At 30.7% G+C, this 57,671-nt stretch carries 46 protein-coding genes, 4 tRNA genes and 1 pseudogene (1 of these 51 running past the window's edge); 44 read left to right on the forward strand and 7 right to left on the reverse strand.

From position 1 onward, the window contains the following. Window positions 1–151: 151 nt before the first annotated feature. From BUB36_RS07180 to BUB36_RS07195, 4 genes are all read left to right on the forward strand, one after another. Window positions 152–241, forward strand: a tRNA-Leu gene (locus BUB36_RS07180). Between the two features lie 102 nt (window positions 242–343). After that, window positions 344–420, forward strand: a tRNA-Met gene (locus BUB36_RS07185). A 95-nt stretch (window positions 421–515) separates the two neighbouring features. Beyond that, window positions 516–591: transfer RNA gene (locus tag BUB36_RS07190), tRNA-Val, on the forward strand. A gap of 108 nt (window positions 592–699) precedes the next feature. After that, window positions 700–776: transfer RNA gene (locus BUB36_RS07195), tRNA-Asp, on the forward strand. A 1,505-nt stretch (window positions 777–2,281) separates the two neighbouring features. On the opposite strand, the gene BUB36_RS07200 is transcribed toward BUB36_RS07195, so the two are convergent. Next, window positions 2,282–2,545, reverse strand: coding sequence for a hypothetical protein (locus BUB36_RS07200; RefSeq protein WP_073148505.1), 264 nt, complete (start codon window positions 2,543–2,545; stop codon window positions 2,282–2,284). A 957-nt stretch (window positions 2,546–3,502) separates the two neighbouring features. Here BUB36_RS07200 and BUB36_RS07205 point away from each other — a divergent pair. The 30 genes and pseudogenes from BUB36_RS07205 to BUB36_RS07350 all read left to right on the forward strand — a co-directional run bounded on the left by BUB36_RS07205 (window position 3,503) and on the right by BUB36_RS07350 (window position 41,358). Continuing rightward, window positions 3,503–4,717: an amidase domain-containing protein gene (locus BUB36_RS07205; protein WP_073148507.1), complete on the forward strand. Its 1,215-nt coding sequence runs from the start codon at window positions 3,503–3,505 to the stop codon at window positions 4,715–4,717. 23 nt (window positions 4,718–4,740) lie between these two features. Beyond that, window positions 4,741–5,253 (forward strand): hypothetical protein, encoded by a 513-nt coding sequence (locus BUB36_RS07210; protein WP_073148509.1) that lies wholly within the window; start codon window positions 4,741–4,743, stop codon window positions 5,251–5,253. Between the two features lie 237 nt (window positions 5,254–5,490). Then, window positions 5,491–5,757: pseudogene (tnpA, locus tag BUB36_RS07215) on the forward strand (IS200/IS605 family transposase); the annotation flags it as partial. 206 nt (window positions 5,758–5,963) lie between these two features. After that, on the forward strand, window positions 5,964–8,333 hold the full coding sequence (gene spoIIE, locus BUB36_RS07220; protein WP_073148511.1) for a stage II sporulation protein E: 2,370 nt from the start codon (window positions 5,964–5,966) through the stop codon (window positions 8,331–8,333). Window positions 8,334–8,447: 114 nt separating this feature from the next. Beyond that, window positions 8,448–9,302 carry a GNAT family N-acetyltransferase gene (locus tag BUB36_RS07225; RefSeq protein WP_073148513.1) on the forward strand — a complete coding sequence of 285 codons (855 nt, stop codon included), beginning with the start codon at window positions 8,448–8,450 and terminating at the stop codon, window positions 9,300–9,302. 57 nt (window positions 9,303–9,359) lie between these two features. Next, a complete protein-coding gene (locus BUB36_RS07230; RefSeq protein WP_073148515.1) occupies window positions 9,360–10,751 on the forward strand; it encodes a TldD/PmbA family protein in 1,392 nt (463 codons plus the stop codon). Beyond that, a complete protein-coding gene (locus tag BUB36_RS07235; RefSeq protein WP_073148517.1) occupies window positions 10,751–12,106 on the forward strand; it encodes a TldD/PmbA family protein in 1,356 nt (451 codons plus the stop codon). The genes BUB36_RS07230 and BUB36_RS07235 overlap by 1 nt, the downstream gene beginning before the upstream one ends. Before the next feature lie 155 nt (window positions 12,107–12,261). Next, complete coding sequence (locus BUB36_RS07240) at window positions 12,262–12,996, forward strand: VWA domain-containing protein (RefSeq protein ID WP_073148519.1); 735 nt, start codon at window positions 12,262–12,264, stop codon at window positions 12,994–12,996. Between the two features lie 188 nt (window positions 12,997–13,184). Continuing rightward, complete coding sequence (locus tag BUB36_RS07245) at window positions 13,185–14,078, forward strand: protein kinase domain-containing protein (RefSeq protein WP_073148521.1); 894 nt, start codon at window positions 13,185–13,187, stop codon at window positions 14,076–14,078. Window positions 14,079–14,145: 67 nt separating this feature from the next. Next, a complete protein-coding gene (gene tilS / locus BUB36_RS07250) occupies window positions 14,146–15,561 on the forward strand; it encodes a tRNA lysidine(34) synthetase TilS (protein WP_073148523.1) in 1,416 nt (471 codons plus the stop codon). 51 nt (window positions 15,562–15,612) lie between these two features. Then, the gene (ftsH, locus tag BUB36_RS07255; RefSeq protein ID WP_084111832.1) at window positions 15,613–17,502 is read left to right on the forward strand and encodes an ATP-dependent zinc metalloprotease FtsH; all 1,890 of its coding nucleotides are present in this window, start codon (window positions 15,613–15,615) and stop codon (window positions 17,500–17,502) included. Window positions 17,503–17,632: 130 nt separating this feature from the next. Further along, window positions 17,633–18,031, forward strand: a complete 399-nt coding sequence (locus tag BUB36_RS07260) for a thioesterase family protein (protein WP_073148525.1) — start codon at window positions 17,633–17,635, stop codon at window positions 18,029–18,031. Window positions 18,032–18,628: 597 nt separating this feature from the next. Further along, the gene (locus BUB36_RS07265; protein WP_073148527.1) at window positions 18,629–19,999 is read left to right on the forward strand and encodes an aspartate-alanine antiporter-like transporter; all 1,371 of its coding nucleotides are present in this window, start codon (window positions 18,629–18,631) and stop codon (window positions 19,997–19,999) included. A gap of 160 nt (window positions 20,000–20,159) precedes the next feature. Further along, complete coding sequence (locus tag BUB36_RS07270; RefSeq protein WP_073148529.1) at window positions 20,160–20,495, forward strand: DUF3870 domain-containing protein; 336 nt, start codon at window positions 20,160–20,162, stop codon at window positions 20,493–20,495. 268 nt (window positions 20,496–20,763) lie between these two features. Next, entirely contained in the window at window positions 20,764–22,263 is a 1,500-nt protein-coding gene (locus BUB36_RS07275) for an acetyl-CoA hydrolase/transferase family protein (protein ID WP_073148531.1), read from the forward strand. A gap of 586 nt (window positions 22,264–22,849) precedes the next feature. Further along, complete coding sequence (locus tag BUB36_RS07280; RefSeq protein WP_073148533.1) at window positions 22,850–24,526, forward strand: acyl-CoA mutase large subunit family protein; 1,677 nt, start codon at window positions 22,850–22,852, stop codon at window positions 24,524–24,526. 131 nt (window positions 24,527–24,657) lie between these two features. After that, on the forward strand, window positions 24,658–25,059 hold the full coding sequence (locus tag BUB36_RS07285; protein ID WP_073148535.1) for a cobalamin B12-binding domain-containing protein: 402 nt from the start codon (window positions 24,658–24,660) through the stop codon (window positions 25,057–25,059). Between the two features lie 333 nt (window positions 25,060–25,392). Further along, complete coding sequence (gene meaB, locus BUB36_RS07290) at window positions 25,393–26,322, forward strand: methylmalonyl Co-A mutase-associated GTPase MeaB (RefSeq protein WP_073148537.1); 930 nt, start codon at window positions 25,393–25,395, stop codon at window positions 26,320–26,322. A gap of 251 nt (window positions 26,323–26,573) precedes the next feature. Next, window positions 26,574–26,978 (forward strand): methylmalonyl-CoA epimerase, encoded by a 405-nt coding sequence (mce, locus tag BUB36_RS07295; RefSeq protein ID WP_073148539.1) that lies wholly within the window; start codon window positions 26,574–26,576, stop codon window positions 26,976–26,978. A 114-nt stretch (window positions 26,979–27,092) separates the two neighbouring features. Beyond that, a complete protein-coding gene (mmdA, locus tag BUB36_RS07300) occupies window positions 27,093–28,640 on the forward strand; it encodes a methylmalonyl-CoA decarboxylase subunit alpha (RefSeq protein WP_073148541.1) in 1,548 nt (515 codons plus the stop codon). A 147-nt stretch (window positions 28,641–28,787) separates the two neighbouring features. Then, window positions 28,788–29,207, forward strand: coding sequence for an OadG family protein (locus BUB36_RS07305; RefSeq protein ID WP_073148542.1), 420 nt, complete (start codon window positions 28,788–28,790; stop codon window positions 29,205–29,207). Window positions 29,208–29,329: 122 nt separating this feature from the next. Further along, window positions 29,330–29,728: a biotin/lipoyl-containing protein gene (locus BUB36_RS07310; RefSeq protein ID WP_073148544.1), complete on the forward strand. Its 399-nt coding sequence runs from the start codon at window positions 29,330–29,332 to the stop codon at window positions 29,726–29,728. 30 nt (window positions 29,729–29,758) lie between these two features. Then, window positions 29,759–30,904: a sodium ion-translocating decarboxylase subunit beta gene (locus tag BUB36_RS07315; protein WP_073148546.1), complete on the forward strand. Its 1,146-nt coding sequence runs from the start codon at window positions 29,759–29,761 to the stop codon at window positions 30,902–30,904. Window positions 30,905–31,241: 337 nt separating this feature from the next. Next, window positions 31,242–32,225 carry a biotin--[acetyl-CoA-carboxylase] ligase gene (locus tag BUB36_RS07320; RefSeq protein WP_073148548.1) on the forward strand — a complete coding sequence of 328 codons (984 nt, stop codon included), beginning with the start codon at window positions 31,242–31,244 and terminating at the stop codon, window positions 32,223–32,225. A 282-nt stretch (window positions 32,226–32,507) separates the two neighbouring features. Then, window positions 32,508–33,278, forward strand: a complete 771-nt coding sequence (locus BUB36_RS07325; RefSeq protein WP_073148550.1) for a type III pantothenate kinase — start codon at window positions 32,508–32,510, stop codon at window positions 33,276–33,278. Window positions 33,279–33,428: 150 nt separating this feature from the next. After that, window positions 33,429–34,385, forward strand: coding sequence for a tRNA dihydrouridine synthase DusB (gene dusB / locus BUB36_RS07330; RefSeq protein WP_073148552.1), 957 nt, complete (start codon window positions 33,429–33,431; stop codon window positions 34,383–34,385). A gap of 327 nt (window positions 34,386–34,712) precedes the next feature. Further along, window positions 34,713–35,192 (forward strand): transcription elongation factor GreA, encoded by a 480-nt coding sequence (greA, locus tag BUB36_RS07335; RefSeq protein ID WP_073148554.1) that lies wholly within the window; start codon window positions 34,713–34,715, stop codon window positions 35,190–35,192. Window positions 35,193–35,207: 15 nt separating this feature from the next. Then, window positions 35,208–36,683, forward strand: a complete 1,476-nt coding sequence (gene lysS / locus BUB36_RS07340) for a lysine--tRNA ligase (RefSeq protein ID WP_073148556.1) — start codon at window positions 35,208–35,210, stop codon at window positions 36,681–36,683. Between the two features lie 395 nt (window positions 36,684–37,078). Beyond that, window positions 37,079–37,582: a thioredoxin family protein gene (locus BUB36_RS07345; protein WP_073148558.1), complete on the forward strand. Its 504-nt coding sequence runs from the start codon at window positions 37,079–37,081 to the stop codon at window positions 37,580–37,582. Window positions 37,583–37,869: 287 nt separating this feature from the next. After that, complete coding sequence (locus BUB36_RS07350) at window positions 37,870–41,358, forward strand: adenosylcobalamin-dependent ribonucleoside-diphosphate reductase (RefSeq protein WP_073148560.1); 3,489 nt, start codon at window positions 37,870–37,872, stop codon at window positions 41,356–41,358. A gap of 139 nt (window positions 41,359–41,497) precedes the next feature. Here BUB36_RS07350 and BUB36_RS07355 read toward each other — a convergent pair whose 3' ends face one another. Both BUB36_RS07355 and BUB36_RS07360 read right to left on the reverse strand, forming a co-directional pair. Further along, entirely contained in the window at window positions 41,498–42,094 is a 597-nt protein-coding gene (locus BUB36_RS07355; protein ID WP_073148562.1) for a hypothetical protein, read from the reverse strand. Between the two features lie 36 nt (window positions 42,095–42,130). Then, window positions 42,131–43,021 (reverse strand): hypothetical protein, encoded by an 891-nt coding sequence (locus BUB36_RS07360; protein WP_073148564.1) that lies wholly within the window; start codon window positions 43,019–43,021, stop codon window positions 42,131–42,133. Window positions 43,022–43,274: 253 nt separating this feature from the next. Between BUB36_RS07360 and BUB36_RS19420 the strand changes: the two genes are divergently transcribed. The 4 genes from BUB36_RS19420 to BUB36_RS07380 all read left to right on the forward strand — a co-directional run bounded on the left by BUB36_RS19420 (window position 43,275) and on the right by BUB36_RS07380 (window position 46,994). Then, complete coding sequence (locus tag BUB36_RS19420; RefSeq protein ID WP_131821219.1) at window positions 43,275–43,445, forward strand: hypothetical protein; 171 nt, start codon at window positions 43,275–43,277, stop codon at window positions 43,443–43,445. Next, complete coding sequence (locus BUB36_RS07370; RefSeq protein ID WP_165613049.1) at window positions 43,408–43,689, forward strand: hypothetical protein; 282 nt, start codon at window positions 43,408–43,410, stop codon at window positions 43,687–43,689. The genes BUB36_RS19420 and BUB36_RS07370 overlap by 38 nt, the downstream gene beginning before the upstream one ends. Window positions 43,690–44,665: 976 nt before the next feature. Continuing rightward, window positions 44,666–45,457 carry a cysteine peptidase family C39 domain-containing protein gene (locus BUB36_RS07375; RefSeq protein ID WP_073148568.1) on the forward strand — a complete coding sequence of 264 codons (792 nt, stop codon included), beginning with the start codon at window positions 44,666–44,668 and terminating at the stop codon, window positions 45,455–45,457. A 325-nt stretch (window positions 45,458–45,782) separates the two neighbouring features. After that, window positions 45,783–46,994 carry a hypothetical protein gene (locus BUB36_RS07380; protein WP_073148570.1) on the forward strand — a complete coding sequence of 404 codons (1,212 nt, stop codon included), beginning with the start codon at window positions 45,783–45,785 and terminating at the stop codon, window positions 46,992–46,994. A 139-nt stretch (window positions 46,995–47,133) separates the two neighbouring features. On the opposite strand, the gene BUB36_RS07385 is transcribed toward BUB36_RS07380, so the two are convergent. Together BUB36_RS07385 and BUB36_RS07390 are read right to left on the reverse strand one after the other, a co-directional pair. Beyond that, entirely contained in the window at window positions 47,134–47,970 is an 837-nt protein-coding gene (locus BUB36_RS07385) for a protein-glutamine gamma-glutamyltransferase (RefSeq protein ID WP_073148572.1), read from the reverse strand. Next, window positions 47,967–48,968: a hypothetical protein gene (locus BUB36_RS07390; RefSeq protein ID WP_330390445.1), complete on the reverse strand. Its 1,002-nt coding sequence runs from the start codon at window positions 48,966–48,968 to the stop codon at window positions 47,967–47,969. The genes BUB36_RS07385 and BUB36_RS07390 overlap by 4 nt, the downstream gene beginning before the upstream one ends. A 343-nt stretch (window positions 48,969–49,311) precedes the next feature. On the opposite strand from BUB36_RS07390, the gene BUB36_RS07395 reads away from it, so the two are divergent. From BUB36_RS07395 to BUB36_RS07410, 4 genes are all read left to right on the forward strand, one after another. Continuing rightward, window positions 49,312–49,794: a zinc ribbon domain-containing protein gene (locus BUB36_RS07395; protein ID WP_073148575.1), complete on the forward strand. Its 483-nt coding sequence runs from the start codon at window positions 49,312–49,314 to the stop codon at window positions 49,792–49,794. Between the two features lie 17 nt (window positions 49,795–49,811). Further along, the gene (locus tag BUB36_RS07400; protein WP_073148577.1) at window positions 49,812–50,192 is read left to right on the forward strand and encodes a hypothetical protein; all 381 of its coding nucleotides are present in this window, start codon (window positions 49,812–49,814) and stop codon (window positions 50,190–50,192) included. A gap of 384 nt (window positions 50,193–50,576) precedes the next feature. Continuing rightward, window positions 50,577–52,385: a MutS family DNA mismatch repair protein gene (locus BUB36_RS07405; protein WP_073148579.1), complete on the forward strand. Its 1,809-nt coding sequence runs from the start codon at window positions 50,577–50,579 to the stop codon at window positions 52,383–52,385. Between the two features lie 159 nt (window positions 52,386–52,544). Then, entirely contained in the window at window positions 52,545–52,973 is a 429-nt protein-coding gene (locus BUB36_RS07410; RefSeq protein ID WP_330390446.1) for a MazG-like family protein, read from the forward strand. A 97-nt stretch (window positions 52,974–53,070) separates the two neighbouring features. Here the strand turns inward: BUB36_RS07410 and BUB36_RS07415 are convergent, their stop codons facing one another. Next, complete coding sequence (locus BUB36_RS07415; RefSeq protein ID WP_073148581.1) at window positions 53,071–53,877, reverse strand: methyl-accepting chemotaxis protein; 807 nt, start codon at window positions 53,875–53,877, stop codon at window positions 53,071–53,073. 261 nt (window positions 53,878–54,138) lie between these two features. Between BUB36_RS07415 and BUB36_RS07420 the strand changes: the two genes are divergently transcribed. Both BUB36_RS07420 and fusA read left to right on the forward strand, forming a co-directional pair. Beyond that, complete coding sequence (locus tag BUB36_RS07420; protein WP_073148583.1) at window positions 54,139–54,957, forward strand: Nif3-like dinuclear metal center hexameric protein; 819 nt, start codon at window positions 54,139–54,141, stop codon at window positions 54,955–54,957. Window positions 54,958–55,130: 173 nt separating this feature from the next. Next, window positions 55,131–57,203 carry an elongation factor G gene (fusA, locus tag BUB36_RS07425; RefSeq protein ID WP_073148585.1) on the forward strand — a complete coding sequence of 691 codons (2,073 nt, stop codon included), beginning with the start codon at window positions 55,131–55,133 and terminating at the stop codon, window positions 57,201–57,203. Window positions 57,204–57,415: 212 nt separating this feature from the next. Here the strand turns inward: fusA and proC are convergent, their stop codons facing one another. Next, on the reverse strand, window positions 57,416–57,671 hold the final stretch of the coding sequence (gene proC / locus BUB36_RS07430) for a pyrroline-5-carboxylate reductase (RefSeq protein WP_073148587.1). The gene runs 554 nt beyond the window's last position; only the last 256 of its 810 coding nucleotides appear in the window; the start codon falls outside the window, past its right edge; the stop codon is at window positions 57,416–57,418.

A 57,671-nucleotide genomic window follows, 5' to 3' on the forward strand; every position in this document is an offset into this window, starting at 1 on the left:
CTTTAGCAAATATCTTTAGACGGCTTCAGCCGTAATCGCGACTTTCAGTCGCCATCTAAATCCCTGTACTTCAGTGCAGGGTTGTTTAATTTTTTATTGACAAAGGATTAGATTTATTGTATTATATATCTTGTCGCTAATAGTAATTTTCGCCGGGGTGGCGGAACTGGCAGACGCACAGGACTTAAAATCCTGCGGTCCTTATAAGACCGTACCGGTTCGATTCCGGTCCCCGGCACCATTAATAGAAGCGGGAAACGAGAGGCGTGAAGCGAGAAAAAGACTTTGGAGCATAATTTCAAGGGTTTCCTGCATATTGCATCTAATAACTCGCATCCATTAGGGCGGCGTAGCTTAGATGGCTAGAGCGTCCGGTTCATACCCGGAAGGTCGGTGGTTCGAGTCCACTCGCCGCTACCACTTATTAGAAGCAAGAAACGAGAGGCGTGAAGCGAGAAAAAGACCTTAGACTATGACACTAAAGACATTTCGCATCTGATAACTCGCATCCATTAGGGCGCATAGCTCAGCTGGGAGAGCACCTGCCTTACAAGCAGGGGGTCACAGGTTCAAGTCCTGTTGCGCCCACCAAAATAGAAGTGAGAAGTTAGAAGCGAGAAGTTGGAAAAAGACTCAAAAGATCTATTAGGGTCAGACCAAGATTCTCACATCTAACATCAAACTTCCAACATCTATTACGGCCCAGTAGTTCAGTTGGTTAGAACGCTAGCCTGTCACGCTAGAGGTCGAGAGTTCGAGTCTCTTCTGGGTCGCCAAACTAAATGGCTCTTTGGCAATAGTTGGGGTGGGATTTCTTGCAATGTTGCTCCATTATTACGTTTTATCATATTTTAATGTAAATAGGATGTTTTGCTTATTTTTGGGTACACTTAATAAACCTAGCTAAAATACAAGCTTTTATATTAGTATTTAATTGTTAGTTATCTTATACATTAAATAATTCCACTGCGAAATCTATGAAAATTTTTAGGTTTAAAGGAGACACGCTTTAAGATCTTAATTTTGTTGTTGGGTTATTGTTATGCCCATAATCACAATATTGGTATAACCATATGCTCAACCCATTATGTTATATTTATAATTACTCTACTAAGAAGTCATTGGAAGGATGCTATTGAATAGCAAAGGTTATGTAAAGTGAAATGTAAGATTATGATTCTGTAAGTTATTTTTTACGTTTATCAAGTTTGCTAGGGAGATATTATTGCTTTAATGAAACATAAGATGATGATAGAATTCAAATAGTTCCTTTCTGGTTTAGACAATAATATTAAGGGGCTTTCTCTGATTTATAAAAGAACTAGTATAAAAGATCCATAGACTTAATAAAATATTAGTCGATGTAAGAGTAATACATATTCAAATTTTTATGTGGGTAAAAATGAAGCTTTTTACCCACATTATTCTTGCCTTTATTGATATGTTAATCTTTTTCTCATTCATTAGAGTACTGGACAGTATAAAGTTTTGTTCCCCTAAAAAGTCAGCAAATCTTCATAATATAAAGGGTTTGCTTGCTTAGATTTAATTATTTCACTTGTGGTAAAATTGATGTGTTTTTCAATAAAGCTAAAAAACTTTTTTAAAGAAAACAGTCTACTGTAGCTTATGAATGAATACTATTGAACTTTGTCCTTAAAAATTGTATAGGAAACTTGGATGTATTTATATTAAAAGAATATCTAGATCCCCAAATTTGCAAAATATCTATAGCGATAGTACTAACCATAACATAACCTTCTATAGTTTTTACTGTTCTTAGAATAAGTTTTTTATTCTCTTGAGATGTAATTTACTCATTATAGGCTCTAGATTGTTTTTATTTGAATATTTTTTAAATCTAGGCATAGACTGGAACCAAAAACCATAGCTAAATGCACCCATAACCTGTTTTAATTTTCTAAGCTTACATTCTATTTTCAACGATAGGCATAGAGTTTTATTATAAATATTGGAACTAAATCAAGATTTGTTGATACAAGAATATAGTCATTTCCTTGAAATTTTACAAGTGCGAAACAAAGTTCTCTATAAAGTTTTTTCCAGAAAAAAGATTAATGCTAAAATATTTAACTTCTTCTGGTTTTCCATATGTCTTTAATTGTCTTATCAGCCCATCTAAGAATTCTTATATCGTAGCAACCTTTTGCATGTACATTCGTTTCATAATAAGTATAAATATATAGTCATTTTATCATAACTGACTATATATAGTATCAATAGCAGGCTTGTTATAGAACCTATGTTCAATATTTCTCTCTTAATCGCTTTTATCCAAGGATTTTATGTTATCATTAATTAATAAATTTGAAATATTGTTATTTTTATCATACATTAATTTCGGAATATCTTCTTCGTCCTTTGAGTCAAAACCTTGATATATTTGTTTTAAAACTATTTCATCCTCATTTGAATTTTTTACAGCATTATAGTTGTTTGTAGTTTTATTATTTGAGTATTCAAATAGAACAGTAATTATAATTATGCACATTATTGAATGTCCTCTCTTTTTCATAGTACACATATGTTTTTCATCCCATTATAATTTCCAGTGATTGAAGTAAATTTAATTATTGGCTAATTTCAATATGAAGTTTTACCTCTTATTACAATTTTAACATTTACACCCATAAATTAAGGAAATGCTTAAATTGATTGGAAGCAAAAATAAAGATGTTTACTTTCGGTATTTTTGCATAAAGACATGCCTTTTATAGTAAATATTTACTATTTTTTATGTTTTAGTAAAATATTATATAAAATAAAAGGTTTTTTAATTAATGTATAGAAATATAGATATAGGAATATATTTCAAAGTATTTAATTAAGGGGTAGCATTATTATAGTAAATCTACACTTAATAATACTTTTAGCTTTGCAAAATCTCAAAATAAAGAGAGGATGATAAGAAATGAGTAGAATAAGGGCTCCAAATAAGAAATTTCCCTTTTATGAAAATCAGAAATGTTCAGCAAAGAGAAATAAAAAGGAAAATTCTAATTTTGGAGGAAAAATTAAATAATTAAGTTAGCAAATTACATAATTACTATCTATAAAAACTTTCTACTAAATATAGTTTTGAAATCTCCAGAGTTGTACTATATTTATTATTCAGTCCATCTAAGTTTAAATTACGAAATCTTATCAATTGTAAGCAAGAGAAAGGTTGAAGCCTGAAGAAAAATTAAATTTGGTAGTGTCAAAAGATTTATGAAAAAATGACTAATATAATCTGAGATATTCCCATCCTCTGTGTAAATTATATTATGCTTTATAAATCTTTGTAAAGCTTGAAATGAACGGGTTTAAGCCCAAGCTTGACAAAGATTTAAAAGCACAATTTTAGGTAATTACGAGGACGGAAAGGGAAGATGTATGGGGGTAGCAGGGTATAACTGCTTATTCATTGATATGACTGGATTTGATGTAATTTTAATAAGAAAACTTTTGACAATACCTTAAATTTATGGGAGGTAAAAATATGAAAAAGTTTTTAAGTATATTACTTGTACTAACATTGTTTATGAGCTTAGGAGTTAATTTTTCAAGTGCAGTTGCTAATGAAGAAAATAAGATTAAAAAAGTTGTTGAAAATTATTTCAATACAAAATATGAATTACAACAAAAGCAAAATATAAGTAATGCTAAAAATCTAAATGCATTTTTCTTAAAACCAAATAAAAATATTTATTTAAATTATGAAACAGGAAGATTAAAATATTTTATTGAATCAGACATTGTAAGTAAAACAGGAATTGAATATTTCGATAATAAATTTGATTACATAAAAATGAATATAGAAGGTTCTAATTCCAGTATAGAATTAAATTTAAGTACTACTATTAAATATAATTATCTTGATGAACCCTTTAATGATGTAATTACCCATAATATGACTTTAAAAAAAATAAAAGACAAATGGTATATAACCGAAGATAAATATATTGATGAATTCAAAATGCTTTATGACTTACAAACTGATTTTGATAAAATAGTGCCAGATATCAAAGAAATTTATAAGAAAAATACTAGTAAAAATAAGCTAAATAATAGAATAGAAAAAGATATAATAGAAGTAATGAGTATACCTGGTGATAGCTATGATAGCTATTCTTCTAGCGATAGAGAGGACGCAGTTGAATATGCAAGAAAATATAGTGAAAACACTGGAGGTTATGATAGTTCATCATACAACAATAGTCAATTTAAATATTTTTCTTACAAAAATGATTGTCAGAACTTTGTGTCTCAATGTATATGGTATGGCTTTGGTGGGAGGTCAAGTGCTAACAAAGATTATCCAATGTGCTCTGAATGGTGGGCTGATACGAATAGTACCTCAACTACATGGAATTGGACAGGAACTAGCTATTTTTATGACTGGATAACAGAAAATTATGATGATTATATTAATAACCATAATACTGGATATGGGGTTCAGGGTTATCCAACAACACCAAGTAAAATTAAAAAAGGAGATTATGTTTATGTGCCAGGTCATGTCTTATTTATTTCTAAGGCTGATGATTTAGACAATGATGGAGTAGTTGAATATAATGAAATAGAGATATGTGCCCATACTTCAAATAGAAAGGATAAGAATTTAGCTGCCCTATATGGGTCTGTTCAACCTAGTAATATGAAGTTTATGCATATTGTAAGAGTTAAGTGGAATGAAGATATGTCATTAGAATAGTAATAAATAATGGGGATAATAGTATGTTTAAAAACAAAAAAATATTGATAGCAAGCATAATAATAATTTTATTTGCTATTTCACTATATTACGTATATAAAGGTTTAAATAATGAAACAGTAAGAATACTTGAGTATGCTAATGAAAGCTTAAAAACCAAGGTAAAAGAATTAAATCAAGATATAGAGAAATTAAAAGGGATAATAGGTGTATATGATAAAAATATTGAGAATTTAAATCGATATTTGGATTCACCAATTTATCAAGGAAATGAAGAAGATCAAGAGCTTTTAAAAGATGCATATAATTTTATTTCAAGTAGCAAGCAATTTGATAATGTATTAGTATTTCAATTAGGACCTGTTAGAAAAGAAACCGAAGGTGTGTATTTTATAGATTTTCTAACGTTTGAAAATCTAGACACACAAAATATATTTGATAATTTAGATACTTTTTTTCCTACAGAACTTTTAAAACAGCATGTAATTAGATGTTATAAAGAAAATAATTCTATGAAATATGAAGTAATCGACTAATCTTGAACAAGACATGTATATAGGAAACACTAGATATTAGTTAAATTAATAGGAATGTTTTCAAAGATAAAAACTTTAATCTAAAGGATATAGCAAAGCTTTTTGTATTATGAATACCACTCGCTAAGCGGGTGGTATTCATAATACAAAAAGCTTTAGAGGTGAGGAAAAAATTCCTAATGCTGTATAATATAGTCAGGTCTGACCAACCGACTAAAAAGCAAAGAGGGAAGTCCAATGAAGGACGTAAATAGTTTATCACATACTAAATGGAATTGTAAGTACCATATAGTGTTTGCACCAAAGTATAAAAGGCAAATAATATATGGGAAAATAAAAAAGATATAGGGAAAATATTAAGACAATTATTTGAGTATAAGGGAGTAGAGATAATAGAAGCAGAAACATGTAAGGATTATATCCATATAATTGTGTCGATCCCTTACCAAATGAGTGTATCATCATTTATGGGTTACTTAATAAGGAAAAAGTAGTTTAATGATTCAATTTAAAATATGACTTCCATCGTTTTTATTCTAATAATTCCTGTAATATATGATGTCGAAGTTGAGGTTCATTTGAACATTCTATTAAATTTGTCTGGTATTGATATAAAATGTCTTAAAGTTTTTTGAATATAGAGAGTTATGTTGACAAATATTTTAAAGACCTCTTGTTATAATCGTATTTAACAGGGGGTGTTTTTTATTATGCAAAAACTGAATACTGGAACTATCTCAAAAGTTTACGAAAAATATGGACAAGCTCTTGAGATATGGAACAATAACTTTATTCTCTTAGGACTATTAGCATTTCTATTGGGGAGGGCTTCTATCCTTGAAGGGTTAATGCCCTTTGGGATAGCATTTTTTGCAATAATGATGACAAAAGATAAAAAGAGTCTCATATTAGGAGCTATTGTTCTAATAGGATTAATGACTGTACGGGGAGAAAGATACAGATATATAATAACTATGATTTTAATCTTAATAACCTTTAGATATTTGGTTAAGAATTTAAATTTCAATATTTTTAAACTAGCTTTTTTATCAGGATTAATTAATATGATTTCAGGGACTATATATATTTTTTTAACACGGTTCTATCTCTATGATTTATTTATGATAGGCTTTGAATCCATTGTTGTATTTGTTTTTTCATATATACTTTCATATGCAATTCCCGCTTTAAAAAATAATTCAAATAGAAGAATTTTATCCAATGAAGAAGTTATTTGCATAGCTATCGTATCTTCAGTGGCTATACTAGGCCTATCCAATGCTCAAATACTAGGTTTTTCACTTAAGAATATTTCGGGTATACTTTTAACTCTATTTTTTGCATACAATGGAGGTGCTTCTATAGGAGCATCAGTAGGAGTAACAATAGGCGTTATAACCAGCATGACAACAACTGAAACACCAATCATTATAGGAATATATGCTTTTTCAGGATTATTGGCTGGTATATTTAAAGATATGGGAAAAATGGCATCAGCTTTAGGATTGGTGTTAGGCAACTCCATACTCACCTTTTATGTAAATGGTTCAACAGAAACTTTAATACAATTTGAAGAAATATTAATTGCTTTTGGTATTTTTATGATAACCCCAAAACCTTTATCTAATTATATAGCTAAGATAATTAATTCCAAGATAAAGACTATAGAAATAGATAGGATATATAGTGAAAAAATCAAAAGAATAATGACTAGACAATTAAAGGAATATTCAGACGCTTTTCATGAATTAGGTGATACTTATTCTAAAATAGCTGAAAAAGAACAAATTATAGAGAGTAAAGATGTTACTGGTCTTATTAACGATATTGCAAATTCTATATGCTCAAACTGTAGTATGAAAAGAAGCTGTTGGGATAATAGTTTTTATAGTACATATAATTCAATAATAGATGCTATTACAATTCTAGAAGCTCGAGGAAAGCTAGATGAAAAAAATATGCCTATATATTTGAAAAAAAAATGCTTAAAGGAAGATAAACTCATAGATAAGATTAATGGAGTCTACGAAATACATAAAATTGGATATGAATGGAGCAAAAAACTCTTTGAAATGAGGCAGTTGGTTTCGGAACAATTTAATGGTGTAGCTAGCATTATTGATGATTTGTCTACTGAAATTGAAACAAAGATTGAATTTAATAAGGATGTAGAAGATGCTCTTTATGTAGCCTTCGATAAAGAAAAAATATTTATAGATAATATTACAGTTTTAGAAAATGAAAGAGGAAAATTTCAAATAGACATAGAAAAGAAGAATTGCTATAACAGGAAAGTATGTAAAAATAAGATAATACCATTGGTTTCTAAAATAATAGGCAAGGAAGTTATAAATAAAAACAGTGGATGTAGCTTGGATAATGGAAAAAAGAATTGTGTACTTCAGCTTGTTGAGGCTCAAAGGTATAAAGCTAATACAAACATAGCAAGAATTTCAAAAAATAATGAAATTATTAGCGGTGACAGCTATTCGTTTTTGACACTTAAAGATAATAAGTATATGGTTGCTTTAAGTGATGGGATGGGAACAGGTGAAAAAGCAGCACGTGAGAGTATGGCTACAATAACTTTACTGGAACAGCTAATGGAGGCAGGATTTAGCAAGGATATAGTTATAAAGACTATTAACTCTGTACTTATGTCAAAGTCTCTAGATGAAGCTTTTTCAACTATAGATTTAGCAATTATCGATTTATGTACAGCAAAGGTTGAATTTATAAAGAGTGGAGCAGTAGTTTCATTTATAAAGAAGGTAAATGGAGAGGTTGAAGTAATAGAATCGTCCTCGCTACCTGCTGGGATATTAAATGATATATTTTTAGATAGTAAAGTGAAGAAGCTAAATGATGGGGATTTTATAATAACTATGTCTGATGGAATATTAGATGCAGATAAGAATTTCATAGATAAGACAGATTGGATTGTAGAGATATTAGAGAGCATAGATAGTAGAAATCCTCAAAGGATTGCTGATGAAATACTAAATAAAGCTATAGAAAAAAGAGGAAATAAAATAGAGGATGATATGACGGTTCTGGTAACAAAAATTTGGAAAAAATAGGACTAAGTCAAAGACTTAGTCTTTTTCTTATGGGAAAAATCAGATATAATAGTGATTATTAGAAAATATTAGTAATATACATAAGAAAAATTATATATAGGGGGATGGATATATATGTTAGTCTTTAGAAAAGCAAGAATGGAAGATAAAGAAGATATTATAAATATATCTAAAACAGTTTGGGATGGAGACGATTATTTACCTAATATATATGAAAAATGGGTAGCAAATAGCAATGGTGAATTTACCATAGCTGAATTAGATGGAAAAGCAATTGGTTGCGCAAAATTTACAGACCTTGGAGGTAAAAAGTATTGGTTTGAAGGTATTCGAGTAAATAAGCAATATAGAGGAATGGGAATTGGAAAAAAAATCACTAGATATTATATCGATAAAGCTAAAAATAAGGGATATAATTCTATATCTCTTTCAACATATATAGAAAATTATGAAAGCATTAAAATAATTGAAAGCTTCGGATTTAAAAATACGACAAAGTTTAAGCTTTTTTATCATGAAAATAGTAATCCATTAATCAATATCAAGGTATATGAGAAAGCAAATAGCTTGGAAGAGGTTAGGTATATTCTAAAATCAAAGGAATTATCAAAAAGAAATGGTTATTTTGCTTTTGATTGGACATTTGTAAAGGCTACAGAGGAGCTGCTTCAAGAATTGATCGATGAAGGTTCTGTATATACACTAAAGGAAAATGGTAAGATTAAATCCACTATTATACTTAGTAATAGAATGAGTAAAAATAATGAATTATCTATAAGCTATATTGATGGTGACGAATGTCATGTAGAGGGACTAAAATTTGCTACACAAAAATATCAGGAAAAAGGGTATAAGGCACTACTTTATATGTGTCCTCAAATAGATTCAATGAAAGAATATGCTGTAAAGGCGGGGCTAATGCCTTTTGATGAATATGATGAAGATGTCTTTGTTTATGAATATATATAGAAGGGTTGTATATTTTAATGTTAAATGTTTAAATGATAAATTAGAGGAGGGAGAAAAATGCTAAATAAAAGTTTGATTGAAGATGTACTAAATGCAGCTCTTTCTACAGGAGGTGCTTTTGCAGAAGTTTTTATAGAAGATAGACTTAATACATCTATTGGTATGGTAGGAGGCAAGGTGGAGAAAGCTATATCGGGTAGGGACTATGGAGTGGGAATTAGGATATATGACGGTATTAAAAGTGTATACGCCTATACTAATGATTCTTCAAAGGAAAATTTGATTAGAGTAGCTAAAGAGACGGCTACAGCAGTAAAAGACTGTGAAAAGGATATCCATATTAACTTAATGAGAAATCATATTAACAATATACATAATATAATTATTCCACCTAATGATGTTCAGAATTTGGATAAAGTTGATTTAATGAGGAGAGCATATTGTGCTGCAAAAAATTACGATGAGGTTATTTCCCAAGTAAGGGTAAGATATTTAGACTACGAACAAAATGTTCTTATTGCTAATTCTGAAGGGCTATTTGTAGAAGATAAAAGAGTTAGAACCAGAACCTCTATAGAAGCAGTAGCTTCGGCAAATGGAGAGATGCAGTCAGGATACTTTGGACCAGGTGCTCATATGGGATTTGAGTTTTATGAAAAAATAAATATTGAGGAATATGCAAAGGAAGCAGCAAGAATTGCCAAAACTATGGTATTTGCAAAGCCGTGTCCAAGTGGCAAGATGGCAGTTGTTATAGACAATGGCTTTGGAGGTGTAATATTTCATGAGGCATGTGGACACGGATTAGAAGCTACATCGGTTGCTAAAAAAACATCTGTATTTACGGGGAAATTAGGAGAAAAAATTGCTTCTGAGGTTGTAACCGCTATAGACGATGGGACAATCCCTAATGCGTGGGGTTCACAGAATATTGATGATGAAGGAACTCCTATGAGAAAAAATGTTCTCATAGAAAATGGAATACTAAAAGGATATTTAGTAGACAAATTAAATGGAATAAAAATGGGGATGCCGTCAACTGGCTCTGGAAGAAGACAGTCATATAAATATGCACCTACTTCTAGGATGACTAATACATATATAGCTCCTGGCAAGGAAAGCCTAGAAGAGATAATAGTAAATACTGAGAATGGATTATACGCAAAATATATGGGTGGAGGTTCTGTAAATACTGCTACAGGTGATTTTAACTTTACTGTTTCAGAAGGATATCTTATAAAAAATGGTAAGATAGACATACCAGTAAGGGGTGCCACTTTAATAGGAAAAGGACCAGAAATCCTTAAAAAAATAGATATGGTAGGAAATAACTTAGATTATGGACAGGGAATGTGCGGATCTATAAGCGGTTCTATACCGACTAATGTTGGACAGCCAGCAATCAGGGTTCAGGGTATAACGGTAGGAGGAAGAAAGGAGGAGAGATAATGGATATGAGGCAGCTTGTAAAAATCCTTTTTGAAAGAGGCAGAGAAAAAGAAATAAAGGATATGGAAGTTTTTATACAGAGAAAGAAAAATCTTAATATAAGGGTTTTTAAGGGTGAAATAGATAACTACAGTATTTCAGATGAAAACGGATTATCCTTTAGAGGAATTTATAATGGAAAAATGGGATATTCATATACCGAGAAGCTAGATGAAAGCTCCATTGATATTCTTATTAAGGAAGTAATAGATAATGCTAAGATTATCGATAGTAATGATGCAGAATATATTTTTGAAGGATCAAATGATTATAAAGAAATAAATAATTTTAATGAAGAATTAGAAAATATATCTAATGAAGAAAAGGTTAACTTTGTCAAATCCATGGAACAAGAGGCTTTAAAAGCAGATAAAAGAGTAGAAGCAGTTAATTACTGTATATATGGTGAAGGGATGGAGCACAACCTTTTAATCAATACAAAAGGGTTAGATTTAGAAAATAAATCTAATACTGCACATGCCTATATATCAGTAATGGTTAAAGAAAATGATGACATTAAGACTGGAGCAAATTATGGGATTTCTAATAACTATAGGGATTTTGATTTTAAAACCTTATCAAGGGAGGCTGTACATGAAGGAATATCAATGCTAGGTGCAAATAGTATTGAATCCGATAATTATCCAATAATACTTAGAAATGATGCAGCAGCAAGCCTATTAAATGCTTATAGTAATATATTTTCAGCCGAAAATGTCCAAAAGGGTCTTTCTTTATTAAAGGGAAAAATAAATCACAGTATTGCTAATAGCATTATTACTTTAGTTGATGATCCCTTCATGGAAGGTGGCATCATGTTACAATCCTTTGATGGAGAAGGAGTAGCCTCTAAAAAGAAAAATGTTATAGAAAAAGGAGTTCTTAAAACCTATTTGTATAATTTGAAAACAGCTAAAAAAGATGGAGTAAAATCAACTGGAAATGGATACAAGGCTTCATACAAGTCAGTAACATCGATTTCACCAACCAATATGTATATAGAAAAAGGAAATATTAGTCTTGAAAAAATGATAGAAAAGATGAAAAAAGGTATAGTTATAACTGCTTTTCAAGGACTTCATGCTGGAGTGAATATTGTATCGGGAGATTTTTCATTATCTGCTCATGGATATCTAATAGAAAATGGTAAGCTTTCTAGACCTATAAATCAAATTACTGTTGCTGGTAATTTCTATGATATGCTGAAAAACGTTGAAGAATTAGGAGATGATTTAAAATTTGCAATTCCAAGGGGAGGAGGCTATATCGGTTCACCATCCTTAAAAATTAAAGAGCTTTCTATTTCTGGAAAATGATACGATAAAGGTGCCAGAAGGCACCTTTATTAGATTAAGATTAAAAACTATGGTAATTTCTCTTTAGCTGAAAATAAAATTATAGGTATAAAAACCCCTAAACTTGAAGATACTAAATTAATAGACAATTATATTTTAAATTAGGGGGTTAGGTTATGGGTGAAATAAAGATTAATCAAATCATTATAGTTACAGATGGAAGGTCTAACGTAGGGGGAGACCCGATTATAGCTGCTGGGGAAGCTGCTAAAAAGAATATATTTGTGAGTGCTATAGGGATTATAGACAATACTGATGATAGCGAAAGTCCTATTGAAGAGGTCCAAAACATTGCGAATAAAGGTGGGGGAGAATGGGAATTAACTTATATAGAAAATTTAAGTACTACGCTCCATATGTTGACACAAAGAACGGTTAATAAAACCATAAATACTGTAGTAAACAAGCAGCTTAAAGAAATTATAGGAGCAGAACTAGATGAAATCAAACCTGAAAGCAGAAATAAATTTATTAAATATATTGAAAATTTAAGTGATGAAATACACCTAAAATGTTGTGTGCTTATGGATTGCAGTGGAAGTATGAAGATCAAAATTAATAAAGCAAGGGAGAGTATCATAGATTTAATGAATTCTTTAAAAGCTAGAAAAGGAAAGAGTGAAGTTGCTGTAATAGCCTTTCCAGGCTTAAATAGAGAAATGATACATGTTGTCAATGATTTTAGTAATGATATTGAACTTATAAAAAATAAAATAAACAATATGGGTGTAGGTGGTACAACTCCAACGGCGCCAGCCATTTATAAAGCCATAGAATTATTTACGAATAAACCTCATGAATCAGAGAAAATAATAGAAGAAGAACCACTTTTTAATGAAAGTATAATATAGGATAAAAACGAAAGCCCATGGAGATTTTTCGTTTTTGGTTGTATTTTGCCCTGAAATAAAGCGACTAAAAATAGTCGCTTTTAAATTTTATAGAGAAAAATATAGTTTATAGTCTATAAAAAATGACCCTGCAACTTGTAACTAAAAAAACTGTTATTAGATACTCTTATTTGTAAAGGTGATTTAAAATGAAATTAGAAGGTAAGATAATTACTGGCAAATGGAATAAAAATTCATATAAGATAATAAAAATTTTGGGGAAAGGTGGAGTTGGAAGGGTATATAAATCATTAGATATAAATAATAAAGTATATTATGCTTTAAAAATATCCCAAGATCTACATAGTATTACCAAGGAATACAACATGCTTAATGAATTCAATAGTATTGAAGCATTGCCAAATGCAGTGGAATTAGATGATTATGAAGAAGCAGGAAAAAAATATTATTTTCTAGTATTAGAATATATAAATGGAGAAAATTTCAAGGAGTATATGTTAAAAAAACAGTTAAAATTAACAGAAATTGTGGGAATAGTAATAATAGTTAGTATGATGATTAGGGAATTTCATAAAAAAGGCTATATATTTGGTGACTTAAAGCTTGAAAATCTCATGATAGATAAGGAAAATAGGGAAATTAAGGTTATAGATTTAGGTGGAATAGTTCCTAAGGGTGACAGCATAAAAGAATTTACTCCTTTATATGATAGAGCAAGATGGAATATAGGACTTAGAAGTGCTGATACAAAGTACGATATGTTTGCTATATGTATAATGTGTGTTAATTTGATTTTAGGAAATGAAAAAGAGCTTTTAAATATGACACTAAATGATGCAATGGGCGAGCTTAGAAAAAGAAAAATAAATAAAAAAGTTGTTAACCTAATAGAGAAGGGGTTATATCAAAATAGAATAGAATTTTTTGAATTTATAGAAGAGCTAAAAAAAATATATAAAACTCTTCGCAATGAAAGAAAAATACGATATAATTATAGAGTTAACTTAATAGTTAATGCCTTTTTTATTATATCCCTCTTAAGTTTTACTATCATTCTAGTTTTTGTAATTAGAAATGCTTAAGAGCTTAAATACATACAAAATTGAATTGTTGAATATCTAGAATCTAATGTGTCTGGAGAGAATAAGAATGGACATAATGGAAAAATTTTTACAAACTATTCAAGTGAATAACTTAATAGAGAAGGGTGAAGGAATCGTTGTAGGTGTTTCAGGAGGACCCGATTCTGTATGTTTATTACATCTTTTATGGAGAATAAGAAAGGATTTTAATATAGACATCTATGTAGTTCATCTTGACCATCAATTTAGAGGAATAGAAGCTCAAAAAGATGCAAGATATGTTGAAAAGCTTTGCAATACTTTGGGAATTAAATCATTCATTTTTTCATATGACGTTAGTAAATATAGTAAAGAAAAAGGTGTTACATTTGAAGTAGCAGGAAGAGAATTAAGATATAAATTATTTGATCAGATAGCAAAGGAAACAGATTCATCGAAAATTGCAATAGCTCAAAATCGTAATGATCAAGCCGAGACTGTACTAATGAGGCTTTTTAGAGGTTCAGGTCTGGATGGTCTTACTGCAATAAATTATAAAAGAGATAATAAAATAATAAGACCATTATTAGATATAACTAGAAAGGAAATAGATGAATATTGTAGAGAAAATGATTTAAAGCCTAGAATAGATAAGACGAATTTAGAAAGTATATATACTAGAAATAAAGTAAGAATTGAACTTATACCTTACATAGAAAAAAATTTTAATCCTTGCATTATTGACGTTCTTTGGAGAAGTGCAAATCTCCTAAGAGACGATAGCAATTATCTTAACCTATTATCTGAAGAAAAATTAAGGGATATTACTATTGAAAAAAATAGTAATAAATGCTCATTGGATTATAAAAAATTCAATAGGTTAGATATTGCAATAAAGAGAAGAGTTATTAGGGGTGCTATTAGGGAAATTAAGGGAGATTTAAAGGACCTTGGATTAACCCATATAGAAAGTGTAATTGAGCTTATTGATAAGAAAAATGTAGGAGCCAAAATAGACCTTCCTGGGCATATCACAGTGGAGCTTGGGTATAATAGTATAGATGTTAAAAATAGTAAAAAGTTGCAAGATGAAAACAGTACTTACGATTTTGAATATGAGCTAAATATAGGGAAAATTACTTATATTAGACCTTTAAATGCCTCTATAAAAGCAGAAATAATCGATGGATTAAAATCTTATAACAATAGGGACAGATATGTAGCTTTTGTTGATTACAATAAAGTTAAAGGGAGATTGTTAATACGAAATAGAAGAAATGGAGATAGATTTAAGCCTATAGGAATGAAAGGAACAAAAAAAATAAAGGATTATTTTATAGATAAAAAAATTTCTAAGGATATTAGAGATAAAATACCACTATTATGCGATGATAAAGGAATAATATGGGTTATAGGTTATAGAATGAGTGAAAACTATAAAATAGATAAGAAAACTGATAAGGTAATTAAATTAACCTATAGAGAAGGTTGTCTAGAAAATTAAAATATGTTAGAATTAAGAGACTCGATTTATGTATAGAAAGGAGGAGGGTTCTTGAGAAAATTTTTCAGAGGTGCCAGCTTTTATATACTGATATTCATTATAATATTAATGATAGTACAGTTTTATACAAAGCAGCCAGAGCAAGTAAAAGAGCTTAGTTTTTCGGAACTTACTATTAATCTAGAAAATAACAATGTAAAAGAAATGCATTTAATTAATAATAGAGTAGAAGGTGTACTTAGGGGTGAAAAGAAAGAAAAATTCAAATCTTATATTCCTATGGTTATGAATACCGACACCTTTAACGAGAATTACATTTTCCCAGCCATTAAAAAAGGTCTTAATGTTACAGGAGAACCTCCAGCAGGAACTCCATGGTTTATAGATATACTTCCTTCAGTCTTTATGGTTCTGATATTTGTGGTTTTTTGGTTTGTGTTTATGCAGCAGTCTCAAGGTGGAGGAAGCAGAGTAATGTCCTTTGGTAAGAGCAGGGCTAAGCTGCATAAAGAGGATAATAAGAAAAAGGTAACGTTTAAAGAAGTTGCTGGTCTTGAAGAAGAAAAGGAAGAACTCAAAGAAATAGTAGATTTTTTAAAAAACCCAAGGAAATATATAGAATTAGGTGCTAGAATTCCCAAAGGAGTTCTTATGGTAGGACCTCCAGGTACTGGTAAAACATATTTATCACGTGCTGTTGCTGGTGAAGCTGGTGTTCCGTTCTTTAGTATTAGTGGTTCAGACTTTGTTGAGATGTTTGTTGGTGTGGGAGCTTCAAGAGTACGTGACCTATTTGAACAGGCTAAGAAAAATTCTCCTTGTATTGTTTTTATAGATGAAATAGATGCTGTAGGGAGAAAGAGGGGAGCTGGACTTGGCGGTGGTCATGATGAGAGAGAACAAACTCTTAACCAGCTTTTAGTTGAGATGGATGGATTTGGCATAAACGAAGGTATTATTATAATTGCTGCTACCAACAGACCTGATATACTTGACCCTGCACTTTTAAGACCAGGTAGATTTGACAGACAGGTTGTAGTTGGTATACCCGATATAAAAGGAAGAGAGGCTATACTTGAGGTACATTCAAAAAATAAGCCTTTGGCTGATGATGTAAACTTAAAAGTATTAGCTAGAAGGACTCCAGGTTTTACTCCTGCTGACTTAGAAAACCTTCTAAATGAAGCTGCGTTACTTTCTGCAAGGAAAAATAATAAAAAAATCCATATGGATACTTTAGAAGAAGCTATTACAAAAGTTATAGCTGGTCCAGAAAAGAGAAGTAGAGTTATAAGTGAAAAGGATAGAAAATTAACTGCATATCATGAAGCAGGCCATGCAGTTGTAGCAAGACTCTTACCGAATACAGATCCAGTTCACCAAGTAACGATTATTCCACGTGGTAGAGCTGGCGGATTTACTATGATTCTTCCAAAGGAAGACAAATATTATATGACAAAAATTGAAATGGAAGAGAGTATAGTACATTTATTGGGTGGAAGAGTAGCAGAACAGTTAGTATTACATGATATAAGTACTGGAGCTCAAAATGATCTACAAAGAGCTACAGAAATAGCTAGAGGCATGGTTACCAAATATGGTATGAGTAAGAATTTAGGGCCTATGACATATGGTTCAGGCGAAGAAGTATTTTTAGGTAGAGATTTTACTTCTAAGAAGGATTATTCAGAAGAAGTTGCAGCTCAAATTGACAAAGAAACAAGAGATATAATTGATAGAGGATACGAAAGAGCTGAGAAACTTTTATCTGAAAATATAGATAAACTTCACGAGATTGCAAAAGCATTGCTTACGGTAGAAACATTGAATGCCGACGAATTTGAATTAGTATTTTCTGAGGGATTGGCAGCTTTACCAGAAACAAAAAAGACTAAGACCGAAGAAAATGATGATAAAGATGAAAATCAAGGGGATTTTTAAAAGTATAATCTAATAGAACTCTAAATTTAGGGTTCTATTTCTATTTACTTTAAAAACCTTTAGATTTTTATTGAATCTGGTATAATTGATTTGTAGTAACTTATACAATTGAATTGAGGAGTGAAGAAATATGGAATTTAATCTTAAAGTTGGTATGGCTGCAGAAATTGAGAAGATTGTTGATGAAAAAGATACGGCTGCAAGCTTCGGAAGTGGTTCTGTTCTAGTTTTTGCTACCCCCATGATGATTGGTTTAATGGAAAATGCAGCATTAAGTGCTGTTGATGCTTATTTGCCAGAAAATTATGCTACAGTAGGAATTCATCTAGATGTAAAACATTTAGCTGCTACTCCAGTAGGAATGAAGGTTAGAGCTAAAGCAGAACTTGTAGAAATAAATGATAAAAAGCTAAAATTTAAGATTGAAGCCTATGATGAAAAAGAAAAGATAGGTGAAGGATACCATAGCAGATATATAATCAATGTACCTAAATTCATTAAAGCAAGCAAAGAAAAGTTAGAAAAATAACAAATTAGATACTAGGAAACGACGATAAATTACAAAAATTTAAAAAAATATGCAAAAATAATTGAATGTAAATGGATTTTAGTGTATACTATGACTAGTGAAGATATTAAAATAATGGAAAGCATCCGTAAATATGGTGTTACTTAATTTTCAAAAATTAAGTGGCTAACTGTATTTGTGAAAACAATAACTAATATGTCTAGATTTCTTTCAAGGTGATTACCCATCACCCATACTTAGAGGTCAAGCGGCATAGGATTTCGCTAATTTTAAAGCGTTAAGTCCTATGCCGTTTTTGTTTTAGAATACAGGGAAATATTTACAAATACATTTTTAAAAACCATAATAGGAAAACGATTTTCGATAAAAGATATTAATAAGTATATTAGTTTTGACAAAAGATATAATATGTTCAATAAAATAGAAGGGTTAATACTTTTTTTCTACTTGAGGTATTTTTGGAACCAGAAAATTTTATTTGCTAGCACAGTGGGTTAAATTAAAAATTATAATATATGAAATAATTACCTTGGAGGGAGGGGATAAAGGAAAAGCATATCAATTGAAAGTAAAACACTTTGAATAGGGGGAAAAGATATGAAGTTTGATGTAATAGCTTGGGTGTTAAATCCATTTATACTAATGTTTCTAGCAGTTTTTACAGGAATGCTTTTTGGAAAAATAAGATTTGGCAAGTTCAATTTTGGTGTATCTGGAACGCTCTTTACTGGTTTGGTTATTGGTTGGTGGGCATTTGGATATGCTGGAAGACTTGGAGAAAATAAGTCAGCTTTAAAGCTGATAAATGCAGGAGTTATACCTAAGGATTTCTTTTATTTATTTCTTATCTTGTTTGTTGCTGCGGTTGGACTTTTAGCAGCAAAGGATATGGATGTGGTTCTTAAGAAATACGGTGCAAAATTTGTAATTTTAGGATTTATCATAACATTACTTGGTGCAGGAGCTACTTACGGCATGACCGTAGTAAGTGGAGTATTAAATATTAAGTCTACTCCATATGAGGTATCGGGGGTATATACAGGAGCTCTTACTAGTTCGCCTGGACTTGCAGCAGCAATAGAAACTGCAAAAGGCCATGCGACCCATAGGGTAGATGAGTTTGATGATGCTGACGTTGAAGAAAAGAAGAAGATTTTAGAGGATGTTGGAGTAGACATAAGTTCAGTAGATTTAGATACTTATGAGTTAACAGAAGACCAAAGAAATCAATTCATTAAAAACGCAGAGGCTGGAATTGGTGTTGGACATGCTATAGGATATCCATTTGGTGTTCTTATAGTTATTATCGCAGTAAACTTTTTTCCGAAATTTTTTGGAATAAAGGTAGAAGAGGAGATGAAGGCTCATAGAGCAGAAATGGAAGCGGCAAAAAGCTCTTCAGGGATAAAGGAAGTAAAAGAGGTAAGCTTTGACTTAACTGCCTTTGCAGTAGCCTGTTTCTTTGGATATACATTAGGAAAATTTAAAATTAATCTTGGACCATTAGGTTATTTTAGCTTAGGAGCAACAGGAGGAGTTCTTATTGGGTCCCTTATCTTAGGTTATATTGGCAAAATCGGCAATTTGCACTTTAGAATGAATAATAAGATATTAGGAGTAGTAAGACAAGTATCATTAGCCTTTTTCTTAGCTATAGTTGGATTAAGATATGGATATAAAGTTTTTGAGGCTTTAAGTGGTTCAGGTGCATACTTGGCTTTAGTATCTATAGTTGTAGGTATTGTTGCAATGATGATAGGTTTCATCATAGGAAAATACGTATTTAAAATCAATTGGATTATGTTGTCTGGTGCTATCTGTGGTGGTATGACTTCAACTCCTGGACTTGGAGCAGCTATAGATGCAGTTGGAAGCGATGAACCAGCAGCTGGTTATGGTGCTACTTATCCATTTGCATTATTGGGAATGGTTATATTTACAATTATATTACACAGGTTACCCATGTAGTAAGACCTATGTAAATAGAAGTTTTTAGAAAAGCATCTTATATACTTCACAATTTGTTAAAAAAATGATAAAATAAATAAAGACAATGAGTCTTTAGAAAATTAATAGATTTTTTCATTATATATTTTATACAATAATAAGCCTTAAGGAAGGGGATACTGTGGAGCCTAATGAAATTTTTTTGACTGGATATGCAAAGTTACCAAAAGGAATAACTGCTACAGAGCTTTATCATGTTATAGCAGTTGGGCTAATAGTAGATAAAGAAACAGGTATTATATTAGATGCGGATTGTTCTTTGGTTACTAGGGTAGCAAAGGAGTTTTTCAAAGACCTTGTAGTTGGAAAGGATTTAAACAATTATCAAGAACTACAACGTCTATTTAAAGAAAAATATTTTGGCTCTGCTAAGAAAGCATTAATATCAGCCCTTAAAATATGCAATGAAAAATTTAAGCAAATTTTAGAAAATAGTGTTGAAGTAAACGATAATTAAAAACTTCTATTAATGCTTTATATATGATAAAAATATGATTATCTGATATATTTTAGATATTCATAATATAAATTTAACTTTATTATTTATGGAAACAAAATGACCTTTTGTTTCATTTAGTGAATAAAACAAAGTTAGATGACTGGTAGTTTAATGATATAATTTCCCAGTCTATCTAACTTTTTTTGTTTCAAAATATAAAATATTCTTGTAAGTAATAGTTTTTATACAGATAAGGAACAATAAAAGAGATTAGGGAGGAAATATCATGATAATAGATAGGGTTAGAAGAGAAGAATTAAGAAATAAGATAATGACAGCAGATGAAGCAGCGATGTTTATAAAAGATGGTATGATAATGGCAACTAGTGGTTTTACCCCATCAGGTTATCCTAAGGCAGTACCATTAGCTTTAGCAAAAAGAGCTGAAAATGGAGAAAAATTGAATCTTACTATAATTACTGGAGCATCTGTAGGAGATGAATTGGATGGAGCATTATCAAGAACAGGTGTGATGGTTAGAAGATATCCATATCAAACCAATAAATCATCTAGAGATGCTATAAATGCAGGAAAAATCATGTATCAAGATATGCATCTTAGCCATGTAGCTCAGTTTATAAACTATGGCTTTTTAGGAAAAATAAACGTTGCTGTTATAGAAGCTTTGGCTATTACAGAAGAAGGTGGAATTATTCCAACTACATCCGTAGGGATTTCTCCACAGGCTGTTAAAAATGCAGATATTGTAATAGTTGAAATAAATACAACTCAACCTATGGAATTAGAGGGAATGCACGATATTTATATTACCGAAAATCCTCCACAAAGAAAACCTATTCCGATTATTAATCCTGGTGATAGAATAGGAACTCCATATATACCTTGTGATCCTCAAAAAATAGTAGCAATAGTTGAATGTGACATCAAGGATAACGTTAGACCACTAGGCGCCATAGATGAAGACTCTAAAAAAATTTCAGGACATATAATTGAATTTTTAGAGCATGAGGTAAAGATGGGAAGATTACCTAAGAATCTATTACCGCTACAATCAGGAGTTGGTTCTGTAGCTAATGCAGTTTTAGGTGGATTAACTGAATCGAAATTTGAAAATTTAACTTGTTATACAGAAGTCATTCAAGATTCTATGCTTGATTTAATAGATGCTGGTAAAGTAACTGTAGCTTCAGGTTGTTCACTAACACCTTCAGAGGAAGGATTAAAGAGGTTGCATGAAAATATGAAACACTATGCAAAATATTGTATTTTGAGACCATTGGAAATTTCAAATCATCCAGAAGTTGCAAGAAGACTTGGTGTTATAGCGATGAATACTGCTATAGAGTTTGATATCTATGGACATGTAAATTCTACAAATATTATGGGTTCAAGAATGATGAATGGGCTTGGAGGTTCTGGAGATTTTACTAGAAATGCATATCTTTCAATATTCACAACTGTATCAACTGCTAAGGGTGGTGATATTTCTTCAGTGGTTCCAATGGTATCCCATGTAGACCATACTGAACATGACGTATCAATTGTGGTTACAGAGCAAGGTTTAGCAGATTTGAGAAATACTTCACCAACTGAAAGGGCTAAAAGAATTATAGAAAAATGTGTACATCCTGATTATAAGCCAATGCTTAAGGACTATTTTGAAAGGGCAAGTAAAGGTAAATTTAAGCATGAACCACATATAATTAATGAAGCTTTATCTTTCCATGGTAGATTTATGGAAACTGGAACGATGAAAATTAAGTAACTTAATTAGATAATATAGGATTTATATAGTAAAACTTAATTTATACATGTACAAATACGCAATGTTTCTGGGAGTTTTGGACATGTATAAATTGAAATCTTTACTTAAATTCCTATAGATTATTTTAGAGTTTAAAGCTTCATAAGACTGTAGAGCCTTGAATATAACACTATATTGGAAATTGTATACAAACTCATAGCTTTATACATGTATAAATACCTAGAAGGTAATTACTAATGGATTGTTTTATGTTATTCTATATAGGAGTAATATGTGACATATAATCATGCTACTTTAAATATCGATGAATTAAAATTAAAAAATATGGCATGATTATAATGAAATCTATATAGGATTTACATAGTAAAACTTAATTTATACATGTACAAATACGCAACGTTTCTGGGAGTTTTGGACATGTATAAATTAAAGTCTTTACTTAAATTCCTATAATAAAATAAAACCTTTAATTTAAATAATTATAAGGTTAATTTTATTAATATTTAGATACTATATTAAAATTATTGTAACCTAAATGATAATTTTTATGATGTTTGAAAAAAGACATCAAAAAGGAGGAAATGTGATGTTTGATAAGGGAAAATTAGCTCAAATCAAAGAAGGTGTAGAGGCCTTTGAAGAAAAAACTCAAAAATCACTAGAAAAAAGGCCTGAAAGACAAGAAAAATTCTATACAGGCTCTGGTGATGAGGTAAACAGATTATACACACCAATAGACATTGAGGATTTTGACTACGATAGAGATTTAGGTTTACCAGGAGAATATCCTTATACTCGTGGGGCTCAACCTACAATGTATAGGGGAAGACTTTGGACAATGAGAATGTATGCTGGTTTTGCTACAGCAGAAGAGTCAAACAAGAGATATAAATACCTTATAGAACAAGGATCAATGGGTCTATCGGTTGCATTTGACCTACCGACACAGATTGGTTACGATTCAGATCATCCACTTTCTGAAGGTGAAGTTGGTAAAGTTGGAGTTGCTATTGACTCATTGGCTGATATGGAAGTTCTATTCGATGGAATACCACTTGATAAGGTAAGTACTTCAATGACTATAAATGCACCTGCATCAGTACTATTAGCTATGTATATAGCTGTTGCTGAAAAACAAGGTGTTACTGCAGATAAATTAAGAGGAACGATACAAAACGATATATTAAAAGAATATATAGCTCGTGGGACATATATATTCCCAACAAAGCCATCCATGAGACTTATAACTAACATCTTTGAATATTGTTCAAAGGAAGTTCCAAAGTGGAATACAATAAGTATTTCTGGTTATCACATTAGAGAAGCTGGTTCAACTGCTGCACAAGAGGTAGGTTTTACCCTTGCAGATGGTATTGCATACGTTGAAGCTGCTATTAAAGCTGGGCTAGATGTAGATTCCTTTGCACCTAGACTTTCATTCTTCTTCAATGCCCATAATGATCTATTAGAAGAAGTTGCTAAATTTAGAGCAGCAAGAAGATTGTGGGCAAAAATCATGAAGGAAAGATTTGGAGCTAAGGATCCAAGATCCATGAGACTCAAGTTCCATACACAAACTGGTGGCTCTACATTAACGGCACAGCAACCAGAAAACAATATAGTTCGTGTTGCTATTCAGACCCTTGCAGCAGTTCTTGGAGGAACTCAGTCATTACACACTAATTCTAAGGACGAGGCCTTAGCTCTACCAACAGAGGATTCAGTAAGAGTGGCTTTAAGAACTCAGCAAATCGTAGCATATGAAAGTGGAGTTACAAACACAGTTGATCCACTAGCTGGTTCATATTACATTGAAGCTAAAACAAAAGAAATTGAAGAAAGAGCTATGGAATATATAAATAAAATCGATGAGATTGGCGGAGCACCAAAGGCTATCGATATGGGATATATACAACAAGAAATTATGGACGCAGCTTATCAATACCAAAAAGAAGTTGAAGCTGGCGATAGAATTGTTGTTGGTATGAATAAATTCCAAATCCAAGAAGAAGCTCCTAAAGGACTTCTTAGAGTTGACCCATCAGTAGGAGAACGTCAAAAGGAAAAGCTTGCTAAATTAAGAGCTGAAAGAGATAATGAAGCTGTTAAAGAAAAATTAGAAGCTTTAAGAAAGGCATGTGAAGGTGATGATAACCTAATGCCATTCATATTAGATGCTGTTAGAGTTTATGCTACTTTAGGAGAAATCTGTGGAGTAATGAGAGAAGTATTCGGTGAATATCAACAATCTGTTAATTTATAATAAGGATAAGATAAAGGAGAAAGGAAAAAGGAGTCAGGTTTTAGGGATAAAAAAGCATAGAAAAACACCTAATAAATCTATTTCCTTTCCATTGTCTCCTAATTAAGAATGATGATAAGGAGGAATATTAAATGGATAGACCTATTAGAGTTTTAGTTGCTAAGCCAGGTTTAGATGGGCATGATAGAGGAGCTAAAGTTATTGCTAGAGCATTAAGAGATGCGGGTATGGAAGTTATATATACGGGACTTAGACAAACACCTGAACAAATTGTAAGTGCGGCTATTCAAGAAGACGTTGAAGTAGTTGCTATGAGTATATTATCTGGGGCTCATAATACTTTGCTTCCAAAGGTAGTAGATTTATTAAACAATGAAGGTGCAGATGATATTTTAGTAATTGGTGGAGGAGTTATTCCTGAAGAAGATATACCATATCTAAAGAAAAGAGGAATAGCAGAAGTGTTTACTCCTGGTACTCCAACTCAAGTTACTATAGATTTTATCACAGAAAATGTTAAGCGAAATAGATAGAATATTATTATGGGAGCTGACAAATGTCAGCTCCTATAACAACAATATTTATGTTTTTGGCATGGACTTAATTTAATAAATTTTTTTCAAAAAATAGCTTAATAATTTAATTGTTTTTCAAAAAATAAGTTAAATATTCAAGAGTTTTGTTTGGATATAGATATAATAATTAAATTATGATAATATGAAATTTAAGTAAAGATGAATAATTTTTAAGCTAATAAATTAATGAAAGTAGAAGAATTTACTTATTGAGTTGAGACTTACAATTATATGGATGACAAATAATATTAAATACTTGTTTGTCATTTATCCATAGGTGGTGTTATATAAATGGAACTTGAAAAAAGACTATTAAAAGGTGATAAAAGGGCAGCAGCAAGACTTATAACTTTAGTAGAAAACAAAGATCCAAAGGCTTTTGAAGCCTTGAAAAAAACATATTATAAATCAGGGAATGCCTATGTTATAGGTATAACTGGACCACCAGGAGCTGGAAAAAGTACACTTACGGATAAGCTTGTTAAAGCATTTAGAAAAAGAGATAAAAAGATAGGTGTTATTGCAATCGATCCTACAAGTCCTTTTACAGGTGGCTCCATATTGGGAGATAGAGTAAGAATGTCGGATCTTAACCTTGACCGTGATGTTTTTATTAGAAGCATGGGAACAAGAGGGCATCTTGGAGGCTTATCCGAAGCTACTCAAGCCGCTGTAAAAATACTTGATATTTATGGATGTGATTATATATTCATTGAAACTGTTGGAGTAGGTCAATCTGAAGTAGACATAGTTAAAACATGTGATACTACTGTTATGGTAATGGTTCCTGGACTAGGTGATGATATACAAGCTATTAAAGCTGGTATTATGGAAATAGGAGATGTTTTTGCAGTAAATAAAGCCGATAGAGATGGTGCAAAAAGAACTGCAAGAGAAATTGAAATGATGCTGGATTTTAATAAATCAGATTGGAGACCGCCTGTTGAATTAGTTATAGCTGTAGACAATGATGGCATTGAAGGACTCCTTGAGCAGATTCAAAAACACAAAAGATATTTGGAGGAAACAGGTCAAAAGGAACTAAGAAGAATAAAAAATAGTAAAAATGAAATAGTTGACTTAGTGCAGCAAAAACTGATGAATATATTATTAGATAAATCTAATAAGGAAGAAATGATTGACGAATTGGCAAAGGAAGTAGCAGCTAGAAAAATAGATCCTTACTCAGCATGTGAAATAGTATTTAATAGGCTTAAGTAGATATTTAAGCTTAGGCTTTATGGTTGAGATTAACTTTAAGATTGAGGGTTAAGTTTATTATTTAAAAAAATATTTTATACACTTATAACCCAATAAAGACCTACAAAGTTTAACTTTAGTACTTAAACTTAATTTTAAATTCAATCTTGACTTAAAAGTATTGACTCTTTAGAAATTCCTGAGGCAGTTGACAATTGCAATTGACCGATGAAGGTTAATAATTATTATATAAATTATAAGGAGGATTTAAAATGAAAGCTTTAAAAGTAGATCATATTGGTATAGCTGTAAAAAATTTAGATGAAACATTGAAATTTTATACTGAGGCATTAGGCTTAGAACTTCATGGAACTGAAACAGTAGAAGAGCAAAAAGTTAAAGTAGCTTTCTTGCCAGTAGGAGATACAGAAGTTGAGCTTCTTGAATCTACTTCACCTGATGGACCTATTGCCAAATTTATTGAAAAAAAAGGAGAAGGAATACAGCATATAGCATTTAAAGTTGAAAACATAGAAGAAGCAATAGAATACATGAAGGAGAAAGGTTTTAGAATGATAGATGAAAAACCAAGATATGGTGCTGGTGGAGCTAAAATAGCGTTTATGCATCCAAAGAGTTCTCATGGTGTATTAGTTGAGCTTAGCGAAAGAAAATAGTGAGATATTAACTGGTTTAAAACCAGCTTCAAATTGTTGTGATTATGGGAAAAGGTTATTTTAGATATTCTGCAATAAAGCAAGATAACATATGCAATGGGAGGGAAATAAAGGATGGCTGTAAATAAATTAGAAGATCTACGTAAACGCCGTCAGAAAATAGAAGAAGGCGGAGGAGCTAAGAGGATTGAGAAGCAGCATGCTAAAGGAAAATTAACAGCAAGGGAAAGAATAAATCTTCTATTTGATGAAGGAACCTTTGTAGAATTAGATGCTTTTGTTAAGCATAGATGTACAAACTTTGGAATGGAAAAGCTAGAAGCTCCAGGTGAAGGTGTAGTTACAGGCTATGGGATGGTAGATGGAAGATTAGTATATGCCTTTGCCCAAGATTTCACAGTGGTTGGTGGGTCGCTTGGAGAAATGCATGCAGCAAAAATCTGTAAAGTATTGGATAATGCACTGAAAGTTGGAGTGCCAGTAGTGGGACTTAATGATTCAGGTGGAGCAAGAATCCAAGAAGCAGTAGATGCCCTTTCAGGATATGGAAAGATATTTTACAGAAATACAATAGCATCGGGAGTAATTCCGCAAATATCAGCAATAATGGGACCTTGTGCAGGAGGAGCAGTTTATTCACCAGCACTTACTGATTTCATTTACATGGTAGATCAGACTAGCCAGATGTTTATAACAGGACCACAGGTAATAAAAACAGTTACAGGAGAAGAAGTATCAGCAGAAGCATTAGGAGGAGCCATGACTCATAATAGTAGAAGCGGGGTTGCTCATTTTGTATCTGCTAATGATGAAGCATGTATAGCTGATATAAGAAGGCTTCTAAGCTTTTTACCATCAAATAATATGGAAACAGCACCTGTATTTGAAACAAGTGATGATATCAATAAAATTATACCGGAACTTGATACAATTATTCCAGATAACCCTAACAAACCATATGATGTAAAGGATGTTATTGCATTAATAGTAGATGACGGAGATTTTTATGAATATCAACAACACTTTGCCCAAAATATAATTACTTGCTTTGCAAGAATCAATGGAAGCACCGTAGGTATTATTGCTAATCAGCCAAAGGTATTAGCGGGATGCTTAGATATAAATGCATCCGATAAAGCATCAAAATTCATAAGAACATGTGATGCTTTTAATATTCCATTGCTTAATATAATAGATGTACCTGGATTCTTACCTGGAACTAACCAAGAATATGGTGGAATCATAAGACATGGTGCTAAGATGCTTTATGCTTATAGTGAAGCTACAGTACCCAAGGTATCACTTATTGTAAGAAAGGCATATGGTGGATCATATCTAGCTATGTGTTCTAAGGATCTCGGTGCCGATATAGTATTAGCATGGCCATCAGCAGAAATAGCAGTTATGGGACCAAAGGGAGCTGCAAATATTATATTTAGAAAAGACATAAAGGATTCAGAAAATCCAGCTGAAATGAGACAAAAGAAAATAGATGAATATACAGCAGAATTTGCAACACCTTACAAAGCAGCAGAAAGAGGATTTGTTGATGATGTAATTGAGCCAAATGCAACAAGACCAAGACTTGTAGATGCCTTTAATATGCTTCAATCTAAGCGTGAAACAAGACCGGCTAAGAAACATGGAAATATTCCGCTATAATTAGCTGATATCAGACAGCTAACAGCTAAGATTTTTTGGTGAATATTTGAGGTCGTAGGAATATATCGATATTTTTTTACAAAATTTTAGCTATGGGCAGTTAGTCGATTCCAGTTCAAATCCATTTAGACAGAAAGAGGTGAAATAATGGAAAATTTAAGCCTAGTTGACAGGTTAGCCAATCCTGATCTTATAAGTACCATGACTACTGGTGAAAAAATCATGGCATCACTTCAGGTTACTTTATTGGGTATGGCTATAACATTTATAGCATTGATAATTTTATGGGGATTAATTATTGTTATGAGTAAGGCTTTAAATACAACACAACCTAAGAAAAAAGAAACCAATGAAGTAAAAGTATCACCTTCTCTTGATGTAAAGCCAGAAATAAAGGAAGATTTAGGGGAAAATGAAGAACTGGTAGCAGTAATAACAGCTGCTATAGCAGCAAGTTTAAATACATCAACTCACAACATAGTTGTAAAAAATATAGTAAGAGTAGCAGATCCAACTCCAGCATGGGGTAAGGCTGGTAGAGTAGAACAAATGAGTAAAATGCTTTAAGTAGATAACTAGGGATTAGTTATAAATAAAGATAGGAGAGTATAGTAAAATAATATTGTAGTGAAGTTAAAAAAGTAACGCATACTTTCTATATATCTAAATGATTTAAAGGAGGAACTAAAATGAGAAAATTTAATATTACTGTAAATGGTAAAGCATATGAAGTAGAAGTAGAAGAAATAGGTGGGGCTTCATCAGCACCAGTTTCAAGACCAGCTGCTACACCAAGACCAGTAGCGCCTGCATCAGCACCAAAGCCATCAAAACCAGCACCAGCACCAAAACCAGCAGCTACAGCTCCAGCAGGAGGAAATACAGTAACAGCACCAATGCCAGGAACGGTACTTGATATAAAGGTAAAAGAGGGAGATACTGTTTCTAATGGTGATGTATTAATTATATTAGAAGCAATGAAAATGGAAAATGAAATAATGGCACCTGCAAGTGGAAAGATAGCATCAGTAAGTGTTTCTAAGGGTGCATCAGTAAATGCAGGAGATGTTCTGATAGTTATAGAATAAGAACACTTTATAAGGAAAGGAGATGCGCCAATGGGTCAAGCCATAGTTAATTTTATAGAGAGTACGGGATTTTATGGCCTTACTTTACCTCACATTATAATGCTTGGTATTTCATGTTTACTGCTTTATCTTGCAATAAAAAAAGGATTTGAACCACTACTTTTGGTGCCTATAGCCTTTGGTATGCTCCTTACAAATTTGCCAGCAGCAGGGCTTATGAATCCCCATGCTGTTGATGCCAGTGGACATGTAATACCTGGTGGACTTTTATGGTATTTTTTTCAAGGAGACGAACTTGGGATATTCCCGCCCATCATATTTATGGGTGTAGGAGCAATGACTGACTTTGGACCGTTGATAGCCAATCCAAAATCATTACTTCTAGGTGCAGCTGCACAGTTCGGTATATTTACGACATTTTTGGGTGCCATATTCTTAGGATTTACAGGTCAGCAGGCAGGAGCTATTGGAATTATCGGAGGAGCCGATGGACCTACAGCAATCTTTTTGGCTTCAAAATTAGCACCAGAAATACTTGGACCAATAGCTGTTGCGGCATATTCATACATGGCCCTTGTTCCAATAATACAGCCGCCAATAATGAAGGCCCTTACGACTAAAAAAGAACGTATGGTGAAAATGGAGCAGCTTAGACCAGTATCTAAGACAGAAAAAATCCTATTTCCAATAATGGTTACCTTAGTAGTATCATTAATGCTTCCGCCAGCAGCTACTTTGATAGGAATGTTAATGCTTGGAAATTTATTTAGAGAATGTGGAGTTACGGGAAGATTAACTGACACAGCATCTAATGCACTAATTAATATAGTTACTATCTTCCTTGGGTTATCTGTTGGAGCTACTGCAACAGCAGAAGCCTTCTTGAAATTGGAAACAATAAAAATAATTATATTAGGAGTAATTGCATTTGCAGTTGGTACCGCAGCAGGAGTACTGCTTGGAAAGGTTATGTATAAGGTATCAGGTGGAAAGATTAACCCGCTTATAGGTTCAGCTGGAGTTTCGGCAGTACCTATGGCAGCAAGGGTATCTCAGGTAGTTGGACAAAAAGAAAATCCATCAAACTTCCTTTTAATGCATGCAATGGGACCTAACGTTTCAGGGGTTATCGGTTCTGCCGTGGCTGCAGGGGTACTATTATCACTATTTGGATAAAAAAATAGACATATATGGACAGGGGGATATCCTCTGTCTATTTTTTATGTTATTATATAGGAAACGAATTATTAGATATATAGGATTTACATAGTAAAATTTAATTTATACATGTACAAATATGTAATATTTCTGGGCGTTTTGGACATGTATAAATTAAAGTCTTTACTTAAATTCCTATATATATTTTTCATAATAAAACTTAATTTATAGATATCGAAATATCCAGAGTTTCTAAGGATTTTGATAAGGATGACTTTAAAACTTGGGATATGGAATTTATAACTTGCAACTAAAAAGCGTCGCAAGACGCTTTTGTATATATGGAGGAATAAAATTGAAAAAGAAAATATTAGAAGTACTTAAAAAAAACAAAAATAACTTCATATCTGGAGAACAGCTAAGTAATCAGTTGGGTGTAACTAGAACTTCTATATGGAAGCATGTAAATGCTTTAAAAGAAGAAGGATATGAGATAGAATCCATATCCAGAAAGGGATACAAGCTTATAAAGGAACCAGATATTTTATCAAGGGATGAGCTTTTAATAGAACTGGAATCAGATAGGTTAGGTAATGACATACACTGTTTTAAAACAATTGATTCCACAAATAATTATGCTAAAAAACTAGCTTTAGATGGTGCTTTAGAAGGAACGATAGTCATTAGTGAAGAACAGACTGGTGGAAGGGGTAGATTAGGAAGACATTGGGTATCACCAGCAGGTGACAATATTTATATGTCAATGATACTAAGACCAACTATATATCCTAATGAGGCAGCAAAGATAACCATTATAGCAGCTGCGTCAATTGCTAATTCTATCAATAAAGTCACTGGTTTAGAAGCGGGAATAAAATGGCCTAATGATATAATTATTGATAATAAAAAAGTATGTGGAATACTTACAGAAATGAGTGCAGAACTTAATAATATTAATTATGTGATACTGGGAATGGGAGTAAATGTAAATATAGATAAATTTCCAAAAGAGATAGATCATATAGCCACTTCTTTAAAAAAGGCTTTAGGTACTGAGGTTTCTAGAAAGGAAATTTTAATCAATATAGTAAAAGAATTTGAAGAATTATACTATAACTTTATCAATACTGGAAGCCTAAAAAAAACAGTAGATATATGTAAGAAAAAATCGGTTACATTAGGAAAGATAGTTAATATAATTAATAAAAACGAGATTATGATAGCTGAGGCTATAGATATTACAGAAAATGGTGAGTTAGTAATAAGAAAAGATAATGGAGAAATAATAAATATTATATCTGGAGAAGTTTCTGTAAGAGGAATAGATAGTTATGTGTAGATAAGAGTGTATATTTGTAAAGCTTAACCTGTTGGAGTAAACTTTAATATAACTAAAAAGTTACTGATTTAAGGATATAAGATAAGTATTGTGGATAAAGCAATATAAATAACAGGCTATTATTCTAGATTTTAATATTGATATGATTACTTAAACATGATAATATACTTAAGGTAGCTAGTATGACGGTTTAAAAGAATAGAATTTAGCAAAAACAAAAATACTAAAATTTAGTTGAGTTCTATTAGTTATAATATAACAAAATATAAGTAGGTGATTTCATTGTTACTGGCTTTTGACGTTGGAAATACAAACATTGTTTTAGGTGTATATGAAGGAAAGGAATTAATAAAATACTGGAGGATGTCTACTGATAAGTCAAAGACATCCGATGAAATTGGTATGTTGGTAAACCAACTATTTAATTATGAAGGTTTAGATTTAAAAGATGTTACAGATGTAATAATATCTTCAGTAGTTCCCACTATTATGTATTCACTTCAGCATATGGCTGTTAAGTACTGCAATAAAGAGGCTATAGTAATAGGCCCAGGTATAAAGACAGGAATAAATATAAAATATGACAATCCTAGACAGGTTGGAGCTGACAGAATAGTTAATGCTGTTTCGGCTTTTCATAAATATGGGGGACCAGTGATAGTGGTTGATTTTGGAACAGCCACCACATTTTGTGCCATATCTGAAAAATGTGAATATTTAGGCGGAATAATTTCACCAGGTATAAAAATCTCCAGCGATGCATTGTTTCAGAGAGCTGCTAAATTACCAAAAGTTGAACTAAATAAGCCTAAAAAAGTTATATGTAAAAATACTATCCAAAGTATGCAATCGGGAATTATTTATGGATATGTAGGTCTAGTCGATTATATAGTTACTAGAATGAAGGAAGAGTTAAAGAGCAAAAAAGTTAAGGTGATAGCCACAGGTGGATTGGCAAGTTTGATAGCTACAGAATCAAAAACAATAGATGATGTAGATAGATTTCTAACCCTTGAAGGGTTAAGATTAATATATGATATGAATAAAGACTAATAGCATATATAACTTTGTGTTGTCAATAATAATAAAGGGAAATACAGAATATTTACTATTTTCCTTATTTATATAGGCTTAAAGCCTATATCCATAGCCAGGAATATTAATCCTGGCATTATTATTATATAGATAGAAGTAGGTGATAGATTGAAAATAGGGAATATAAATATAGAAAACCCTGTTGCTTTAGGGCCAATGGCGGGAGTGACTGATCTTACCTTTAGGCTTATCTGTAAAGAATTTGGGTGTGGAATCGTATTTACAGAGATGGTGAGTGCTAAGGGAATATATTATAATGATCCTAAAACTAAAGAATTAATGAAAATTGAAGAGAGAGAAAGACCAGTAGCGCTTCAAATATTTGGTTCAGACCCTAAAATAATGGCAGAGGTTGCTAAAAGAATAAATGATCATAACCATGACATATTAGATATAAATATGGGATGTCCTACACCTAAGATTGTGAAAAATGGTGATGGTGCTGCTCTTTTAAAAAATCCTAGATTAATAGGGGAAATTATAGAAAATGTAGTAAAGGCATCTGATAAGCCAGTAACAGTTAAAATAAGAATAGGATGGGATAAGGATAATATAAATGCTGTAGAAGTAGCTAAAATAATAGAACAAAGTGGTGCTAAGGCTATATCTATCCATGGAAGAACAAGGGAGCAATTTTATACTGGTAAGGCAGATTGGCACATAATAGCTAAAGTTAAAGAAGCTGTTACTATACCTGTATTTGGAAATGGTGATGTATTTTCTGTAGAAGACGCTAAAAGGATGAAGATGACTACTAATTGTGATGGCATAATGATAGCTAGAGGAGCACAGGGAAATCCATGGATATTTAAAAGGGTTAAGCATTATCTTACTACTGGAGAAATCCTACCTCCACCGACAACAAAAGAGAAGGTGGAGATATGTAGAAGGCATTTATATATGTTGGTAGAAAATAAGGGAGAATATATAGCTATAAGAGAGATGAGAAAACATTGTGCATGGTATTTAAAGGGGGTAAGAAATGCAGCTAGTATTAGAAATCAAATAAATAATGCCAAAACCATAGATATGGTGGAAGAACAGCTTGAAAAGGTACTTGTTTAAAGTTATAGAAATAGGAGTAAATTAATATCTTGACAATAAATTACAACTACATTATAATAATTCGCATAAGTATAAGCACTGCACCCCAGTGCTTATGTTATTAGATACTTTAAAAAACTTAATAATTGCAATGTAAAAGAACTTGTTTATGTATAATGTTAAAATTTTTAGAGTAATATCATAAAAAATATATTCTATATTTAAATGTAAGAATAATTTTAATAAAATAACATATATTAGGGAAATAAACATTCCTTTAGCATAAGGTTGATTGTTAGTTTAATAAAATATTATATAGAATATAAAATTACAAAGGAGATGAAATAAATGACTGATAAAGAAATAATTTTAACTAAACAAGGCTTGAAAAAGGTAGAAGATGAACTAGACGAATTAAAAACAGTCAAAAGAAAAGAAGTAGCTGAAAAAATAAAGCAAGCATTGGCTTTTGGAGATATAAGTGAAAATTCTGAATATGATGAAGCTAAAAATGAACAAGCTCAAGTAGAAGAAAGAATAGCTAAACTAGAAATGATTTTAAGAAAAGCAAGAGTTGTTGATGAAAGTGAGATATCTAAGGATGTGGTAAGCATTGGGTCAACAGTAAAGGTTGTGGATTTAGAATTTGACGAAGAAGTGGAATACACTATTGTTGGTTCCGCTGAAGCTGACCCATATGAACTGAAGATTTCTAATGAATCTCCTGTTGGTAAGGCTTTAATTGGGGGAAAGGTTGGAGAAATAGTTGAAGTTCAAATTCCAGACGGGGTGACAAAGTATAAAATACTTGAGATAAAAATACAATAGGAGGTGCAGCATAACATGGCTGAAGAACAAAATCTTAATGAAGTACTAAGGATAAGAAGAGAAAAACTTAAAAATCTACAAGAGATAGGGAGAGATCCATTCAAAATTGAAAAGTTTGAAAGAACTGCATTTAGTACCAAAATTGCAGATGAATTTGAAGAATTCGAAGGAAAAGAAGTAAAAATAGCTGGTAGGATTATGGCAAAAAGAACGATGGGTAAAGCCAGCTTTATAGATGTATTAGATAGAGATGGAAGAATTCAGTCGTATGTAAGAAAAGATGCTATAGGCGAAGAAGAATATGATATATTTACTACATATGATATAGGAGATATAGTAGGTATAACAGGTACGGTATTTAAAACAAAGAAACAAGAAATTTCAGTTAGGGCCAGTGACGTTAAGCTATTATGCAAATCACTACAGGTATTGCCTGAAAAATGGCATGGTTTAAAAGATACGGAACTTAGGTATAGACAGAGATATGTTGATCTTATTGTAAATCCTGAAGTTAAAAAAACATTTTTAAAGAGAAATAAAATAATTAAAGCAATAAGAGAATTCCTAGATGCTAGAGGTTTTTTAGAGGTTGAAACTCCCATATTAACAACTATTGCGGGTGGGGCAGCAGCAAGACCTTTCCTTACTCATCATAATACATTAGATTTAGATATGCAGATGAGAATAGCCAATGAACTTTATCTTAAGAGACTTATTGTAGGTGGCTTTGATAAGGTTTATGAAATGGGAAAAATGTTTAGAAACGAAGGAATCTCAATCAAGCATAATCCAGAATTTACCAACATAGAGCTTTATGCAGCCTATGAAGATTATGAATATATGATGGAAATAACTGAAAATCTAGTAGCCTATTGTGCAGAAAAAGCCCTTGGGACTACCGTTATAAATTATCAAGGTACAGAAATAGATTTTAAACCACCTTGGAAAAGAGTGTCGATGCATGATTTAGTTGAAGAAAAAACAGGAGTTGACTTTTATAGCATAGAAAGTGATGAGGAAGCTAGAAAAATTGCTAAAGAAAAGCTTCATTTAGAAGTTGAGAAACATATGACAAGAGGACATCTAGTAAATCTTGCCTTTGAAGAATATTGTGAAAAGGATTTAATTCAACCTACATTTGTAATGCATCACCCTGTAGAGGTTTCACCATTAGCTAAAAGAAATCCTGAAAATCCATTAATCACCAACAGATTTGAAGCCTTTGCCAACACTTGGGAGATTGCTAATGCATTTTCAGAATTAAATGACCCAATTGATCAAAAAGAAAGATTTGAACAGCAGCTTAAGCAAAGAGAATCAGGAGATGAAGAAGCACATCCAATGGATGAAGACTTTATTAATGCATTAGAAGTAGGCTTACCACCCACTGGAGGACTTGGTATAGGTGTTGATAGATTGATGATGCTACTTACTAACTCAGCATCTATTAGAGATGTAATACTTTTTCCAACAATGAAACCGATAGAATAAAATAAAGATATTTATTTTAAATAGGGAGTATATATTTTCATATATGCTCCCTATTAACATGCAATATAGACTTTAAATCACATAATCATAAACTCAGTGTAAAATTATTATGGAGGAAAAATAACAGAAATTATTACAAAGAAAGCAGCAATAAAAGATTGTAGGCGATACATATTAAACAATTGGGAAGGTATAAAGAAAAGATATGATAAAAATTTACAGTTAATTATGACAAATTAAAAAAGCTAAAATAAAATTTAGTAATTATTAGTATTAAGGCATAAAAACTGCTGAAAACTAATAGTTGTAATATATATAACGAGTTTAGCATAAAATTGTATTATTAAAAAAAATCTTATATAATTAAGTTACTAGACAAAGAAGGGGGGATAAAAATGGACATCAAAAAATTATACGAAAAAGGGATAACTTTTGAACAATTTATGTCCCAAGATGATGGAACTTATCGAGAAAAAATACTAGAAATATATAATAATATAGAAATTGACAATACCTTATTAGATAAAATAAAATCTATACACAAAGAGATTAATGTCTTAGTATTTGCTGAAATATGGTGTCCCGACTGTGTAATAAATTTGCCTGCCCTTAGAAAAATCTGTGATATTAATAAAGCTGTAAATATGAAGATAGTTCCAAGAGAAGGCAATGAACAATATCTAGAGGAATATAAAATTGATGGAAAAGCTAAAATACCTACTTTTATTTTTATGGATGATGATTTTAAACCTATAGGTACGTTTATCGAAATACCTCGAGTAATAGGAGAAATAGTTGGCAAAGGTAATCAAGTAGATATTATAGTTGCTAAGAGAAAGTATAGAAAAGGTGAATTTACAAAGGATACTATAAAGGATATTCTTAAGATAATAAGTTAAAAAAGATGATGCTAAAGCATCATTAGATTGTTGACAAAGTCAACAAGATAGCAGGCTTTTGAGAAAGCTGAAGTTCGAGGCGTGCTAAAAAGGAGCAAGCGGAGCGTATACAGAAATACGTGAGCATTCTCCTTTTAAGCAACAACGAAGAAATTCGGGTTTGTAAACAGCCTGAGATGATGCTAAAGCATCATCTTTTTTTCTTTTGACTATAAAAATATAAGGTGATACAATATATAGTGTATCGAAAAAACAATAATACTAAATATAGGTAAGGATGGTGACAAATGCAGCTTACGTTAAACTCATTAACTGTGCTTGAGAGAAGGTATTTAGCTAAAGATGAAGAAGGAAAAATAATAGAATCTCCTGAAGATTTGTTTCGAAGGGTAGCCCATTATATAGCATCGGCTGAGAAAAAGTATTGTGAATCAAGAGAAATTAAAGATACAGAAGAAAAGTTTTATGAAATAATGACTAACCTTGAATTTCTTCCAAATTCACCGACTTTGATGAATGCAGGTAGAGATTTAGGGCAATTGGCTGCTTGTTTTGTTTTACCAGTAGAGGATTCGATGGAGGGTATATTTGAAGCAGTTAAAAATGCAGCACTTATACATAAAAGCGGTGGCGGAACTGGGTTTAGCTTTACTAGATTAAGAGGGAAGGGTTCAACAGTAGCTTCAACTGGAGGAGTAGCGTCGGGACCAATAAGCTTTATGAAGGTATTTAATTCTGCCACAGAAGCTGTGAAACAGGGTGGAAAAAGAAGAGGGGCTAATATGGGTATCCTACGCATAGACCATCCAGACATATTGGAATTTGTAAAATGTAAGGAGAACAATGATGAACTAAATAATTTTAACATAAGTGTTGGACTTACTGAAGAATTTATGAAGGCTGTTGAAGAAAATCGTGAATATGATCTTTTTGACCCTAGAACTAAGGAACCAGTAGGAAAGCTAAAGGCTAAAGAAATATTTAACACAATAGTTTCTATGGCTTGGAAAAACGGAGAACCAGGTATAGTATTTTTAGATAGAATTAATAGAGACAATATAGTACCTGAGATAGGTGAGATAGAAAGTACAAATCCGTGCTTACATCCTGAAACTTTTATATCTACTAAAAATGGACTTAAAAAAGTTAAAGATTTATTTGAAAAGTATAAGAATAATGATATAGAAATAATTACTGATAATCGAGTAGTAAATAAAAAAGTACAAAACAATGGACGAGAATATTATAAAAATGGAGTTACATTAAGAAAAGCAAAAGTATTTAAGACAGGTATAAAAAAGACGTTGAGGATAAGGTTAAATAATGGACAGGAATTAAAGGTTACACCTGAGCATAAAATTTTTACTACAAAAGAATGGATTAAAGCAAAAGATTTACAGATTGGAGATGAAGTATTAGTTCAATCTGGAAAAGGATTTTGGGCTGAAAAAGATATAATTGGAGAGGATTTAGGATTATTTCTAGGATGGCTTATAGGAGATGGATGGCTTACACCTGACGAGAAAGTTATTGGAATGGTTTTTGATTCTGAAGAAAAATATATTATGGAAAAAATGCAAGAAATAGCTTGCCTTAAAGGTGCTGGCAATGGAATAGTTAATCAGAGGGAGAATAATACGTGGCAACTGCTATTTAAAAGAAAGGACTTTGTTAATTTAATTAAAATTTGTGGAGTTCAAGCTAAAAAAGCTCATGAAAAAAGAGTTCCAAATTCAATTTTTACTGCCTCTGAAAAGACAGTTAGTACCTTTCTTAATGGTTTATTTAGTTCCGATGGTACTATTAATTACATAGATGACAATCATAGAGATATAAGACTTACTTCAAGCTCTTTTAAATTACTACAGGATGTGCAACTACTACTGCTTAATTTTGGAGTATTCTCTAACATATATAATAGGTCTAAAGAACAACCTTTTAAGTTTAAATATACAACTAAAGAAGGGAAGGAAAAATTATACGATACAAAACCTTATTTTGAATTAATTATAAATGGTAATGATATATGTAGATTTAAAGATATAATAGGAAATATGGTTCATATTGAAAAGAATAATAAGTTAAATAAAATTAATAGAGAATCAAGGAAAAATACTAAGTATATAAGTAAGGTAGTAGAAGTAATTGAAGAAAAGGAAACAGAAGTATATGATATTTCAGAAGAAACTACACATTCATTAATTGCTAATGGTATTGTTGTGCATAATTGTGGTGAACAGCCTCTATTACCCTTTGAAGCATGTAATCTTGGCTCTATAAACCTATCTAAAATGATAAAAGAGGAAGATGGAAAAATAGAAATTGATTATGATAAACTAGGTGAAGTAGTAGATTTAGCAGTTAGATTCTTAGACAATGTTATAGATGTAAATAAATATCCTTTAAAAGAAATAGAAGAAATGACCAAGTCAAATAGAAAAATTGGATTAGGAGTGATGGGCTTTGCAGATATGCTTGTAAAGCTTGGAATACCATATAATTCAGACAAAGGTGTAAAGGTTGCCAATGATGTCATGAAATTCATAAATGAAAGATCAAAAGAACAGTCCAGTAGGCTAGCAGAAGAGAGAGGGGTTTTTCCTAACTATCATAGAAGTATATTTAAAGATAGCAGTTTAAAACTTAGAAATGGAACAACTACAACCATAGCTCCAACGGGCTCTATAAGTATAATAGCAGGAACTTCAAGTGGTATAGAACCATTATTTGCACTATGCTATTACAGAAATGTAATGGATGATGACAAACTTATTGAAGTAAACCCATTATTTAAAGAATATCTTCAAAAAGAAGGCATATATTCTGAGAAGCTAATGGAAGAAGTAGCAGAAAAGGGAAGTATACAAGATATATCAGAAATTCCTGAGTACATAAAAAGAATTTTTGTTACCGCCCATGACATTTCTCCAAAGTGGCATATTAAAATGCAGTCAGCCTTCCAAAACCATGTTGATAACGCAGTATCTAAAACAGTAAATTTCAAACATGATGCTACAAAGGAAGAAGTTGCCAAGGCTTATATGCTTGCATATAAATTAGGATGTAAAGGAGTTACAATATATAGAGATGGAAGTAGAGACGGACAAGTACTTAATATTGGCAAATTAAAAGATAATAAAGAAGAAGAAGCTGCTGCAACAGATATTAAAGGAATAGTTCCAAGATCAAGACCAAAAACAACAATGGGAATTACAGAAAAAGTTAAAATAGGGTGCGGAAATCTATATATAACAGCTAATTATGATGAAAAAGGTATATGTGAGGTATTTACAAATCTTGGGAGAGCAGGCGGTTGTCCAAGTCAAAGTGAAGCAACCAGCAGACTCATATCTATAGCTTTGCGTGCAGGTATAAGTGCAGAATCCATCATAGAACAGCTAAAGGGTATAAGATGTCATTCAACTTTAATGCAAAGAGGTAAAGGCGATAAAGGAATAAATGTATTATCCTGCCCTGATGCTATAGGAAGAACTTTGGAAAAGGTTATGAATATGAATATAATAGTAGATGAGAAGAATATTTCGGATATAGCTAGGGAAATAGAAGATGAAGAATCCAAATGCCTTGATAATTGTTCGCTTTGCAATCTTTCAGATAAGTGCGATAATACTTATACAAACGAAATTTCAATTGGAATTGAGCAATCAATAGATCAAGGTAAGAATGTGAGTTACTGCCCTGAGTGTGGAGCTAGTGTTGAACACGAAGGTGGATGTGTGATGTGTAGGAGTTGTGGGTATTCTAAGTGTGGGTAATGTTGGAGTTTAATAAAGTTCAGAATCAAGAGGACAGGTAAGTTGATTAGAAAAAGCAAAAGTAATATAAATCAACGAACCTGTTCCCTTCTTGAAAAGCTAAAATAGGGTAGTTTTGAGCGAAAAGAGAAAATTTTACTTATCTTTTATAAACAATATTTAAATAAGTTTCACTTGTTGGTTCCCAAAGCTCTCCTTTTTCAGTTTCATTAACTTTACCTGTATAAAAATCAATTAATTTTGCTGTTACATTATATACTTTATAGTCTGCAAAAAATCCAAGCTTACTATATCTACTACTATCTGCATCAACAGTAATAGCAACAGAATAGGTTTTTGTCCTAGACTTTGTAAAAGATAATCCAGATGATATTGCATTTTCAGCACTTGCAGAAAAACTACTTGAACAACTCCAAGAATATGAAACGCTTTTAGACCAAGTATAAGAACTTGCTTTAGCCCAAGATGAAGTTAAATATTTTACAAAAGATTCGTATGCTGTTCTATTATACGATTTTGTTACTCTCCAATAATCGTCTCCAGAAGGAATATCATAAGGAGTATTAATATTTTTATGTAGACTAGAATAGCTATTATCAGTTCTTAATGGTACTCTATTTATGATATCTTCTGCGTTTATGCTTCCAATCCTTGTAGTATCAGCTGCATAACTTGCACTATTTACAACTAAAATAATAGAAATAAAAGTAAATACTAATATTTTTTTAAGTTTCATAATCATACCTCCACAAAAAATAGTGTTTTTAAATTTTCAGTTACTATTCATAAATTTAGATAATAGTTTTTTCATTCGCTTTTCATTAAAACTAACCCCGTAAAAGCTTCTCATACTGATTTTATTTTGAATAATCCCATTATCTTGATACTTTATATTAGGATTAAATATAAATACATCATAGTCTTTATGATCGTTACTTTTAGATTTATTGAAGTTAATTTCAATCTTAACAGTATCTTTAGGAGATAAAACTATATCTTCACCATATTTATATTCTTTAACCTTATCTTCATTAATTTGAATTAATATTTCATCGACATAATCTGAAAATTTTCCAGATTCAATATTTTTCAATTTGATCTGTTCACCAGAGATATTTTCTAATATTAATAAGTATTTATCAAGAAACGGGCGTATTGAGGAATGTGATAATATATTCAAGCCTTTGTTATTGTGTGATTGATTAAGTATTAAAAAAGTATACTCTCCCACCTGAAGTTTATCGACAACTTCATTATCACTATTCACAAAATATAAATTTTCATATGAAATATTTCCTGTTTTTTTAAACTTTACTTTTAAATCTAATGTATACAACGACATATTTTTATAGGTGCTACCTCTGATTATATTTTTATCTAATATTTCGATATATTCTTCATTATCAAATGCAATTTTTTCCGAATCCTTAATAAGTTTCAGTACTAAAGAGTTTGTTTTAGAATCTACAAAGAATAGACTTAGTATAGATGTATCATTTTCATAGCCATAAATACTAGCTTTACACTTTAAAAAAAAAGGTTCGTTAATTATAGCGTGTTTATTAATACTGGTAGTAGTATTAATAAATAATAGAATTAATAGAAATATAATCATTGCAATAGATAATAATGTAAATTTACGATTTAATTTAATATATTTCATAACAACCTCCTTTTAAGAGCAATATTAGCAAGCTAATGGTAGCTTTAAATCAAATATAGCATATGGCAACTAAAAAAAATGTAAAAATTTCAAAAAAAAACATAATGCAATAAAAATGTAAAATATCTAACAATTACAAATATTTAAAAAATATAAAAATTAAACTGTTCTACTGCTTTCAAAAGAGTCATCATATGATATAAAAAATATTCTTGTTACAACCCAGGATATTTCTCCAAAGTAGCATATTAAAATGCAGTCAGCCTTCCAAAAATATGTTGATAACGCAGTATCTAAAACAGTAAATTTTAAATGCGATGCTACAAAGGAAGAAGTTGCCAAGGTTTATATGCTTGCATATAAATTAGGAGGTAATAGGAAGAACTTTGGAAAAGGTTATGAATATGAATATAATAGTAGATGAGAAGAATATTTCGGATATAGCTAGGGAAATAGAAGATGAAGAATCCAAATGCCTTGATAATTGTTCGCTTTGCAATCTTTCAGATAAGTGCGATAATACTTATACAAACGAAATTTCAATTGGAATTGAGCAATCAATAGATCAAGGTAAGAATGTGAGTTACTGCCCTGAGTGTGGAGCTAGTGTTGAACACGAAGGTGGATGTGTGATGTGTAGGAGTTGTGGGTATTCTAAGTGTGGGTAATTCATAATATTTTCATCAAATATAAATTAATTAGAAACCTAGATACTACAAGGTTTATAACCAAAACGCAAAGCAAGAGTAGAAGGAAAATTTTATTCCATTCTACTCTTTTCTATTAGTTTATCTTTTGAAAGATATGAGTATTGTCAATATATATTACAAATATGTAAAAAAATTAATATACATACAAAAAAATATTTACATACAATATAATATCAATTATACTATATATAGGAAATGATAAAATTTGGTATTAAATAATACATGTATTATAAAAGTTTAAATAAAGACTTTAATTTATACATGTTCAAAATGCCCAGAACATTGCATATTTGTACATGTATAAATTAAGTTTTACTATGTAAATTTTATATAGATATTCTAGTAAAACAGTTAATTTATATAGTTGTTTTTTCTTTGAAGTATTAACGATTAGCTATTATATATTCAAAATGGGGGGTAATTATTTTAATATGAGAAACTTGTATAATTAACACTAATAATTTTGAAATGAAATATGTAAATAGCTTTTTTAACTCTTTCTAATACATTTTGAACTCTAAAATTCTTTAAATGTATTATGCAATTTCCTCATATATTAAAATATAGTATTTATGAAAGTTTTAGGATTCTACAATGCTCTAAACTAAACAGTTTTAAAAAGGGGGGACTGTGGATTGAATAGAATAAGAACTCCAACTAAAAAATAATTCCTATTTAAAACATTAAATATGTTTTAAATAGGAAGGATATGTAGTGGTAGTTTAATTATATCAAAGAAAATGAGCTAAGGTAAGACTGATTTTGTGAGGAATTAATTGTTAAAAGCATACCAGCAACATTTGTGTTAAGTTTGGTGTATAATTGCGAAAAAATAAAAAGAATAATTATTATGACTTGAAACTAAGATACTTTTTTAATTTTTTTATTAAAGTCTAGAAAGTACTTAAATAAACTATACATAGGAGGTTTTACAATGAAATTCAAGAGATTTATTGCGTTATCTATGATTTTTGCTATGTTGTTTTCAGTTAGTTCCTATGCAGAAAATGCAAAAGATATAAACCAACTTAGGGGTAAAATAGAAAAAAAAGTAAGAAAAGAATATGAAAAGGATCCAGAATTCCAAATGGAGGTCAGAGATTTAGGAGAAGAAGTTGGAGAAAAAATGATTAACCAAATTATAGAAAGTAGGCTAAAAAAAGCCTTGAATTCTAATGTAAGGGGTGGAAATGGTTCTATTTTTTATGTATCTGTGCCTTTAATTAAACAAAATAATTACTATTATTGTGGACCAGCAAATACACTACAAGCTATATATGGTTTAGGAAAAGAAGATAACGTAAGTGGAAGTAGTGATAGTGATAAGCAATATACTTTAGGAGCAAATATGGGGACAAAGCCTGGAATAGGGACATATGTTTACAAAGTAAAAAATGAACTTAATAAATATGCTGAGTATGACTATATTTATGAAAAGGGAAGCAATATGACAGAAAGCGAGTTTAGAGATAACATAACATACAGTTTGATGTATAATTATGCACCGATTTTACATGCAAAAACAGAATATTTAAGTTATTATAATGGATATTCAACTGGACACTATATAACTGTTAATTTTATAAACTTAGATTCACAAATGGTGAATTTACAAGATACCAATAATAAAACCGAATACTATGGTTCCCATGAGGTTCCCTTGTCAGAAGCTTATAACAGCATTTCTGAACCTTCTAATAGATATTTAATATATTTACCATACTAAAAGATTATTAATTAATTTATAGCTTTGCACTTTTTGATAATTACCAAAACATGACGAAACAGTTTGCATAATAAAAGAGGAATATATGTACAAAACCCAAAACACCAAAGGATTGATATTTGTGTACATTATATTCCTCTATATTTCTTAAAAAATAAAACAGTTACTATTATTATCTAAAGAATTGTTATAAATACTTAACTAAATATTTTAGTAAAGATTGTTTCTTGCGAAGCTATATAATAATAAAAAACTAATAGAGTTTTCTATTATTTAGAAAAAATTATTAGTTTGAAAAACTTAAGAAAGGTAAGGTATCTATAGTATGTTACGATGTGATTATGAAAATAATAAGCGTACCTTTATGAATTTAAATATAAAGAAAGTATTTTTATTAATTGTTATATTTTTCTATTCTATTATTTCTGGATGCGAAGGAAATGATATAATTACTAACACAAATAATACAAACATAGTTAATCTAACAAATAGGTTTGAAGAGTGTATAGATATATCTAATAAATTTTCATCTATAAAATCTAAGGGTAAATATTTTAAAAAATTTGACATAAATGAATATGTATTACCTTTACCAGAAGGTGGAGAAATAGGTGATCAGACTGTTTATAAAAATAAAATTTATTATGTCGTTACTTATAGTAGAAAAATGAGTAATTTTGCAAAAAAAGTAGAAATATACAGTTACGATATAAATAATAACAATAATAACTTAATATATCAATATGAGAATTCTTCTAAAGATATATATATTAATGAATTGAGGGCTAATGAAAAATATCTGTTTTGGACAATATTAACACCAGATAATAGTTGGAATTTATATAGGTTATCACTTGAAGATAAATCTACTAAAGTTATAAGAACATCTAAAAATACACATTCAAAAATACCTCCAGTTATAACTTTGACAAACAATTATTTATGTTGGTATGAAACTATAAATAAAAATGAAAATATTTATTTCGTATTAAAAATCTATTTTATTAATGAAGATGTAATTAAAACTATAAGTGACAATGTATACTTGACATCTCCCTATGCAAGAGCTTTTATAAGGAATAATATTCTTACTTATTTAACTCAAAATAATGAAGGTATCAATATAAATATATATAATATAAAAAATGATCAAAATAAAATATTAATTATTCCCGCTAATAAAAAAATTCAAAATGTAATATCGAATGAAAGATTCACGGTTTGGCATGAAAATTATACAAAAACTAATATATATGTTTATGATCATAAACTTGATAAGTTTTTTTTAATTAATTCAAAAGAGAATAGTCATAATATATTTGCTATTGATCTGCTAGGAAGTTATGTATTTGTAAATGCTAGTGATATTAATAATATTTTTTGTTTAGATATTGATACTAAAGAAAAAATTAATCTTACCAACACATTAAATAACAATAATGGATATATTTTCACAAGAGTAACAGCAGAAAATAATTTTATTGCTCAAAATTCAAATCATAAGGATAAAAAATGTTTAATAATAAAAATAAAATAATTCAACGTATAGAGTAGTTTAAGTAAAAACTCTATACTAAAGTAGAATTATTATAGTAATAAAGCTTTTCACTATAAGATTAAAAGAAAGGGTCATCCTATTAAAGGTTAATACTCAATAGAATGACCTAGATTTTGATTTAACAAAATACCTTAGGAAGTTTTGCTTCAAAATTTCTATAATCAATCAAAATCCTTCTATAATTTTCCCTTTCTAATTTTGCGATAAAATCATAATATTTTATAGATAGGTATTTAAAGTTTGGACGGGTTGCTGAATCCATTAAATAAGCCGATTGCTTTGATCCTTCCTTTCTATTTTCATTTAATGCTTTGATTATTTCATCGGCTGTTCCTATACCTAAACCATGACCGTAATAAGTACCATCTCCTAGATCAATGGTGTTTTCACCCTGCCATTCTGGAGTTAACGGGTCCACATCAGGATTTTTAAAATATCTGCAATCTCCAGGCAAAAAATCTACATTTTCATAGTAACCAATATCAAGGTCTTTATCGAGGTAATGCCAGTTCATTAAATGTAGATCTGCAAATAGCTCATTAAAAAGTTCTTGAGGATAGATATTAAGTAGGGCTTTATAATAAACAATGACTATTGCGGTTGCACATTCAGTACCGTACATAGAGCTGTTGGTAAAAATATCTTTGATACCGTCGGAGGGTGTCACTTTATCCTTTATTAAAAAGCCACCTTCACCTGTACGAGTCCAATACTGAGGATTACATATGGATTTTCGAAAAGTTCTAAAGGAAAAATTACTGTCGTTTAGTTCTCTAGATGCACTTATGATATTTATTCTTAAATTCAGTTCAAATTTTAGTTCATCTAAGGATTTATATATATAGATATTATCACTTGATGATAATATCTCAATTATTTTTACTTCAATGCTATCTGGTGGATAAGCATTAATGATCTCTTTGGGATCCATTATTTTATCTGAAATCTTAATCATTGCTCTCCCCCCATCATGCTTTTAGCAATTCTAATCTGCTCTTTTATAGGATAATGTATCCATTTATTCCACTGGTTTCTATCTTTTTGATATAACATACTTGAGAAGTTTGCAAGTAATAGTTTTGTATCATTATCTAATTTACTGAATTCATTTAAAAGTTTAGCTTCTTTATACGTAAATGATTTTAAGGTTTTTCCTGTATCTGATGCTACATATTCGTTAAGATACTTTGCTCCTAAGTCTATTACATAGGTTATAGGACGATTAACCTGTTGAAGACTTTGACCTGTAGAGTATAAAAATGGATTGTTCTCTTCAAGCCAATTAAGAAAGGATGTATATTTTTTCTCCTTGCTAGCATTGTTGTTCTTCTCTATACCAGGTATAAAGCTTAAAAGCTTGCTTGCCAATTCAACATCTTTTGCTTCTGTAGACAATAGGCGGTTAGCAATCATAATTAAACTATTAGGGTCTTTTGATTCAAAAAAAGCCCAAACCAAATTATGATTAAATAATCCTTTTCTGTTCCTATCAAAAATCATGTCAGCTATAATAGGTAAAATTGTTTGATCTTTGTATATTTTTATTAACAGTATTGCAGTAATATCTAAAACTTCATCATATTCATTGCTTAGACCATCATCATAAAATCCCGTATCAAATATCCATTTTAAAACTGAATATGCAATTTGAGCAAGGTCAGATGAGACATATTTATTTATTGAAGATTTTTTATTTTTTTCTAGTATTTGATTGGTTAACTCTATTGCAGTTCTATTTCTTAAATTTAAATTATCAAAAATGTTAAGATTATCAATTTCAATCTTAAGTAAAAACAAAGTAGGGAAATGAAGATTTTCAGCGTTGAGTAAATTTACAGCTTCTCCATTATTTGTTTTGATCAACTTAATAAAAGAATTTTTTAATTCATCAATTCCATTAGTAAGTCTTATTTTATCCAGAGGATTTATGGAATTCAAGTTATACATAGACAAATGATAGCTCCTTTCCTAATAAAGAATTATAATACATAATATTGTTTGTAAAGCATATATGTTAAAAATAAGTTGAGATATTTTTATTTAATGAACACTACTATTAGATAATAATTATATAAAAAGAAAATATTCGACAAAATTAGCTAAAGGATTTTTGGAAATTTTGTATAAATTTTAATATGTCAGTAAAAATTGTCTTAAAACCTTAAAGCATTTAGCAAAATTTAGTAAAAAAATCAATATGAAAATGGGGTGAGATTTGATAAATTTAAAATCACAGAAAAAAATATTTAATCTTTATTATTTGTGTAATTAAAAATATTATAGAGAGGAGATATTTATGAAATTATTTAAAGATTTAAAAAAAGGAGCAACGGAAGCTAGTGAGAAAGCAAAGCTAATGATTGAAATTAATAAATTTAAAATCCAAATATCACAAAAACAAAAGGAAATTGATGATGAATTTAAGAAGATTGGAAAAACAATATTCGAATTATTCAAGGCTGGAGAAATAGGAGAATTGCCAGATAGTATTAGAGAGTCATACAATATATGTCTATTAAAACAAGAAGAAATTAAAGAATTGGAAAAGGAAATTAGAAAATTAAAAAATGAAAAGCACTGTCCGCAATGTCAAAATAAAGTAAAGCCAGATATACAATTTTGTCCTTGCTGTGGGTATAGGTTTGAAGAAATTGAAGGACATACTAATTTAGAATCTCAAAAAAATTTAGTGAAAACTACGGTAAAATGTAGCAAATGTGAAACAGAAAATGAAAAGAATGCTAAATTTTGCTGTTCTTGTGGCAAAGCAATAGAATAATAAATGGAGGGGATATAGTGCAACAGTTTGATAAAGTTTTAAAGGAATTAAGGATCTGGCTAATGTCTTTTTCCATAGTAAATAAGCTTATACCGTATGGAGTATATATTATGTTTGGAAGCTTGGCTTGTTTACTACTAGATGAAATACTAATTACATATTTTACAATTATAAGCATTATAAGTGCTATTGGGTACTATGGCTTTTTAGTAGGTTTTTGGCTAGTGCTAATATCAAACGAGATAAAATGGGCTCCATATGGTTTGTTTTGTAGAGCTTTTATTGTATTGTTTCCGTTTACGGGTTTTTATCTATTCACAACAATAAGTGCAAGTATATATATCTATTTTGGATATTATTTGCTAAAGTATACTGCATTAAAATCTGAATGTCATTAAATGACATTCAGATTTTAATGTTATAGGAATTATGTCATGTGAATACAGAAAATTGATAGCTTCTAAGTAAATCATAGATATGTTATAATCTAAGGTGATTATAATTACCAAATTTTATATATAAAGATTTTTGATTTAAAGGTTTGACTTTTTATTGAGTTTTTTCTTATAGATATTCCAGTAAAACAGTTAATTTATATACATCAAAACTCCTTAAAACCTGTGGATATTTTGATATGTATAAATTAAGTTTTACTATGGGCAATTTATATAGATAAGTATTTTACTCATTTGGCTAGAGCCAATGCCTGGAAGCTAAGATTAAAAATTCTGAAGGTAAATATTTTTAGGGACATACATCCATAAGGAGGAAATTAATTAAGCATGAATATTCCTAAAAAACGATATGAAAAACGGAAAAGTTACTATGCCAAGCTCCTTGAAAAACAAAGAAAATCATTGAAATTAATGGGTAATTTAAGATTATTTGTTGCATTAGCTGGACTAGGGAACATAATATTTCTATACATAACTAAAAATAATAATTTGCTTTTACCTATATCTTTAGCTTATATAATTATATTTATTTATTTAGTTTTAAAGCATAATCAGACAAAGCATAAGGTGAATTATACCTTTTCATTGTATAAAATAAATAATAATTCATTAGAGCGTATATGTGGAGAGTGGAAATCTTTTTCTGATACTGGTGATGAATTTTATGATGAAGCTCATAATTTTTCTGCTGATTTTGATATTTTTGGAAAAGGCTCGCTATTTCAATGGATTAATACAGCTAAAACCTATATGGGGAGACAAAGCTTAAAGAGATATCTTACGGAAACCTGCCTAGACAAAGAACAAATCTACAAAAGACAGGAAGCCATCAATGAACTGGCGAGGAGGCTGTGGTGGCGGCAAAGATTCATGGCGGAGGGAATGTCAATAACTGAAGAAATCCAGAATCCTGAGATTTTATATAAATGGGCAAATGAAAAAAATGAATTTTATTTAAAGCCTTGGACAATATTTGGAGTTCGTATACTTCCTATAATCAGTATATTACTTATTTTAGTTTATTTTATCACTAAAGATATATCCTATTATTATCCTATTATATTATTGGCGCTGCAAACACTCATTATTAAATTTAAAAATAAGGAAAGATCTAAAAGCTTAAATACAGTTTATAAATATAAAGACAATATAAAAGTATATAGCAAAATGTTAAAGCATTTTGAAAATAATTATTTTAAATCAGAATATCTAAAAGAATTAAGAGATAATATAATTAACGAAGAAGCTCAAAGGGCTTATCAGCAAATAGATAGACTAGAAAAAATAGTAGAGAATATCACAAATCGAGACAATGCTGCATTTATTTTTGTAAATATAGTTACTCTTTGGGACTATAGATGCATGATTGCTTTGGAAGAATGGAAGGAAAGATCGGGCATAATGATAGAAGCTTGGCTTGATACTATCGGAGAAATAGAGGCATTATCAAGTCTAGCAGTAATTAAATATGATAATCCAGATTGGGTAAGACCTGAAATTATGGATGAACCATCATATTTTAAAGCAATATCTATGGGGCATCCCTTGTTGACTAATAAACGAGTATGCAATGATTTGGAATTTCAAGATCAAACTAGAGTCTTATTAATAACAGGATCAAATATGTCTGGTAAAAGTACGTTGCTTAGAACTGCAGGAATAAACCTAGTATTGGCCTATGCAGGTGCCCCTGTTTGTGCTAAAGTCTTTAAATGCTCTATAATGAAGATATATACTTGTATGAGGATAAGTGATAATCTTGAAAAGAATATTTCTTCATTTTATGCTGAGCTTCTAAGAATAAAAAGCATTATAAAGGCTACAAAACATAAAGAACAGATATTTTTTCTTCTGGATGAAATTTTTAAGGGAACCAATTCTCAGGACCGCCATGAAGGAGCAAAAATTCTAATTAGAAATTTATTGAGAAATGGTGCTGTGGGATTAGTATCAACCCATGACCTTGAATTAGGCGTTATGGAAGAAGAAAACAAGGGAAAAATTAAGAATTATCATTTCCAAGAATCTTATAAAGATAATGAAATATATTTTGACTATAAATTAAAGCCAGGAGTATCTACAACCCGTAATGCATTGTACCTTATAAGGATGATTGGTATTGATGATGATCTATAGAAAACCTATAGGTCTAATTTTTTATTTGTTTAATATTAAATAAATTGTATAATGTTAATGTGTAGAAACATTCTACAATTTTATAAAGAAATAATTCTCGTATTTTGATAGAAACAACTACTATATTCAATATTCATATTAGACTTTAAGGAGGAAAAAATGAAAACAGAATATTTGGAATTAATGGAGGAGCTTGATGATCTAAATATATCAGCTGATGAAATAAGGGAATATATTGAACAGAAAAGAGAAAATAATTTTTTGAATATTAAGCTAAAAACCATATCTTTGCCCTATCTAAATTCCATATCACCTACCATAGAAAGTACAGCTTTAAAATTATCTGAGGAGCAAGGAGAGCTTTGCAGAGCTATAGGAAAGTTTAGAGGAATGAATGGTGAAAAGGATGGGATAAAGCTATCGGAGGATGAGGCTTATAAAGAAATAACAAAGGAGCTTCTAGATGTGGCTCAGACTGCAATAACAATGATATTGGTATTAGAAAAACAGCATGGCATAAATGTTGAAAAATATATAAAAGAGCATATAGAAAAACTAATTTCAAAAGGTTATGTTGAGGCTTTATAAAATTATAACCAATGACGTGGAAGAGTCTACAGTGCTTTCGTCATTGGTTATAATTTTAACGTAATTAAAGCTAGTATTTAATAGTCTCTAAAAATCTCTAGTTCTTATTATTTTCCTCACATGCCTTTACAAGAGTATCCACAGCTGAACTTACTTTGCTAGAAGCGTCAACCTGTATCTGGGAAAAACTGTCTAAACCATGTACTTCTTTATCAATTTTCTTTATTTCTTCAGAAAGCTTAAAAAGTATTGTTTTTATTTCTCCAGCAAAATTCTCAGTGTATTTTGAAAGATTTTGGACTTCATTAGCAACTACAGCAAAGCCTTTACCTTGCTGGCCAGCTCTAGCGGCTTCAATAGAAGCATTTATGCCAAGTATCTTGGTCTGTTGGGCAATTCTATTTACCGATTGAATTATATTATCGCTTTCTTTAATATATTGACTTGATACTTTAGTAGTCTCTAAAAGATTATCACTGACAGTATGTATTTTGTCGATGGAACTTATGATTTCATGTAATTGGTCTTCAACTATATTGGCGGTATTATGAATTATAGAAATTTGATTATTTATTTTTTCTAATGTGTTTAAATCTCTCTCCACCAGTGTCATCATAAGTAGAGTACTTTTAGAATCAAGTATACTGCACATAGTGCCAAACCTATTTTTTAAAAAATCACTAAATTCTTTGTTCCCTGTAGCTTCAATCATGATATCTAAATTATTACAATTGATATCATCTATAGAATGAGAAAAGGGAATACCTAATTTTTTAGCTAAGACTATACCTGGAGCATTAGCATTTTTATCAACTACAATACTAATATTAATATCTTTAATATTATTGAAACATTTTATTGCACTTAATCCACCCTTACCCGCACCTACTATTGCAATATTCAATTTACTCCCTCCTATAAATAGAAAACCCCGTATCAAATAAGTTCAACTAATATTTTACATGAAACATATGGAAATTGCAATGAGAGAGTCAAAGTTGATAAAAAGTTGGTTATTTTTGCTGTGAAAGTGTAATTTATTGTTTTAATTTATATCAATAAATAATTGCCTCAAAATTGACACAGACTATTGGAAATATAGTAAAATATAGATATAAAAATATTTTTTTACGAACAAAAATAATTAAACAGGAGGTCTTAGATTATGAATACAAGGGAAATAATGAACTTAGCTTTAAAGCTGGCTAAGCTGGAGGAAATACCTGCAGACTCTGGAATTGCAGTCGAAGGCGAAGAAATAAAGAAGGTTTTATTTGGGATAGACATGGAAACGCCAGAATTGCTTCTTGCAAAGGAAATAGGAGTAGACTGCGTTATAAGCCATCATCCAAAAACAGGTAGCTCCATGATTGATTTTCATAAAGTGATGGATGTACAAATAGATAAGATGGTTGAATTTGGTGTTCCCATAAATAAGGCTCAAAAAGTTCTAAGAAAAAAGGTAGGAAAGGTAGAAAGGGGTATGCACGTAAGCAATTATGATAGAGTACAATCAGCGGCAAAACTACTTAATATGCCATATTTGAACATACACATGCCTGCCGATAAGATTACTGAAGAATACGTTCAAGATTTTTTAAATAAAAAATTTAAGGATGAACCAAAGGCTACACTAAAGGATGTTGTTGAAGCCTTAAAGGAAATCAATGAATATAAAGATGCCCCTGCTGGACCAGTTATAAGGGTAGGAGGGGAAAAGGATTATGCAGGAAAAATTGCAGTTCTTATGGCAGGAGGAACTAATGGTGGTAGTGATGTATTTAAAGCATATTTTGAAGCAGGTGTAGGCACTATAATATGTATGCATATACCCGATGAGGTGAAAGATGAGGTAGAAAATCAAAATATAGGAAATGTTATTGTAGCAGGGCATATGGCAAGTGATTCCATTGGACTCAATATCATTATAAAGGAACTTGAAAAAAGAGGATTAGAGATTATAAAAATGTCTGGTATAATCTAGGTTAAAAAGTTAATAATTTTGAATATTTTGAAAAGACTCCAATTCAATTTGGGGTCTTTATATTTTTGGAAAAAAGTTGTATAATATATGATAATTAAAGGAATTTTCAAAATTTTGTAGAATAATATAAATATCAAAATGTTCCAATAAAGAATAAGGCGAGGAGGAAAAGTATGAAGAATTATAAAGTAGACAAAATAAGAAATGTTGCATTATTAGGACATGGTGGAAGCGGCAAGACTACACTAACAGAAGCAATGCTATATACTACAGGTGTTATTAAAAGAATGGGTAAGGTAGAAGATGGAAATACAGTATCAGATTTTGATAAGGAAGAAATATCTAGACAATTTTCAATAGGGACTTCAGTTATTCCGATAGAATGGAATAATTCTAAATATAATATATTGGATACTCCTGGATATTTTGATTTTTCAGGTGAAGTTATAAGCGCCCTTAGAGTAGCAGGAGGAGCTATTATTATGGTAGATGCAACTTCAGGTGTTGAAGTTGGGACTGAAAAAGCATGGAAATATACGGAAGAAAGAAAGATGCCAAAGATTATATTTATTAATAAAATGGATAAGGAAAACGTTAACTATGATAAATTAATTAAAGGTTTAAGGGATGCCTTTGGTAAAAAGATTGCTCCGTTTGCAATTCCTATTGGAGAAGGTGTAGATTTTAAAGGTTTCGTAAATGTTGTGGATATGATTGGAAGAGAATACAACGGCAAAGAATGTGTAAATGTGGATGTTCCAGCAGGCATGGAGGATAAAATAGCACCTATTAGAGAAATGCTTATTGAATCAGTTGCAGAAAGCGATGAAGAATTACTTGAAAAATATTTTGAAGGTGAAGAATTTACTACCGAAGAAATCCATGAAGGTTTAAGAAAAGGTGTATTGGCAGGGGATGTTGTACCAGTTCTTGTAGGTTCTGTTGTAAATAATATAGGTATACATACATTATTTGAAATGACATCTGATTACATGCCTACACCTAAAGATATGCATAATGGAGAATATGAAGGTGTAAGCCCTGATAATGATGAAGTAATAATTAGAAAAGTAGATGAAAAGGAACCTTTCTCAGCCTTAGTATTTAAAACAATTGTTGACCCCTTTGTAGGAAAAATATCTTTATTTAAGGTTTACTCAGGAAAATTAACTAAGGATATGGAAGTCCTTAATGCAAATAAAGATGAAAAAGAAAAAATAGGCAGTTTGTTTATGCTTAGAGGAAAAAATCAATTGGAATGTGATTCTATAGTTGCAGGTGACATTGGTGCCATAGCTAAGCTTCAATATACAGAAACAGGGGACACCCTTTGTGATAAGAGTGCTCCAATAAAATATCATGGAATAAAATTTCCAGAGCCTTGTTTATTCCTTGCTGTAGAACCTAAGTCAAAGGGAGATGAAGAAAAAATAGGTACTTCACTCCATAGGTTGACAGAAGAAGACCCAACCTTTGTAGTTGAGAGAAATAAAGAAACTAAACAGCTGCTTATCGGTGGACAAGGGAATATGCAGCTTACTGTAATAACGAATAAAATGAAGAATAACTTTGGTGTTGAAGTAGATCTTGTAGATCCTAAAATTGCATTTAGAGAAACTATTAAAGGGACTTCAAGTGTTCAAGGAAAGCATAAGAAACAAAGTGGTGGTGCAGGTCAGTATGGTGATGTTCATATAAGATTTGAACCTTCAACTGAAGAATTTGAATTTGCTGAAGAAATATTTGGAGGTTCAGTTCCAAAGCAGTATATACCAGCAGTTGAAAAAGGGCTAAGAGAATCAATGGAAAAGGGAGTTCTTGCAGGATTCCCAGTGGTTAATGTTAAAGCAACGTTATTTGATGGTTCTTATCACTCAGTTGATTCTAGTGAAATGGCGTTTAAGATTGCAGCTTCCCTTGCATTTAAGAAGGGAATTGAAAAAGCAAATCCTGTGCTGCTAGAGCCAATCATGCATGTAGAAGTTCTTATACCAGAAGAGTATATGGGAGATATTATGGGTGATATGAATAAGAGAAGAGGTAGAATACTTGGTATGGAACCAACTGGAGACGGTTACCAAAGGGTAATTGCAGAAGCACCTCAAGCAGAAATGTTTAAATATGCTCCAGACCTACGTTCAATGACTCAAGCAAGAGGAAGTTTTACAATGAAATTTGAAAGATATGATGAAGTACCAGCTCATTTAGCACAAAAAATTATAGAAGCAGCTAAGCAAGAAGATTAATAGCTTATTGTTACAATAAAAAATCCCTGTATTTACAGGGATTTTTTATTGCAAGCAAAATGCTGCCTAAACATAAAAGATTTAGTATTTCTATTTTATATTTATTTTTTAAGACCCGAAAGGATGACCTTAATTCTTAATCTTAATCTATACCTAAAAGGTTGACCCTAAACGGAATTTTAGCCTAACAATGCATCATAAGACGTAATTGTTTACTTTCCTGCCAGTTTCATGGACTTCTCTGTACCTTTATCAATAGCTTCTATTACATGACCTCTAAAACCTTTTTTCTCTAACGAATAAATCGCCTCAATAGTAGTTCCTCCAGATGAGCATACCTCATCCTTAAGTTGCCCTGGATGTTTCCCAGTTTCTAAAACAATTTTTGCTGCACCTAACACAGCTTGAGAAACCATTTTATACGCCTTGTTTCTAGGAAATCCCTTTAAAACCGCTCCATCGGCTAAA

The sequence above is a fragment of the Paramaledivibacter caminithermalis DSM 15212 genome (genome assembly GCF_900142245.1).
GTDB classification, from domain to species: domain Bacteria; phylum Bacillota; class Clostridia; order Peptostreptococcales; family Caminicellaceae; genus Paramaledivibacter; species Paramaledivibacter caminithermalis.

Coding starts and splice junctions, on each gene's coding strand:
- BUB36_RS07375 (WP_073148568.1), top strand. CDS start 44,666: ATGAAATTCAAGAGATTTATTGCGTTATCTATGATTTTTGCTATGTTG.
- greA (WP_073148554.1), top strand. CDS start 34,713: ATGACTGATAAAGAAATAATTTTAACTAAACAAGGCTTGAAAAAGGTA.
- BUB36_RS07240 (WP_073148519.1), top strand. CDS start 12,262: ATGGGTGAAATAAAGATTAATCAAATCATTATAGTTACAGATGGAAGG.
- BUB36_RS07420 (WP_073148583.1), top strand. CDS start 54,139: ATGAATACAAGGGAAATAATGAACTTAGCTTTAAAGCTGGCTAAGCTG.
- BUB36_RS07265 (WP_073148527.1), top strand. CDS start 18,629: ATGAAGTTTGATGTAATAGCTTGGGTGTTAAATCCATTTATACTAATG.
- BUB36_RS07200 (WP_073148505.1), bottom strand. CDS start 2,545: ATGTGTACTATGAAAAAGAGAGGACATTCAATAATGTGCATAATTATA.
- BUB36_RS07405 (WP_073148579.1), top strand. CDS start 50,577: ATGAATATTCCTAAAAAACGATATGAAAAACGGAAAAGTTACTATGCC.
- fusA (WP_073148585.1), top strand. CDS start 55,131: ATGAAGAATTATAAAGTAGACAAAATAAGAAATGTTGCATTATTAGGA.
- BUB36_RS07385 (WP_073148572.1), bottom strand. CDS start 47,970: ATGATTAAGATTTCAGATAAAATAATGGATCCCAAAGAGATCATTAAT.
- BUB36_RS19420 (WP_131821219.1), top strand. CDS start 43,275: ATGCAGTCAGCCTTCCAAAAATATGTTGATAACGCAGTATCTAAAACA.
- mmdA (WP_073148541.1), top strand. CDS start 27,093: ATGGCTGTAAATAAATTAGAAGATCTACGTAAACGCCGTCAGAAAATA.
- BUB36_RS07210 (WP_073148509.1), top strand. CDS start 4,741: ATGTTTAAAAACAAAAAAATATTGATAGCAAGCATAATAATAATTTTA.
- BUB36_RS07310 (WP_073148544.1), top strand. CDS start 29,330: ATGAGAAAATTTAATATTACTGTAAATGGTAAAGCATATGAAGTAGAA.
- spoIIE (WP_073148511.1), top strand. CDS start 5,964: ATGCAAAAACTGAATACTGGAACTATCTCAAAAGTTTACGAAAAATAT.
- mce (WP_073148539.1), top strand. CDS start 26,574: ATGAAAGCTTTAAAAGTAGATCATATTGGTATAGCTGTAAAAAATTTA.
- BUB36_RS07315 (WP_073148546.1), top strand. CDS start 29,759: ATGGGTCAAGCCATAGTTAATTTTATAGAGAGTACGGGATTTTATGGC.
- meaB (WP_073148537.1), top strand. CDS start 25,393: ATGGAACTTGAAAAAAGACTATTAAAAGGTGATAAAAGGGCAGCAGCA.
- BUB36_RS07410 (WP_330390446.1), top strand. CDS start 52,545: ATGAAAACAGAATATTTGGAATTAATGGAGGAGCTTGATGATCTAAAT.
- BUB36_RS07350 (WP_073148560.1), top strand. CDS start 37,870: ATGCAGCTTACGTTAAACTCATTAACTGTGCTTGAGAGAAGGTATTTA.
- BUB36_RS07285 (WP_073148535.1), top strand. CDS start 24,658: ATGGATAGACCTATTAGAGTTTTAGTTGCTAAGCCAGGTTTAGATGGG.
- BUB36_RS07360 (WP_073148564.1), bottom strand. CDS start 43,021: ATGAAATATATTAAATTAAATCGTAAATTTACATTATTATCTATTGCA.
- BUB36_RS07230 (WP_073148515.1), top strand. CDS start 9,360: ATGCTAAATAAAAGTTTGATTGAAGATGTACTAAATGCAGCTCTTTCT.
- BUB36_RS07305 (WP_073148542.1), top strand. CDS start 28,788: ATGGAAAATTTAAGCCTAGTTGACAGGTTAGCCAATCCTGATCTTATA.
- BUB36_RS07345 (WP_073148558.1), top strand. CDS start 37,079: ATGGACATCAAAAAATTATACGAAAAAGGGATAACTTTTGAACAATTT.
- BUB36_RS07355 (WP_073148562.1), bottom strand. CDS start 42,094: ATGAAACTTAAAAAAATATTAGTATTTACTTTTATTTCTATTATTTTA.
- BUB36_RS07280 (WP_073148533.1), top strand. CDS start 22,850: ATGTTTGATAAGGGAAAATTAGCTCAAATCAAAGAAGGTGTAGAGGCC.
- BUB36_RS07225 (WP_073148513.1), top strand. CDS start 8,448: ATGTTAGTCTTTAGAAAAGCAAGAATGGAAGATAAAGAAGATATTATA.
- BUB36_RS07245 (WP_073148521.1), top strand. CDS start 13,185: ATGAAATTAGAAGGTAAGATAATTACTGGCAAATGGAATAAAAATTCA.
- lysS (WP_073148556.1), top strand. CDS start 35,208: ATGGCTGAAGAACAAAATCTTAATGAAGTACTAAGGATAAGAAGAGAA.
- BUB36_RS07395 (WP_073148575.1), top strand. CDS start 49,312: ATGAAATTATTTAAAGATTTAAAAAAAGGAGCAACGGAAGCTAGTGAG.
- BUB36_RS07235 (WP_073148517.1), top strand. CDS start 10,751: ATGGATATGAGGCAGCTTGTAAAAATCCTTTTTGAAAGAGGCAGAGAA.
- BUB36_RS07275 (WP_073148531.1), top strand. CDS start 20,764: ATGATAATAGATAGGGTTAGAAGAGAAGAATTAAGAAATAAGATAATG.
- tilS (WP_073148523.1), top strand. CDS start 14,146: ATGGACATAATGGAAAAATTTTTACAAACTATTCAAGTGAATAACTTA.
- BUB36_RS07205 (WP_073148507.1), top strand. CDS start 3,503: ATGAAAAAGTTTTTAAGTATATTACTTGTACTAACATTGTTTATGAGC.
- BUB36_RS07380 (WP_073148570.1), top strand. CDS start 45,783: ATGTTACGATGTGATTATGAAAATAATAAGCGTACCTTTATGAATTTA.
- BUB36_RS07260 (WP_073148525.1), top strand. CDS start 17,633: ATGGAATTTAATCTTAAAGTTGGTATGGCTGCAGAAATTGAGAAGATT.